This is a genomic window from Desulfurobacterium atlanticum (assembly GCF_900188395.1).
Lineage (GTDB): Bacteria > Aquificota > Aquificia > Desulfurobacteriales > Desulfurobacteriaceae > Desulfurobacterium_A > Desulfurobacterium_A atlanticum.
Genome location: NZ_FZOB01000004.1, coordinates 1 through 56,618, shown reverse-complemented (window position 1 = coordinate 56,618; position 56,618 = coordinate 1). Strand labels below are relative to the sequence as shown.

At 37.0% G+C, this 56,618-nt stretch carries 60 protein-coding genes and 2 tRNA genes; 30 read left to right on the top strand and 32 right to left on the bottom strand.

Going from position 1 to position 56,618, the window contains the following annotated elements; genetic code table 11:
- Positions 1-321: 321 nt before the first annotated feature.
- On the bottom strand, positions 322-1,185 hold the full coding sequence (locus CHB58_RS03960) for a Wzz/FepE/Etk N-terminal domain-containing protein (protein ID WP_180706427.1): 864 nt from the start codon (positions 1,183-1,185) through the stop codon (positions 322-324).
- A 247-nt stretch (positions 1,186-1,432) separates the two neighbouring features.
- Entirely contained in the window at positions 1,433-2,458 is a 1,026-nt protein-coding gene (locus CHB58_RS03955; protein ID WP_089322815.1) for a hypothetical protein, read from the bottom strand.
- A gap of 603 nt (positions 2,459-3,061) precedes the next feature.
- Here CHB58_RS03955 and CHB58_RS03950 point away from each other — a divergent pair.
- On the top strand, positions 3,062-4,210 hold the full coding sequence (locus CHB58_RS03950) for an RtcB family protein (RefSeq protein ID WP_089322814.1): 1,149 nt from the start codon (positions 3,062-3,064) through the stop codon (positions 4,208-4,210).
- Here CHB58_RS03950 and CHB58_RS03945 read toward each other — a convergent pair whose 3' ends face one another.
- A complete protein-coding gene (locus tag CHB58_RS03945) occupies positions 4,211-4,591 on the bottom strand; it encodes an FAD-dependent thymidylate synthase (protein WP_089322813.1) in 381 nt (126 codons plus the stop codon).
- Positions 4,588-4,794, bottom strand: coding sequence for a 50S ribosomal protein L31 (gene rpmE, locus CHB58_RS03940; protein ID WP_089322812.1), 207 nt, complete (start codon positions 4,792-4,794; stop codon positions 4,588-4,590). Before rpmE ends, CHB58_RS03945 begins: the two co-directional genes overlap by 4 nt.
- Before the next feature lie 82 nt (positions 4,795-4,876).
- Between rpmE and CHB58_RS03935 the strand changes: the two genes are divergently transcribed.
- The 7 genes from CHB58_RS03935 (at position 4,877) to CHB58_RS03905 (ending at position 10,168) form a co-directional block, all read left to right on the top strand.
- Positions 4,877-5,509, top strand: coding sequence for a DedA family protein (locus tag CHB58_RS03935; RefSeq protein WP_089322811.1), 633 nt, complete (start codon positions 4,877-4,879; stop codon positions 5,507-5,509).
- On the top strand, positions 5,475-6,272 hold the full coding sequence (trpA, locus tag CHB58_RS03930) for a tryptophan synthase subunit alpha (RefSeq protein WP_089322810.1): 798 nt from the start codon (positions 5,475-5,477) through the stop codon (positions 6,270-6,272). Before CHB58_RS03935 ends, trpA begins: the two co-directional genes overlap by 35 nt.
- 15 nt (positions 6,273-6,287) lie before the next feature.
- Positions 6,288-6,515, top strand: coding sequence for a twin-arginine translocase TatA/TatE family subunit (gene tatA / locus CHB58_RS03925; RefSeq protein WP_089322809.1), 228 nt, complete (start codon positions 6,288-6,290; stop codon positions 6,513-6,515).
- Between the two features lie 22 nt (positions 6,516-6,537).
- Positions 6,538-7,278 (top strand): twin-arginine translocase subunit TatC, encoded by a 741-nt coding sequence (gene tatC / locus CHB58_RS03920; protein WP_089322808.1) that lies wholly within the window; start codon positions 6,538-6,540, stop codon positions 7,276-7,278.
- 147 nt (positions 7,279-7,425) lie between these two features.
- A complete protein-coding gene (gene rho / locus CHB58_RS03915) occupies positions 7,426-8,697 on the top strand; it encodes a transcription termination factor Rho (RefSeq protein WP_089322807.1) in 1,272 nt (423 codons plus the stop codon).
- 14 nt (positions 8,698-8,711) lie between these two features.
- Entirely contained in the window at positions 8,712-9,293 is a 582-nt protein-coding gene (gene gmhA / locus CHB58_RS03910; RefSeq protein ID WP_089322806.1) for a D-sedoheptulose 7-phosphate isomerase, read from the top strand.
- 77 nt (positions 9,294-9,370) lie between these two features.
- A complete protein-coding gene (locus CHB58_RS03905) occupies positions 9,371-10,168 on the top strand; it encodes a 2-amino-3,7-dideoxy-D-threo-hept-6-ulosonate synthase (RefSeq protein WP_089322805.1) in 798 nt (265 codons plus the stop codon).
- Between the two features lie 9 nt (positions 10,169-10,177).
- Here CHB58_RS03905 and CHB58_RS03900 read toward each other — a convergent pair whose 3' ends face one another.
- From CHB58_RS03900 to rpoZ, 9 genes are all read right to left on the bottom strand, one after another.
- The gene (locus CHB58_RS03900) at positions 10,178-10,693 is read right to left on the bottom strand and encodes a gamma carbonic anhydrase family protein (protein ID WP_219350076.1); all 516 of its coding nucleotides are present in this window, start codon (positions 10,691-10,693) and stop codon (positions 10,178-10,180) included.
- A gap of 5 nt (positions 10,694-10,698) precedes the next feature.
- The gene (locus tag CHB58_RS03895) at positions 10,699-10,878 is read right to left on the bottom strand and encodes a hypothetical protein (protein WP_089322803.1); all 180 of its coding nucleotides are present in this window, start codon (positions 10,876-10,878) and stop codon (positions 10,699-10,701) included.
- Complete coding sequence (gene cysS, locus CHB58_RS03890) at positions 10,879-12,300, bottom strand: cysteine--tRNA ligase (RefSeq protein WP_089322802.1); 1,422 nt, start codon at positions 12,298-12,300, stop codon at positions 10,879-10,881.
- An 11-nt stretch (positions 12,301-12,311) separates the two neighbouring features.
- Positions 12,312-13,431 (bottom strand): peptide chain release factor 2 gene (prfB, locus tag CHB58_RS03885; protein ID WP_219350068.1). Its coding sequence is split into 2 segments (ribosomal slippage): positions 12,312-13,352 and positions 13,354-13,431, totalling 1,119 coding nucleotides; the frame shifts between segments, so codons are not numbered across the junction.
- A 68-nt stretch (positions 13,432-13,499) separates the two neighbouring features.
- The gene (locus CHB58_RS03880) at positions 13,500-15,665 is read right to left on the bottom strand and encodes an HD domain-containing phosphohydrolase (RefSeq protein WP_089322800.1); all 2,166 of its coding nucleotides are present in this window, start codon (positions 15,663-15,665) and stop codon (positions 13,500-13,502) included.
- 18 nt (positions 15,666-15,683) lie between these two features.
- Positions 15,684-16,379: a hypothetical protein gene (locus tag CHB58_RS03875; RefSeq protein ID WP_089322799.1), complete on the bottom strand. Its 696-nt coding sequence runs from the start codon at positions 16,377-16,379 to the stop codon at positions 15,684-15,686.
- A gap of 15 nt (positions 16,380-16,394) precedes the next feature.
- Complete coding sequence (locus CHB58_RS03870) at positions 16,395-17,621, bottom strand: (Fe-S)-binding protein (RefSeq protein WP_089322798.1); 1,227 nt, start codon at positions 17,619-17,621, stop codon at positions 16,395-16,397.
- Between the two features lie 9 nt (positions 17,622-17,630).
- Complete coding sequence (locus tag CHB58_RS03865; protein ID WP_089322797.1) at positions 17,631-18,371, bottom strand: dihydroorotate dehydrogenase electron transfer subunit; 741 nt, start codon at positions 18,369-18,371, stop codon at positions 17,631-17,633.
- Between the two features lie 5 nt (positions 18,372-18,376).
- Positions 18,377-18,583, bottom strand: coding sequence for a DNA-directed RNA polymerase subunit omega (gene rpoZ, locus CHB58_RS03860; protein ID WP_089322796.1), 207 nt, complete (start codon positions 18,581-18,583; stop codon positions 18,377-18,379).
- A 111-nt stretch (positions 18,584-18,694) separates the two neighbouring features.
- On the opposite strand from rpoZ, the gene trpE reads away from it, so the two are divergent.
- The 8 genes from trpE to CHB58_RS03820 are packed head-to-tail and all read left to right on the top strand — an operon-like array spanning position 18,695 to position 29,928.
- On the top strand, positions 18,695-20,197 hold the full coding sequence (gene trpE / locus CHB58_RS03855) for an anthranilate synthase component I (RefSeq protein WP_089322795.1): 1,503 nt from the start codon (positions 18,695-18,697) through the stop codon (positions 20,195-20,197).
- A gap of 16 nt (positions 20,198-20,213) precedes the next feature.
- Positions 20,214-21,674: a replicative DNA helicase gene (dnaB, locus tag CHB58_RS03850; protein ID WP_089322794.1), complete on the top strand. Its 1,461-nt coding sequence runs from the start codon at positions 20,214-20,216 to the stop codon at positions 21,672-21,674.
- A gap of 23 nt (positions 21,675-21,697) precedes the next feature.
- Positions 21,698-23,752, top strand: a complete 2,055-nt coding sequence (locus CHB58_RS03845) for an adenylate/guanylate cyclase domain-containing protein (protein WP_089322793.1) — start codon at positions 21,698-21,700, stop codon at positions 23,750-23,752.
- A gap of 60 nt (positions 23,753-23,812) precedes the next feature.
- On the top strand, positions 23,813-25,009 hold the full coding sequence (locus CHB58_RS03840) for a hypothetical protein (protein ID WP_143340996.1): 1,197 nt from the start codon (positions 23,813-23,815) through the stop codon (positions 25,007-25,009).
- 12 nt (positions 25,010-25,021) lie between these two features.
- Entirely contained in the window at positions 25,022-25,762 is a 741-nt protein-coding gene (locus CHB58_RS03835; RefSeq protein WP_180706425.1) for a FecR family protein, read from the top strand.
- 2 nt (positions 25,763-25,764) lie between these two features.
- Positions 25,765-28,065, top strand: coding sequence for a hypothetical protein (locus tag CHB58_RS03830; protein WP_089322790.1), 2,301 nt, complete (start codon positions 25,765-25,767; stop codon positions 28,063-28,065).
- Between the two features lie 13 nt (positions 28,066-28,078).
- Positions 28,079-28,840 (top strand): MBL fold metallo-hydrolase, encoded by a 762-nt coding sequence (locus CHB58_RS03825; RefSeq protein WP_089322789.1) that lies wholly within the window; start codon positions 28,079-28,081, stop codon positions 28,838-28,840.
- On the top strand, positions 28,837-29,928 hold the full coding sequence (locus CHB58_RS03820) for an HD-GYP domain-containing protein (RefSeq protein ID WP_089322788.1): 1,092 nt from the start codon (positions 28,837-28,839) through the stop codon (positions 29,926-29,928). The genes CHB58_RS03825 and CHB58_RS03820 overlap by 4 nt, the downstream gene beginning before the upstream one ends.
- A gap of 8 nt (positions 29,929-29,936) precedes the next feature.
- On the opposite strand, the gene rfaD is transcribed toward CHB58_RS03820, so the two are convergent.
- The 10 genes from rfaD to hemL all read right to left on the bottom strand — a co-directional run bounded on the left by rfaD (position 29,937) and on the right by hemL (position 38,140).
- Positions 29,937-30,884: an ADP-glyceromanno-heptose 6-epimerase gene (gene rfaD, locus CHB58_RS03815; protein ID WP_089322787.1), complete on the bottom strand. Its 948-nt coding sequence runs from the start codon at positions 30,882-30,884 to the stop codon at positions 29,937-29,939.
- Positions 30,881-31,165 (bottom strand): hypothetical protein, encoded by a 285-nt coding sequence (locus CHB58_RS03810; protein ID WP_089322786.1) that lies wholly within the window; start codon positions 31,163-31,165, stop codon positions 30,881-30,883. The genes rfaD and CHB58_RS03810 overlap by 4 nt, the downstream gene beginning before the upstream one ends.
- 8 nt (positions 31,166-31,173) lie before the next feature.
- Positions 31,174-32,178 carry a 3-dehydroquinate synthase II gene (locus CHB58_RS03805; RefSeq protein WP_089322785.1) on the bottom strand — a complete coding sequence of 335 codons (1,005 nt, stop codon included), beginning with the start codon at positions 32,176-32,178 and terminating at the stop codon, positions 31,174-31,176.
- A gap of 9 nt (positions 32,179-32,187) precedes the next feature.
- Complete coding sequence (gene argF, locus CHB58_RS03800) at positions 32,188-33,105, bottom strand: ornithine carbamoyltransferase (RefSeq protein WP_089322784.1); 918 nt, start codon at positions 33,103-33,105, stop codon at positions 32,188-32,190.
- A 3-nt stretch (positions 33,106-33,108) separates the two neighbouring features.
- On the bottom strand, positions 33,109-33,336 hold the full coding sequence (locus CHB58_RS03795; RefSeq protein ID WP_089322783.1) for a hypothetical protein: 228 nt from the start codon (positions 33,334-33,336) through the stop codon (positions 33,109-33,111).
- Positions 33,337-33,344: 8 nt separating this feature from the next.
- Positions 33,345-33,761, bottom strand: coding sequence for an NIL domain-containing protein (locus tag CHB58_RS03790; RefSeq protein ID WP_089322782.1), 417 nt, complete (start codon positions 33,759-33,761; stop codon positions 33,345-33,347).
- A gap of 15 nt (positions 33,762-33,776) precedes the next feature.
- Positions 33,777-34,238: a hypothetical protein gene (locus tag CHB58_RS03785; RefSeq protein WP_089322781.1), complete on the bottom strand. Its 462-nt coding sequence runs from the start codon at positions 34,236-34,238 to the stop codon at positions 33,777-33,779.
- 10 nt (positions 34,239-34,248) lie between these two features.
- Positions 34,249-35,157, bottom strand: coding sequence for a quinolinate synthase NadA (gene nadA / locus CHB58_RS03780; protein WP_089322780.1), 909 nt, complete (start codon positions 35,155-35,157; stop codon positions 34,249-34,251).
- A gap of 4 nt (positions 35,158-35,161) precedes the next feature.
- The gene (gene guaA, locus CHB58_RS03775) at positions 35,162-36,715 is read right to left on the bottom strand and encodes a glutamine-hydrolyzing GMP synthase (RefSeq protein ID WP_089322779.1); all 1,554 of its coding nucleotides are present in this window, start codon (positions 36,713-36,715) and stop codon (positions 35,162-35,164) included.
- A 123-nt stretch (positions 36,716-36,838) separates the two neighbouring features.
- Positions 36,839-38,140 carry a glutamate-1-semialdehyde 2,1-aminomutase gene (hemL, locus tag CHB58_RS03770; protein ID WP_089322778.1) on the bottom strand — a complete coding sequence of 434 codons (1,302 nt, stop codon included), beginning with the start codon at positions 38,138-38,140 and terminating at the stop codon, positions 36,839-36,841.
- A gap of 160 nt (positions 38,141-38,300) precedes the next feature.
- Between hemL and CHB58_RS03765 the strand changes: the two genes are divergently transcribed.
- Both CHB58_RS03765 and CHB58_RS03760 read left to right on the top strand, forming a co-directional pair.
- Positions 38,301-39,035: a type II toxin-antitoxin system RelE family toxin gene (locus CHB58_RS03765; RefSeq protein ID WP_089322777.1), complete on the top strand. Its 735-nt coding sequence runs from the start codon at positions 38,301-38,303 to the stop codon at positions 39,033-39,035.
- On the top strand, positions 39,035-40,042 hold the full coding sequence (locus CHB58_RS03760; protein WP_089322776.1) for a KamA family radical SAM protein: 1,008 nt from the start codon (positions 39,035-39,037) through the stop codon (positions 40,040-40,042). Before CHB58_RS03765 ends, CHB58_RS03760 begins: the two co-directional genes overlap by 1 nt.
- Here the strand turns inward: CHB58_RS03760 and CHB58_RS03755 are convergent, their stop codons facing one another.
- From CHB58_RS03755 to CHB58_RS03735, 5 genes are all read right to left on the bottom strand, one after another.
- The gene (locus CHB58_RS03755) at positions 40,043-41,497 is read right to left on the bottom strand and encodes a leucyl aminopeptidase (protein WP_089322775.1); all 1,455 of its coding nucleotides are present in this window, start codon (positions 41,495-41,497) and stop codon (positions 40,043-40,045) included.
- Positions 41,498-41,510: 13 nt separating this feature from the next.
- A complete protein-coding gene (locus CHB58_RS03750) occupies positions 41,511-41,918 on the bottom strand; it encodes a rhodanese-like domain-containing protein (protein ID WP_180706424.1) in 408 nt (135 codons plus the stop codon).
- A gap of 31 nt (positions 41,919-41,949) precedes the next feature.
- Positions 41,950-43,482, bottom strand: a complete 1,533-nt coding sequence (locus CHB58_RS03745; protein WP_180706423.1) for a multiheme c-type cytochrome — start codon at positions 43,480-43,482, stop codon at positions 41,950-41,952.
- Between the two features lie 126 nt (positions 43,483-43,608).
- Positions 43,609-43,685 (bottom strand) — tRNA-Arg (locus tag CHB58_RS03740).
- A gap of 21 nt (positions 43,686-43,706) precedes the next feature.
- A tRNA-Pro gene (locus tag CHB58_RS03735) sits at positions 43,707-43,784 on the bottom strand.
- A gap of 120 nt (positions 43,785-43,904) precedes the next feature.
- On the opposite strand from CHB58_RS03735, the gene fabD reads away from it, so the two are divergent.
- From fabD to CHB58_RS03720, 3 genes are read left to right on the top strand one after another with little or no spacing between them, the layout of a single operon-like run.
- Positions 43,905-44,837: an ACP S-malonyltransferase gene (gene fabD, locus CHB58_RS03730; RefSeq protein WP_089322772.1), complete on the top strand. Its 933-nt coding sequence runs from the start codon at positions 43,905-43,907 to the stop codon at positions 44,835-44,837.
- A gap of 1 nt (position 44,838) precedes the next feature.
- The gene (pncA, locus tag CHB58_RS03725; protein ID WP_089322771.1) at positions 44,839-45,435 is read left to right on the top strand and encodes a bifunctional nicotinamidase/pyrazinamidase; all 597 of its coding nucleotides are present in this window, start codon (positions 44,839-44,841) and stop codon (positions 45,433-45,435) included.
- Positions 45,419-45,769, top strand: a complete 351-nt coding sequence (locus CHB58_RS03720) for an Hpt domain-containing protein (RefSeq protein ID WP_089322770.1) — start codon at positions 45,419-45,421, stop codon at positions 45,767-45,769. The genes pncA and CHB58_RS03720 overlap by 17 nt, the downstream gene beginning before the upstream one ends.
- Here CHB58_RS03720 and CHB58_RS03715 read toward each other — a convergent pair.
- From CHB58_RS03715 to purS, 4 genes are read right to left on the bottom strand one after another with little or no spacing between them, the layout of a single operon-like run.
- A complete protein-coding gene (locus CHB58_RS03715) occupies positions 45,759-46,865 on the bottom strand; it encodes an HD-GYP domain-containing protein (protein ID WP_089322769.1) in 1,107 nt (368 codons plus the stop codon). The genes CHB58_RS03720 and CHB58_RS03715 overlap by 11 nt on opposite strands.
- Positions 46,865-47,341 carry a deoxycytidylate deaminase gene (locus tag CHB58_RS03710; RefSeq protein WP_089322768.1) on the bottom strand — a complete coding sequence of 159 codons (477 nt, stop codon included), beginning with the start codon at positions 47,339-47,341 and terminating at the stop codon, positions 46,865-46,867. Before CHB58_RS03710 ends, CHB58_RS03715 begins: the two co-directional genes overlap by 1 nt.
- Complete coding sequence (gene purQ, locus CHB58_RS03705) at positions 47,338-48,036, bottom strand: phosphoribosylformylglycinamidine synthase subunit PurQ (RefSeq protein WP_089322767.1); 699 nt, start codon at positions 48,034-48,036, stop codon at positions 47,338-47,340. The genes CHB58_RS03710 and purQ overlap by 4 nt, the downstream gene beginning before the upstream one ends.
- Positions 48,033-48,290, bottom strand: coding sequence for a phosphoribosylformylglycinamidine synthase subunit PurS (purS, locus tag CHB58_RS03700; protein WP_089322766.1), 258 nt, complete (start codon positions 48,288-48,290; stop codon positions 48,033-48,035). Before purS ends, purQ begins: the two co-directional genes overlap by 4 nt.
- Positions 48,291-48,377: 87 nt before the next feature.
- Between purS and CHB58_RS03695 the strand changes: the two genes are divergently transcribed.
- The 9 genes from CHB58_RS03695 (at position 48,378) to lysA (ending at position 56,457) form a co-directional block, all read left to right on the top strand.
- Positions 48,378-48,881 (top strand): CPBP family glutamic-type intramembrane protease, encoded by a 504-nt coding sequence (locus CHB58_RS03695; protein ID WP_089322765.1) that lies wholly within the window; start codon positions 48,378-48,380, stop codon positions 48,879-48,881.
- A 19-nt stretch (positions 48,882-48,900) separates the two neighbouring features.
- The gene (lspA, locus tag CHB58_RS03690) at positions 48,901-49,380 is read left to right on the top strand and encodes a signal peptidase II (RefSeq protein WP_089322764.1); all 480 of its coding nucleotides are present in this window, start codon (positions 48,901-48,903) and stop codon (positions 49,378-49,380) included.
- A gap of 47 nt (positions 49,381-49,427) precedes the next feature.
- Positions 49,428-50,369 (top strand): malate dehydrogenase, encoded by a 942-nt coding sequence (gene mdh, locus CHB58_RS03685; protein WP_089322763.1) that lies wholly within the window; start codon positions 49,428-49,430, stop codon positions 50,367-50,369.
- Between the two features lie 11 nt (positions 50,370-50,380).
- Positions 50,381-51,226, top strand: coding sequence for a fumarate hydratase (locus CHB58_RS03680; RefSeq protein WP_089322762.1), 846 nt, complete (start codon positions 50,381-50,383; stop codon positions 51,224-51,226).
- A gap of 84 nt (positions 51,227-51,310) precedes the next feature.
- Entirely contained in the window at positions 51,311-52,501 is a 1,191-nt protein-coding gene (locus tag CHB58_RS03675) for a pyridoxal phosphate-dependent aminotransferase (RefSeq protein WP_089322761.1), read from the top strand.
- A complete protein-coding gene (locus CHB58_RS03670) occupies positions 52,501-53,010 on the top strand; it encodes a hypothetical protein (protein ID WP_089322760.1) in 510 nt (169 codons plus the stop codon). Before CHB58_RS03675 ends, CHB58_RS03670 begins: the two co-directional genes overlap by 1 nt.
- 2 nt (positions 53,011-53,012) lie before the next feature.
- Positions 53,013-53,774, top strand: coding sequence for a tRNA1(Val) (adenine(37)-N6)-methyltransferase (locus CHB58_RS03665; protein WP_245807329.1), 762 nt, complete (start codon positions 53,013-53,015; stop codon positions 53,772-53,774).
- Positions 53,775-53,856: 82 nt separating this feature from the next.
- Positions 53,857-55,155: a ComEC/Rec2 family competence protein gene (locus CHB58_RS03660; protein ID WP_180706422.1), complete on the top strand. Its 1,299-nt coding sequence runs from the start codon at positions 53,857-53,859 to the stop codon at positions 55,153-55,155.
- Positions 55,156-55,194: 39 nt separating this feature from the next.
- Positions 55,195-56,457 (top strand): diaminopimelate decarboxylase, encoded by a 1,263-nt coding sequence (gene lysA, locus CHB58_RS03655; RefSeq protein ID WP_089322758.1) that lies wholly within the window; start codon positions 55,195-55,197, stop codon positions 56,455-56,457.
- The last annotated feature ends 161 nt before the right edge of the window (positions 56,458-56,618 follow it).

Below are 56,618 nucleotides of genomic sequence, written 5' to 3'. Positions count from 1 at the left end.
CTGACTGTAAAGTTATAACTTTATTTTATGCTGTCAACCTTTTAATGTAAGTTTCAGACTTAACTTTTATGAAGGTTGGATTCTTCGGCTGTTTCACAGCCTCAGAATGACGGAAAAAGGAATAAAAGCTTCAGGATGATAGAAAGAAATAACAAAAGATTCGGAATGACGGAAAAATAAGTAAATTGGCTTTATTAAAACAATGAACAATGTAGAAAACCAGCAAAGGTATAAAACAATATTAAAAAAGTCATTCTAAGGGCAAAGTCCGAAGAATCTCAAAGCTTTATAGTTGTCTGTCTTTTAAATACCTCTATGAGCTTATTCTGATTCTTCACGGCGTCGTGTGTTTTTTACACTTTCAAGCCATTCCTTAAAGAATGCAGCAAATATACCTGTAAAAAGACCTGTAACAAAACCGACAACTACTATAAGTGTTTTTTTCGGTTTAACAGGTTTATCTGTTACGTATGATGATATTATTTTGTAGCCGTGGATTTTGTTCTCCAGTGTAAACTTTAAACTATTTATTCTGTTTTTGATTCCCAGGATTTTAGTTTGAAGATCAAGGGGGTTAAATAGAATATTAATTTTTTTTGATGCTTTTATTTTTGTTTCAATCTCGGTTGCAAGTTTTGTAAGCTGTGGAAGCTTATTCTGGAGTTCTTTGATTTCTTCCTTCTTTAAAGACTTTTCATCTTCTATGATTTTCCTGATATAAGAGTTGCTGTTTAGATAGTCCACGATTTTGTAAGAAGCTTTAAGCAGTTTTTCTCTGTTTGTTCCGTAAATTTTCAGCTCAAATGTGTTATCCTTACCTCTTCTTCTTGGGTTTTCAACAGTTATATCTTTTAGAGTTTCTATTGTGTCAACAGTAAGTCCTGTAAGTTGTGAAATCTTTTTATAATTTCTCTCTTTTATATGTTCTGTAATAACGTTTACAAGTTTTGCTGTAGTTTCTGCTGAAACAAGCTGTTTATTGTTGCTTTCTGGAAATAGGGCAATTGAGCTTGATAGATATACTGGAGTTGCAAAAAAAGCATAGGTGGCAGCGATGAAAGTAAAAAAGAGTGTAAGTAAAATAACAACTTTTCTTTTTCTTTTTAGTGTCAGAAAAAGCTCGTAAAGATCTATTTCATCATCTTCTATGTAAACTGGATAGTTTTCTATCTCTTTTTTCTTCATACAACACCTCATATGATATCTGGATTCTTCGGCTGTTTCACAGCCTCAGAATGACGAAAAAAAATAAAAGCCTCAGTAATGACGAAGGAAGTAAATTGGCTTTATGCAACGAATCAATCTAACACAGCCATGTAAAAACAGCATTATAGTAATAACTGGTGTCATTCTGAGGGCGGAACCCGAAGAATTTTAGCATAAAAAAAGGGAGGCTTAAAGCCTCCCTTTTTAGGTTTCTTTAATGTTTAAGTTAGAATGAGAGTGCAACTTTAACTTCTGCCTGGTAATCAACTCCTGCACTTGGAAGGTAAAGACCAGCAGAAAGTTTAAGGTTGTCTGTGTATTTGTAAGAAGCTTTAAGGTCTATTTCACTTTCACTTTCATATTTGTTATTTTGAACTGGACTTGGAGTGTCTCCATCAAAGTTTACGTAAGCGGCACTTAATTTAACCTTATCTGTAGGTTTAACACTTGCTTCAACTGTAATGATTGCTGGGTTTACAAAATTACTGTTATCAAGAACTTCTGCATAATCATAATCTTCGAGCGGAGATACGAATCCATCACTATAAACATCGTAAGCTATCTTTGCCCCGAACATTTCATTATCAAGAGAAGCTCCTACACCGAAGAAGTTTCCGTTATCGTCAACTGCACCTTCAACTGAAACGCCAACCTTTCCAAAATCTACTTCAAACTCAGGAGCAACTTTTCCATAAAATACATTTTTATCCATAGTATCCTGATAAAGATCTGCAATTTCGAAAGCACCACCGATGCCAAAAGGTTTTAAGTCTCCTTTAAATCCACCAACAACGTAAGTTGTAATATCTGCTCTTGCTTCTCCAACAACCGCATAAGCCACACCATAGTCCGTTTTTACTCCTAACATAGCAGCATCAAGGCTTTCATCAACTATTTTGCTGTCACCAACATTCACTCCAAAGTAACCAAACTTACCGCATAATGGAGTATTAAACATATTTGAAAGTTTAAAGTATCCTTCATCGATTTCTACCCATTTGTTAGTGCTTCCACCATTATCACTATCATCGTCAGCTTTAATAGTCACTTTTGCTGTTAGATTTTCAGATATCTTCGCATCTACACCAACTTTCACTTCAGTTGTTGTGTCATAATAACTTGCAGCATCAGATTCCACCTTTGTTCCTGTTACTGTAATTTTTCCACCTACATTTACTTCTGTAGCGCTTGCTGTTGCTGCAAACCCTGCAACAAGTCCCATTACTGTTACTGCAACTAATGCTTTTCTCATCTTCAAAAACCTCCCTTTGTTCTTTAAGTTTTAAAGTGTGCAAGTTTTATCTTCAGTAAATTTAGCATTTTCCATTATGCAGTGTCAAGAAACTACTCTTAACAATATTAACAGTTCCTCTAAAGTTTGTAAAGATAACCTTAGAGGCTGTTTGAAAAATGCTATTAACTTTAAGAGATCCTTCGGGCTTTGCCCTCAGGATGACTTTCATCGTCATTCTGAGGCTACTTTGCAGCCGAAGAATCTCAATATCTTTTAAAGACAAGTAAAAATTTTCAAACATGTTCAGATAACCTTATTAAAAATTTAACGTTGCATCTCTGCTTTTCAAATTAAAGCAAAGATTATGCCAGATGTTGCTGATAGATGTTTAAACTGTTCAGAGAAACTACTATAAACTTTAAAGGATTCTTCAGGCGAAGCCCTAAGGATGACTTTTTGCTGCTCTGAAGCTGTTTTGTAATCAAATAATCTTAATATTTTTAGAGTTAAAACTGGGAGTGTTCTGGTTTATGGCTTTGTAAATGTTGTATAAAATTTTTTTACTCTTTGGTAAGAGCGTTGCATAGATGCAAATTTTTGTGCAAAACTGCAGGAGGAAGGATGGTTATTATTGAAGGTAGGGTTCCCATTTATGTTTATGCAGAAAATCCGGAAAGTGATGTTATTGACCAGGTAGAGAGGATAAAAAATCTGCCTTTTTTCAGAAAGCAGATTGTAATCATGCCTGACTGTCATGTGGGAAAAGGGTGTGTTATAGGTTTTACAGGCTATTTTGATGATGTTGTTGTTCCAAATATTGTTGGTGTTGATATAGGTTGCGGGGTTTACACCTATTTTCTTGGCAGGATTAAAAAGATAAATCTTTCGAAACTTGATGCTTTTATAAAGGGTAAAATTCCTTTAGGGCTTACATCAAGAACTAAAAAGGATGCGAAAACCCTTCCCCTTTTAAGGGATGAGATTCTATTCTTAAAAGAACTTGAAAGGATTCTTATAAAAAAGTTTGGTGTTAATATAAATGACCCTGTTTTACAGATTGGAACACTGGGTAGCGGTAACCATTTTATTGAGATTGGAATTGATGAAGATGGAAACTACTATCTAACTGTTCACACCGGCTCAAGGAATCTTGGTTTAAAGGTGTGTAATCACTTTTACAGAAAGGCTGTTGACTATTCTCAAAAAGTTATGCCCCAGCTTCCGAAAGACCTATCGTTTCTGCCTATGGAGAAAGGGGGTAAGGATTACATTGAAGGGATGAAACTTGCTCAAAAGTATGCCGACATTAACAGAAAAGTGATTCTTCGCATCATAGTGGAGCAGTTTTTCAGGCAGGAGTTTTCTGAAGAAAAGATAATTAAAAGTGTTCATAACTACATAGATGTTGATAGAGACTTTTGTGTAAGGAAGGGAGCAATTTCCGCTCACAAAGATGAAATGGTTGTTATTCCTTTTAATCTTGTTGATGGACTGATAATAGGAAGAGGAAAAGGGGTTGAGAAACTTAACTTTTCTGCTCCTCACGGTGCAGGGAGAAAACTTAGCAGAAAGAAAGCGAAGGAAACCATATCTGTAAAAGAGTTCAGCAAAGTTGTAAAGAGTGCGGGAGTGTTTTCTTCCACAATCTCTTCCAGAACGGTGGATGAGGCTCCCATGGCGTATAAAAATAAGGATGAGATTTTAAAATTTTTGCCCGAAACGGTTGAGATTGAAAGATTTGTGAAACCAATATATAACATAAAAGGATAGTCAGGTAAGCCAATCGGGAATATGTTTTGCAACCTCTTTCGTGAATGTTAAATCGGGAAGTAAAGTTTGAAGTTCCTTCATTGTTCGTAAGTTTAGGGAAACTATGAAATCTTCCTCTCTTTCTGAGATGTTTAAAAAAGGTTTTTCCTTTAATATTTCAAAAAGCTCCTCTTTTAGCTGTTTTGGAATGGAGAAGGTGAATACTGCATGTTCAACAACCGAGAGATGCCCCATAGATGTTACTTTCTTTATAAGTTTTCTGTTTTCCTCTTCGGAAAATTCTTCTATAAGCTTATCAACGGAAGAGCCAGAGTAACAAACTCTGGCTGCTATAGAAACGGTTTTAAGGATTTCTTCAGTGGAAGAGATGAGTTTTATCAATACTTGTCTCCGTATTTAGCCTTAAATCTTTCAGCTCTACCTGTAATTGATACTTTTCTCTGAGCACCTGTAAAGAATGGATGGCATTTGTTACAAACTTCAACTTTAATTTCAGGAAACTTTGTTGACCTTGTTATCCATGTGTTTCCGCACGCACAGATAACTCTTGTTTCTTTGTATTCTGGATGAATTCCCTGCTTCATATTAAAAAACCTCCTTTGTAATTCAGATTCAGGTTCATAAATTGCAGTATGAAAGTTTATTTTAGAGGATAGCAGGTGTCAAGTGGATATATCAGGTATAATTAATGAATCTCTCAGATACATTGAAGCAAATCCTGAAGTTGCAGGTTTAATAATAGGTTTATGGGCATTTCTTGAAACGGCACTTTTTTTTGGATTGATTATTCCTGCGGAAAAGGTTTTGATTCTTGGCAGTATTCTTGCTGCTAAAGGGTATATTTCCCCTTTAAATTTTGTGTTTTCTGTGTCTCTCGGGACATTTCTGGGATATACGGTTAGTTATCTTTTCGGTTTTTACCTTGGTGAGCCTGCTGTCAGGAAGTTCCTTTCCTCTCTTAAATTGAACGGTGAAAATTATGAGAGGGTGAAAAGATTTGTTATTGAAAAAGGTGAGATAACCCTTCTCTTTGGAAGATTCATCGCCGTTGTCAGGTCTTTACTTCCTGTGATAATCGGGGCGTTTAAGATGCCTTTTCTTCCGTTTCTGCTGTGGAACTTTATAGGTGCTGTTTTATGGGCTGTTTTTTATCTATTTTTAGGTGGGTTGATAGGAAAGATTATATCCATTATCATTACTCATAAGTTTCTGGGAGCTGTGGTAGCTGCAGGTATCGTTTTTATCTATTATTTATGGAGAAGGTATGGAAAGGATAAAATCTCTATTTGGAAAGCTTGAAGAGAAGGGAGAAAAGCCTCTTATAATTTATGCTACAGGTTGTGACCCCGATTTTGAAACTTCCCTTAACTATTTTAGACTGATATTTAAGTATGCGGATATAGTTGAGATAGGGATTCCGTTTTCTGACCCTCTTGCTGATGGGCCAACCATTCAAAAAGCTCACGAGAGAGCTTTAAAATCAGGAGCAACTTTAAAGAAAATTATTGAAATTGCATCTATTTTAAGGAATGAGTTTCCAGAAAAAGGTATCGTTCTTATGGGTTACTACAATCCGATTTTTGTTTATGGGGAAGATAAGTTTATAAAAGATTCAAAAGAAGCTGGTGTCGATGGTTTTATCGTCCCTGATTTACCCCCTGAAGAGGGAATGGAGTTTTCAAAGAAAGCTAAAAAGGAAGGACTTGAGCCTGTCTTCCTTGCCGCTCCCACAAGCACAGATGAAAGGCTCAAGCTTATAGGGGAAGCTTCTGGCAACTTCATTTACTATGTTTCTCTTACAGGAACAACAGGAATGAGAGAGGAGCTTCAGTATGAAAGAATCTGCAGGGATATTGAAAGAGTGAAATCTGTTACAGGAAAGAAAGTTGTTGTAGGATTTGGTATATCAAGAAAAGAGCATATATTTAAGTTGTATAAATCTTCAGATGGTTTTGTAGTTGGCAGTGCTGTGGTAAACAGAATAGAAAATGAGGATTTAAAAGGACTTGAGAGTTTACTTTTTGAGCTTAAAAATGCTATAAAGGAAGCAGCAGAAAAATAGTATTCTGGAGGAGAAATGTTTGGAATTGGAACCAATGAACTGATTCTTATTTTAATTATTACTCTTTTAATTTTTGGTCCTTCAAAGCTGCCAGACCTTGCAAAATCAATGGGCAAGGCGATAAGTGAGTTTAGAAAGGCATCTTCAGGTATCCTTGATGAAGAGGAGAAAAAAGAGGAGAAAAAGGTTACAAGAGAAGAGGAGCTTGAAAAGATAAAGGTAAAGAAGGATAACGAAGTATAATTCTTCATTTTAAGGTGAGTTTATGTCAGAAAAGATGCCTTTAAACAATTATAATCCGGAAGAAGCACCGGTAACCTATCATATTGAGGAGCTGAGAGTAAGGCTTTTCAGGTCGCTTATAGCTGTATTTGTAGGTTTTTTAGTATGCTGGCCGTTCAGGAAAAAGCTTCTGCTGTTTCTTGAAACACCGCTTCCGCCGGAATTAAGAGGAAAGCTTGTTTTTTTCTCTCCTCCAGAAGCGTTTTTTACCGCTCTTAAAATCTGCTTTTTTGGTGGAATACTTTTAGCCCTTCCTTTTATTCTATATCAGGTCTGGAAATTTATAGAGCCGGGATTGCTTCCTCACGAGAAAAAATTTGCTGTGCCTTTTATTTTCTTTTCAATACTTTTCTTTCTTTTAGGGGCATCTTTTGCATACTTTATAATGATTCCTTTTGCCCTTAAGTTTTTGCTTGGATTTATGGGAGACCTTCTGGTTCCGCAGATAGGTATCGGAAACTATATCTCTTTTATTATTCAACTAACACTTGCTTTCGGATTTGTTTTTCTTTTACCGGTTGTTGTTGGCTTACTTGCAAAGCTTGGAGTTATAAATCATAAAATTCTTGAAAAGAATAGAAAGTTTGCTATACTTATAATATTCGTAGTGGCGGCAATACTAACGCCACCTGATGTTGTTTCTCAGACAATGATGGCTGTTCCTCTGATATTTTTGTATGAATTAAGTATAATTGTGGCGAGGGTTCTTGGTAAAAAGAGCTAATTTCTTTGATTTATCTCAAAAGGGCTTATCTGTTATAAATCCAGAATAGTGTTTTGATGTTAGATGTTCTTAAAGTTTATAAAGTTGGCCTGTAGATGGGATTTTATTTTAGATTTATAAATTTTCTTTTATGGAGGAAAATCGGTAATGGCACAGGAGACATCTGAAGCACTCACTCTGGAGCAGCTTCAAAATATGAGCATATTTGACTTGCGAAAGATTGCTAAAAGTCTTGGAATTGATGTTAAATCTGTAAAAAAGCAGGACCTTATATTTAAAATTCTTGAAGAAAGTGCGAGAAAAAGAGGTGCCATTTATAGAATAGGTGTTCTTGAGGTTTTACCTGACGGTTTTGGATTTTTAAGGTCTCCAGAAAACAATTACCTTCCAAACTCTACCGATATTTATGTTTCTCCTTCTCAAATAAGAAAGTTTGGGCTTAGAACAGGTGATACGATAGCAGGTGAAGTAAGGCCGCCTAAAGAGGGAGAGAAGTATTTTGCCCTTCTTAAAGTGGATGCTGTTAACTGGGAACCTCTTGAGAAAGCTAAATTAAGGCCGCAATTTGATAATCTTACTCCGCTTCATCCGACTGAAAGGTTTAGACTTGAAACAGTTCCAGAGGAGCTTCCTACACGGGTAATAGATTTAATAACTCCTGTTGGAAAAGGGCAGAGGGGACTTATAGTTGCTCCTCCAAGGGCTGGAAAAACTGTTTTGCTTCAAAAAATAGCAAATGCCATAAAAACAAACGATCCTGATACCTATCTTATTATCCTTTTAATAGATGAGAGACCTGAAGAAGTTACAGATATGAAAAGAAACACACTTGCTGATGAGGTTATAAGTTCAACATTTGATGAACCGCCTGAAAGACATGCACAGGTTGCTGAAATAGTTATAGAAAAAGCTAAAAGACTTGTGGAACATAAGAGGGATGTGGTTATCCTTCTTGACAGTCTTACAAGACTTGCAAGAGCCTATAACACTTTAACTCCTCCAAGTGGTAAGATTCTTTCAGGTGGTATAGACGCTCACGCTTTTCATAAGCCTAAAAGATTTTTCGGTGCTGCAAGGAATATAGAAGAGGGTGGAAGTTTAACAATAATAGCTACCGCTTTGATTGAGACAGGTAGCAGAATGGATGATGTTATTTTTGAAGAGTTTAAGGGAACAGGAAATATGGAGATTGTTCTTGACAGGCAACTTGTTGAAAGAAGAATTTTCCCTGCTATAAACATTCATAAATCTGGCACCAGAAAAGAGGAACTTCTACTATCTGAATGGGAGCTTAACAGAGTGTGGATTTTAAGAAGATTACTAACCAGTATGCAGCCTGTTGATGCTATGGAGTTTTTACTTGAGAAATTAAGAAAGTATAAAACCAATGAAGAGTTTCTAAAAGCTATGAACGCTTAATGTGAAGGTAAATTATGAGGGAGCTTATATACTACTCTTTTATAGAAAGTGCCGACCTTAAAAAAACCTTTATTCAGGAAAATCGTGATTTTCTCTTTGATGTTTTCAAAAAGGTTGCAGAAGTTTTACTTTCTGGAGGAACACTTTTTATATGCGGGAACGGAGGTTCTGCAGCTGATGCTCAGCATATAGCGGCAGAGCTTGTGGGAAGATTTCTTATGGATAGAAAGCCTGTGCCTGCAGTTGCTTTAACAACGGATACTTCAATTTTAACGGCGGTGGGCAACGATTTTGGATTTGATACAGTTTTTGAAAGACAGATAGAAGCTCTTGGAAGGAAAGGTGATGTTCTTCTTGGAATAAGCACAAGCGGAAATTCAGAAAATGTTATTAAAGCTGTGTTGAAAGCAAAGGAGAAAGGGCTTTTAACCGTTGCTTTTCTCGGCAGGGATGGAGGGAAATTAAAAGGCATTGTTGATTTTCCGGTTGTGGTTAAGTCGTTTTCAACACCAAGAATTCAGGAAGTTCACCTTACTCTCGGGCATGTTATGTGCGATTTTATAGAAAGATTCCTGTTTGAAGGAAAAGGGGAGTAAATAACTTTTACAAAAAATTTCGTTCAAGTGCTATAATTTTCTTTCACAAAACCGTATCTACTGGTGGAGGATTTGAAATGAAAATAGGTAAGGCGATAAGGCTTGAGAGAATAATTGACAGGGAAACAGGGAAAACGGTTATTATTCCGATGGACCACGGTGTTTCTATGGGTCCGATTCCCGGGATTATAAATATTAGGGAGTCTATAGATAGAGTTGCCAACGGTGGTGCCAATGCAATTATTATTCATAAAGGTCTTGTGAGACACGGACACAGGAAAAGAGGAAAGGATGTTGGACTCATAATCCACCTTTCTGCAAGTACTTCTCTCTCTCCAAAACCCAACTCAAAAGTTATAGTGTGTTCTGTTGAAGAAGCTATAAAAATAGGTGCTGACGGTGTTTCTGTTCATGTTAATTTAGGTGATATGAATGAAGATAAGATGCTTGAAGATTTTGGTATGGTGGCTGAAAGCTGTCTTGAGTGGGGAATGCCTCTTATAGCGATGATGTATGCAAGGGGAGAACATATAGAGAATCCTTTTGATCCTGATGTTGTTGCACATTGTGCAAGGGTAGCTGCTGAGCTTGGAGCTGATATTGTTAAAGTTGCATATACAGGTGATACCGATTCTTTCAGAAAGGTTGTTGAAGGATGTCCTATTCCTGTTGTTATAGCTGGTGGTCCAAAGATGGGTAGTGATCTTGAAATTCTTGAGATGGTTGAAGGTGCTATGAAAGCAGGAGGAGCCGGAGTTTCCATAGGAAGGAATGCTTTCCAGCATGAGAGTCCGGAGAGGATTGTTAGAGCTATCTCAATGATAGTTCACGAAGGTAAAACTGCAAAAGAAGCTGCTGAAATCCTTGAAGGCTAAAATGGGGAGTTATCTCCCCATTTTCAGATATTCATCTTTATAGTTCACATATCTTAGTGCATGTTCTTTAAGTCCTTCTATCTCTTCTTCTGTTAATTTTCTGACAACTTTTCCAGGGAAACCCATTATAAGACTTCCTGCAGGAAACTCTTTTCCAGGGGGAATAAGTGTCCCTGCAGCAACTATTGAGTTTTCGTTTATAACAGCGTTGTCAAGTATTATTGCTCCTATACCTATTAAACAGTTGTTCTTTATCGTGCAACCGTGAAGCTTCACTCCGTGCCCTATCGTTACATAATCTCCAACAGTTGTCGGGGCAGTTCTGTTCGTTACATGTATAACGGTGCCGTCCTGAACAGAGGTCGCCTTTCCTATTTTTATGAAATTCACATCTCCCCTTATCACAACTTTATACCAGATACTGCTGTCGTCACCTATCTCTACATCTCCGATGATTGTAGCATCTTCTGCTATAAATACATTCTTTCCTATTAGAGGTTCTTTTTCTTTATACTTTTTAATAATCACAACTATCCTCCGTAGCCATTTCCCCTTGTAAATACGGCTAAAAGCCATACGATAAATGAAAAGATGGCGGAGATTATCAGTAGCCATTTCATAAAAACAGCAAACTTCTTATATCTTACAACGGCAGGGTCTTCCTCTTTTTTCACTTTTTCTTTGTAATAATCCCTATCATAGATGCTCATTTATTCCCCCTTTTTAAATACGGTTCCTGTTGGCAGGTCTTCAAGGGTTATGCCAAGTTCCTTAAGTTTATCACGAATTTTATCGGCAAGTTTAAAGTTTTTCTCTTTTCGTAAATCCTGCCTTATGTCTATAAGGAGTTGTATAAGTTTATCTTCAAGCTCTCCGCTGCTTTTTTCCTGTGAAAGTTTAAACCCGAGGATTTTGAGGGCTTCTTCAATGAAAGAGATGCTTTCTATAAGGGATTCTTTTTCATCTGCAGAAATTTTTCCCTCTTTAAGAGCTTTATCTTTTCTTATATTGATTTCTTTTCCAAGTTCAAAAAGAACTCCTATAGCTTTTGCCGTGTTAAAATCGTCATCCATCGCTTTCTCAAATTCTTCTTTGAATTTTGAGATGTTTATCGTTTCGGTTGAATTTTCTGCAACAGGTATTTTTTCTATCGCTTGTTTTGAGAGGATAATGTTTTTAAGTCTTTCAAGGGCGTTTTTGCTTTCTTTCAGCCGTTCAAAGGAGAAGTCTATCGGACTTCTGTAATGAGTTAAAAGCAGGAAGAGTCTCAAAACATCCGGTGGGAACTCTTTTAAAATCTCTTTTATTGTGAAAAAGTTTCCGAGAGATTTGCTCATCTTTTCACTATTTACCATAACAAATCCGTTGTGCAGCCAGTATTTGACGAAAGGTTTTCCTGTAAAACTTTCAGATTGTGCAATTTCATTTTCATGGTGGGGGAATATAAGGTCAAGCCCTCCACCATGGATGTCCATAGTTTCTCCAAGATATTTCATAGACATTGCAGAACATTCAATATGCCATCCTGGTCTTCCCTTCCCCCAGGGTGAATCCCAGCCCGGCTCTCCCTCTTTTGATTTTTTCCACAGGGCAAAGTCAAGGGGATTTTTCTTTTTCTCTCCCGGAAGAATTCTTGCTCCTGCAAGAAGTTCCTCTTTTTTCCTTTTTGATAGTTTTCCGTATTGTGGAAACTTTTCTACGGAAAAATAAACGTCTCCATCAGATTCGTAGGCATACCCTTTCTCTATCAAACCTTCTATCATTTTTATTATGTCAGGAATGTGTTCTGTCACTTTAGGTTTAAATGTAGGTTCTTTAACATTAAGGGCTTTCATATCCGCTTCAAAGGATTTTATGTATCTTTCTGCTATCTCCTTCCATGTGAGATTTCTCTCTTTTGCTCGCTTTATAATTTTGTCATCTATGTCTGTGTAATTTCTAACAACCGTAACTTTATATCCCCTTTCTTCAAGCCATCTTCTTATTACATCAAATACAACAGCACTTCTTGCATGGCCTATGTGTGCATCGTCGTAAACTGTTGGGCCGCACACATACATTTTTATACTTTTTCCTTCAAGAGGTTTAAACTCCTCTTTCTTTCCGGTTAGTGTGTTGTAAACCTTTATCATCTGCAACCTCTTTATTTTGCTGTTTCTGCTTTCTGTTTCAGGTATCCTTCTATAAACTGGTCTATGTCACCATCCATTACTGCATTGATGTTTGATGTTTCAATACCCGTTCTGTGGTCTTTTACCATCTGATACGGTTGAAACACATAGGAGCGTATCTGATTTCCCCAGGATATCTCTTTGTGTTCTCCCTTTGCCTGTGCAAGTTTTTCTTCCCGTTTTCTCATTTCAAGTTCGTAAAGTCTTGCTTTCAGTATTTTCATGGCTCTCATTCTATTTTGAATCTGAGAGCGTTCACTCTGACAGGTGACAACTATACCTGTGGGAATGTGAGTTATTCTTACAGCTGAATCTGTTTTGTTTACGTGCTGTCCGCCGGCTCCAGAAGCTCTGTATGTATCTACTCTTAAATCTTCATCTTTTATTTCTATTTCAATTTCATCTTCAATTTCAGGCACAACTATTACACCGCAGAAAGATGTGTGTCTTCTTGCATTTGAATCAAACGGAGAGATTCTAACAAGCCTGTGGGTTCCGTGTTCTGCTTTTAAAAGTCCGTATGCGTAAGGTCCTTTTATCTCTATTGTTGCACTTTTTATTCCTGCCTCTTCATTTTCCTGAAGGTCTATAATTTCCGTTTCAAAACCTTTCTTTTCAGCCCATCTTAAATACATTCTCATCAACATTCCTGCCCAGTCGCAGCTTTCTGTTCCGCCTGCTCCGGCGTGGATTGTTATGATGGCGTTGTTTTTATCCATCTCTCCAGACAGAAGTGTTTTGATTTCAACTTTTTTAAGTTCTTTTCTAAGATTTTTTAATGTTGTTTCTGCTTCATCAAGTATTGATTCGTCATTTTCCTCTTCAGCCATTTCAAACAGAACTTCAACTTCTTCAAGGCAGTTTTTAAGAGATTCCCACAGTTTAATTTCGGATTCTATGCGGTTTCTCTCCTGAGATATTTTTTGGGCTTTTTCTCTGTCGTTCCAGAAGTCAGGAGAAGACATCTCTTTTTCAAGTTCTTGTAGTTTTTTTTCCTCCTGCTCTAAGTCAAAAATACCCCCGAAGTTCTTCAAATTTATCTTTAACTTTGCTGAACTCTTCTTTTAATTCCTGCAGCCTTTCTATAAGCATTTTTCCTCCATACCTGAACAATTTTAGTGATAAATTAAAACACAAAAGTGATTTTTCAAGATTTAGAGTTAATAACCTTTTGTTTCTATACGGGTAATTGTTTCTATTAAACTATCAAGTGTTTCTATTTCTTCCTCTTTTAATATATGAACACTCAGTATCGCTTTTAAGTGCTCTTCCAGTGCTTCCAATTTCTCTTTTACTTCTGTATCTTTTAGCTTTTTGTCAAGGAACAGGACAAAATTATCACCGGAATACCGTATTATTGCCAGCGGGTTTAGAGCTTCTTCAAGGGCGGTTTTAACTTTTTTAAGGATACTATCCCCATATTCCCACCCCTTTTCAAGATTTATCTTTCTTAATCCTAAAATATCAACACTTGCTACTTTAAATTCTTTATTTTTCTCTTTTAGAGAGTTGAAAATTATAGGCAGATAGTTTCTATTGTAGGCATCGGTAAGCGCGTCTCTAAAGAAATAATCAAGCCTTCTTTTCTCAAGTTCTGAAAACTCTTTAAATAGTTGTCCTTTTATTTCAAAAGGAATATCCTTTTTAAGGACAGGAATGGCAGCGTGTACAACTTCCGGGTCATATTTAGTTCCAGCAAGTTTTGCTATTTCCTGTATGGCTTTTTCTTTTTCCGTTCCTTTTTTGTAGATTCTGTCACTTGTCATTGCATCAAAGGAATCAGCAACGGCAATTATCCTTGCACCAAGAGGAATTTTGTTCCCTTTTAGTCCTTCAGGATATCCTGTTCCATCAATTCTTTCATGGTGAAACTTTATGTTTTCCAGTATGTCTTCCAGAGGTTTAATATCTTTTAGGAGCTTATAGCTTAAAACAGGGTGAAGTTTGATTATTTCAAACTCCTGCTTTGTTAATCTTCCCGGTTTAAGGAGAATACTGTCAGGAATTCCTATTTTTCCTATATCGTGGAGAAGTGCAGCAAGATAAATTTTTTCACACTCTTTCTCAGGAAAACCCATGTTTTTGGCTATCTCTTTTGAAAGATAGGCAACCCTTTCAGAATGTCCCTTTGTGTAGGAATCCCTTATTTCTATACCTCTTATCATGGATTTAATGGTTGATTGGAGAAGTTCCTTTTCTTCTTTGATTTTCTCTTCCAATGATTCTATAAGTTCTTTAAGTTCTGCTGCTACTGCAATAGATTTTGCGATATTTCTTAAGTATGTTTTTTCTTCTTCACTAAAAGGTGTATTTTCTTTTCTGAAAAATATTACGTAGCCGTTGTTTTTTGAAAAAATTGAAAGTGGAACACCGAAGAGATACTTTATTCCCAGAGCTTTTTCCTCTTTGCTAAGATAGGAAAGTTTATCTTCCGTTAATTCTATCTCTTTCTGGGATGTATTCATGTAGCTTTGAATTCCATCAAGCTCGTTTGTTGAAATGAGCTTTGTTTCCTTTATGTCGTGGGTAATAATTCTTATTTCCATTTTGTCAGGACGCCTGGCTATACCTATTATAGTTCCGTCAATTCTATTTGCTTCTAACAGCTTTTTTATAAGGCTTATAAATTCCCCGTTAAAACCTTTTCCAGCAGTTAATAAATGTATAAACTGATACATTATGTCTTCTTTAACATTTTTGTCTTTTATGTTTTTTATCATTTTATTGATTGTTTTTCTTATATTTTCAAATTCATCATTACCTTTTACAGGGAGAAATGTCAGTTTTCCAGCTGATATTTTTTCTATATCTTTTTTTATTTTTCGTAGGGGGTTAAGATAAAGATCTCGTATAGCGAAAAGTAGAGAAATTTGAAGCATAAGAACGATGAAAAATTCAAAGGCACTTATTTTTCCTGCAAAATAGGAAGCTTCTTTTTCTATTTTTTCACAGTCAACCTTAACTGCTACAGGAAGAGTTCCATCTGGAAATATGAATTTTTTGTAAATTACTGTGCAATTTAAAGTCTTTATTACTGTTTTTGTAGAATTTTCAGGTATGTTAAAAGGAATATTTTCTATGTAAACTTTCTTTACATAGGGTAGTTGCTCTAAAAGATAAGATTTTAAATCGTCTTTGTCTTTTGCCAGAATTGCATTTGATTCAAGATCTTTTTTAACGAGATTAATAACATTATTTTTTATGAAAGGTTTTACACCAGCTTTAACCAGAAAATAGGAAAAGAGTGTTATGAGTCCTGATACTGTAATTGATGTTAAAAGTAACAGCCAGAATTTTGTTATCTCTATGTTCAGTTTCTTTTTCATAAAGCAAACTATCCTCTGCTAAATACAGTTTATAAAATCTATTTCTTTTAGGGTTTTTATATTGCTTGTTTGGGTTACGTATTTTACTACTGCCGGATCTTTTGTGTAAATTAATCCGTCTTTATATAAAATTAATAAATTTTTGAGATTTTTGCTTTTGAAAGCAACAGAATTTTCTCTCACACACAAGTAATACTTTACTCTTCCAATTTTCTCTACCGGTATAAACCCTTTTTTAATCTTTTTGAAATAAATTTTATTTTTTGTGAACAATTCATCTGTAGTATCAATGAAGATTGTATTCTTGTCTGCAAATTTCCTGTAAAGCGGAGTGTTGAGGGCGTATGTTTTATCGTTAAACTTTTCGGTTTTATTTCTTACAAGCTTATAAACAGCAGGTTTTTTAACTGCAATTTCGCATATTTTTATCCAGGAATGGTCGTTTGATTTAATAAAGTCAAAAGTTATATTGTCAGTAATTATCACATTATATTTGCTCAGGTTTAAAAGCTTAATAAAGTTAGCACTGTTTGATGTGGAAAAAAGGTTTATAGGTGTATTTTCAATTTGTAGTTTACCGTAAGTTTTCTCTATATAAAATGGAAGCAAAAGGTATTTTTCATCTGAAAGGATATTTATTTCTTCATTTTTCTTACATCCGCTTAAAGTTAGCAGCAATATAAATAAGAAAACGATAAGTCTTTTCCAATCCATAAGCACCTTTTAAAGTTATTTTTCTATGCACATTGCAAGAATGTCTGCAGTGTGTGTGCATATTGTATTTGCCCTTTTCTTTTCAAGACCTTCTGTAATGTTCATTATACAGCCGGGACACTCTGTAACTACATTATCGGCACCTGTGGCTATTATGTTTAGTGCTTTTCTTTCCTGAATTCTGTCTGAAACCGCCGGGTGAACCATCTTAAAAGAACCTCCCATTCCGCAGCAGTTATCAGCTTCATCCATTTTAACAAAAGTGATTCCTTTTATGGAGGTGAAAATTCTTTCTGGAAGGTCTTTTGGTAGGTTTTGCCCTCTTACTATATGGCAGGGATGATGCCATGTTATGTTTATAGGTTTCTCTGTTTTCCACTTTGAAATTTCATCAAGGTGTCTTTCAATTACTTCAATAAACTGGTAAACCGGCTTGTTTAGTTCTTTATAATTGTGTTTGAAGTTGTGGCAGCATGTAGCACAGCCTGTTACAATCCCATCAGCGTTAATACTGTTGAGAATCTCTACATTTTTATTTTTAAGCTCTTCAAAACTTTTTCTATCTCCAGCATGAAGAGAAGGGGCACCGCAGCAGTTTATGTTTGAAGGGACAAATATTTCATATCCGAGAGTTGTTAAAACTCTCACAAGATTTTTAGATGTGTCAACATAAGCTCTACTGAACATACAACCGGGAAAGTATATAAGTTTTCCTGTTTTTTCACGTGCAGGCTTGAATGTTCTGTCTTTATAGTTGAATTTTCCCGGCTTAATTTCTGGCAGCGCTGCTGTTCCTTTTCCAGGTATAGGAAACTTTGAAACAAGGTTACCCGGACTTTTTGATTTTTTAAACAGTAAATATGCAAGCCGTGAGAAATTTCCTGCTGTGTCAAGGAGATTTTCATTTTTTAAAGCGGTAGTTGCTGCAATTTCTTCTTTAAAGAGTCCAAATTTTTCTGTTGCTATCTCTCTTGCTGTGATGATTATATCTTCGTAAGGAACATCCATTGCGCATATTTCGTTACATCTTAAGCATGTGGTGCATTTTTTAAATATTAAAGCTGCTTCTCTATCAAGTTTCCCGTGTCCTTTCTTGATTAAATCTATGAGAGAGATTTTTCCTCTTGATACAGATGGTTCTTCAAAAGTAGCATTAAATACAGGACAAACATTTCTACAGGAGCCGCACCTTACACATCTATTAAGCCATTCCTGTTTTATTTTTTTGAAAATATCTGACATCTAAACCTCTTAAAGGTCTATTTCACTTGCTTTAAATATTGGGCCTTCTACACACGTTCTTTTATATCCTTCCGGAGTTTTGATGACGCATCCAAGACAGCTTCCAACACCACATGCCATTCTTGTGTCTATAGAGAGATAGCATTCAATATTCTCTTTTTCGGCAATTTTTTTTACAGCATTAAGCATTCCTTTAGGTCCGCACGCTATCCATCTGAAATTTTTATAACTTTTTAAGAAATCTGTAACGAGTCCCTTTTCTCCAAAACTACCGTCTTCTGTAACAGGGATAAAGGGTATGTGGTACTTTTCAAGAAACGGTAATGCAGATAGGTCATCTTTTGTTCTGCCGCCGTAGATAACTTTTACCGTTTTCCCTTTTCTGTGAAACGTTTTTGCAGCTAAAAAAATACCACCAATGCCTATACCGCCGGCAATAAATAGATATTTCTCTCTTTCATCTTTAAAATGGTTCCCGAGCGGTAGCAGAACATCTACTTCGTCTTTCATTTCCGTTAAAAGTTTAGTTCCCCGCCCGACAACTCTGTAGATGAAGCTTACTCTGTTTTTATCAGTATCAAATATGCCAAGAGGTCTTTTAAGAAGAGGGTCTGTTTGTAGCGGTTTTTTGACATCAATCATTGCAAACTGTCCGGGTTTTACCTTTTCAACTATCTCAGGGCAAATTTCTATGGTAAGAAGAAAATCTTTACCTGTTAAAGGTCTGTTTTCAACGATTTTTCCTTTCATCTATATCAGTCCCTTTTTGGACAGATTTTTCCTTCCATTATTTCCAGGAGAGCAATAACAGTTTTTTTATGTTTCTCGCCTTTTACGTCAACACCAAAAGTGTAAGAATCCTGTTCATAGAGAAACCTTGCCCTTTTTGCTGCAACGTGAACGGTTTCATAGTAGTTGCCGACCTTCTCAACAACCTTTTCAAGTGGAATCCTTTTAGACATTTTAAAGCCTCCGATTAGCTTTTGTGTAGATAGTAATTTATAGAAATTGGGAAAATAATTCTACCTTTAAAAGGTATAATTTTGAAAGAATTAAACTTTAACGGGGTAGATATGACTGTGAAGGAGATAAAGAGAATAGTTGATAAAGGGTATAACCTTATCCCTATATACCGAGAGCTTCTTGTTGATACTGAAACGCCACTTTCAAGTTTTATTAAGCTTAAAAAACTTGGAGCAAATATTCTGCTTGAAAGTGTTGAAGGTGGGGAGAAGTGGGGCAGGTATTCTGTTATAGGGATAGGAAGCCTTGTTACGGTGAAAAGTAAGGAAAGGTTTGTTGAGATAAATAGAAACGGAAGAATAGAGGTTAAAGAGATAGAAACAGACCCTCTTGAAGTTTTAAGGAATGAGTTTAAAAGGTATATCCCTTTTAAAATGGAAGGTCTCCCGAGGATGTGGGGAGGGTTTTTCGGTTATCTTGGTTATGATACTGTAAAATTTTTTGAGCCGAGAGTGGGTATGGTGGAGGAAAAAAATAAAGAAGATTCAATGCTTTATGATATGGTTTTCTCAATACCCCGTGCTTTGGTGATTTTTGATAATGTTTCAAAAACGGTGAAGTTGATAGGTTATTTGATTGTGCGGGATTATTCTTCGTTAGAAGAGATTTATAGAGAGGTTAACTGTTTTCTTGATGATATAGAGGATTCTCTTTTAAACGATAAAATTTTGAATAATCCGCCTTCTGTATCTTATTCAGTGGCTAACTGGAGTGTGAATTTTTCTGATGAGGATTTTGCAGAAGCTGTTGAGAAGGCGAAGGAGTATATAAAAGCCGGAGATATTATTCAGGTTGTTCTTTCACGAAGATTTGAAAAATCGTTTAAAAGTGATGCTCTCACTCTTTACAGAGCTTTAAGGTTCATCAATCCTTCTCCTTATATGTATTATCTTGATTACGGCGATTTTCAGATTGTTGGCGCTTCTCCTGAAGTTCTTGTTAGGGTGACAGATGGAGTAATAGAAACAAGACCTATAGCAGGAACAAGAAAAAGGGGAAAAACGCAGGAAGAAGATATTGCAATGGAAAAAGAGCTTATTTCTGATGAGAAGGAAAGGGCTGAACATATAATGCTTGTTGACCTTGCGAGAAATGATGTTGGCAGAGTTGCGAAAGAAGGCAGTGTGAAAGTTACAGACCTGATGGTGATAGAAAGATACTCCCATGTTATGCATATAGTTTCAAATGTGGTTGGAAGATTGAAGGAGAGATTTGATGCTTTTGATGTTTTGAAGGCGTGTTTTCCTGCTGGAACGGTTTCAGGTGCTCCAAAAGTTAGGGCAATGGAGATTATTGAGGAGATTGAACCTTCAAAAAGAGGGGTTTATGCCGGTGCTGTTGGTTATTTTTCCTTTGATGGGAATATGGATACGGCTATAGCGATAAGAACAGCAATTGTCAGAAGGGATAAGGTTTATGTTCAGGCTGGTGCGGGGATAGTTGCTGATTCAGATCCAGATCTTGAGGTAAAAGAAACTAAGAATAAAGCCAGAGCTATTTTTAGGGCGGTTGAGTTTGCTGAAAAGGGTCTTAGATTTGATGACCAGCAGTAAGTAAAGGGAGACTGTTATGAAATTTTTTGATATTGAAGCTGAGCTTTCAGTTCTTGGAACAGTGATAGTTCAACCGGCTTTTGCATTTCGTGCTGTTGAGCTTCTTGAGCCGGACGATTTTTTTAAAAATGAACATAAGGTGTTTTTTAAGTTTTTGAGACTGCTTATTGCAGAAGGTTACAGTGAAACGGACCTTAATGAGATTTCCTATAAGGATGAACTTGAAAAGAGAGGTCTTCTTGAGAAGATAGGTGGGGAAGAATACCTTGCTCACATGGTTGAGTTTGCCCTTGATAATTACGAAAAGTTTGAATCTGCCTGTAAGGTTGTAAAGGATAAAGCCATTCTTCGCAGAATAGATGAGATAGTGGAGGATGTGAAAGAGAAAATGGAGGAGACTCCCGACCCGGACGTTTTGATAGATTATATGGAGAAGAGGGTTTTTGCTGTTTCCGAAGAAAGGTTAACCAACTCTCTTGTTCCAATATCTGAAATTATTCCTGAAGTTGTGAAGGAGATGGAAGAACTTGCTGTAAGGAAATCTATGGTAACTGGAATACCGACCGGGTTTACAGACCTTGACCAGAAAACATCGGGACTGCACGATTCTGACTTGATAATAATAGCAGCAAGACCTTCTATGGGGAAAACTGCTTTTGCACTTTCCCTTGCATATAACATTGCCGTTGAGCGGGGAAAATCGGTTGCCATATTTTCTCTTGAAATGTCAAAAGACCAGCTTGTTAAAAGGCTTGCAGCTCAGGCTGCAGGAGTTCCCCTGAATAAGATACGTTCAGGATTTCTCTCACCTGCCGACCTTGATAAAATTCTTGAGGCTTATGATTCTCTTAAGGAAGCTCCTATCTATATTGATGATACACCAGGTATTTCTGTTCTTGATTTAAGGGCTAAGGCAAGAAGACTGCAGAGTGAAAACGGTCTTGACCTTGTGATTATTGATTATCTTCAGCTTATGAGGGGAATAAAGAAAACAGAGAATCGTCAGCAGGAAGTTTCTGAGATATCAAGGTCTTTAAAGGCTCTTGCAAAAGAGCTTAACATTCCTGTAATTGCACTTTCTCAGCTTTCAAGACAGGTGGAGCACCGTTCAGATAAAAGACCTCAGCTTGCCGACTTAAGAGAGAGTGGAAGTATTGAGCAGGATGCTGATATTGTAATGTTTATTCATCGGCCTGAGGTTTATAAAAAAGAACCACCTCCAGAGGAGCGGGGAATTGCCGAGATTATAATAGCCAAGCAGAGGAACGGACCTACAGGAACAGTTACTCTTTCCTTTATTAAAGAGCTTACAAGGTTTGAGAATCTTCAAGAGATTCCTATGGTAAATGACAAAGATAGGGAAGAGCCTTTTAAAGAAGAAGCTCCTATCATTATGGAGATGGAAGATAAGGAAAGTTCCTCCCCTCCAGATTTCACTTTTGATGAGGGGGATGATGACTATGATTTTGAGTTTTAAAACTTTTATGTAGAGAGTTTGAGATGTCTCTTAAAAAGGAGCTCCTGCCTGTACTTATTCTTTTCTGTTTAAGTGCTTTTATAACAGGAGCTGTTTTTTTCTTTAAAATCTCTCCTTTTTATGAGTTTGCACTTAAAACAGGAGATGTATTTTATTCTTTTAATAAAAATAAACCTTCAGATGATATTACTTTAATTCTGGTTGATGAGAAAAGTGTTAACCGCTTTGGAAGGTGGCCTTGGAATAGGAAAATCGTTGCTGATGGAATAAGAAAGCTTAAAGGAGCAAAGGTTGTTGGGCTTGATATGGTGTTTTCTGAAACCACAGATGAAGAAAATGACAGGAAGCTTTCTGAAGCTGTAGCCTCAAACGGTAATGTGGTGTGCGGGTTTTTTTTGAGACCTGAAGCTTCGGAAAATCCTGACGATGAGATTCTGGATACTCTTTCCGATTCAGCTCTTTTAAATGTGCCTGATGTGATAGATGCTGGAGTTTTTAAATACGTAGAGGCCAACATTCTGTCTATTACAGAGAGTTGTTTTCTCTCTGGGACTCTTAATGTTTTAAGTGATAGGGACAAGATAATAAGGCATTATCAACCTGTTTTTATCTTTAATGGAGAGGTTTATCCTTCTCTGGGGCTTCAGGTTTTAAGGGTTTATTATGGAAAAGATGCTGTTATTTCAAAAGAAGGTGTTATTTCAATCGGTGATAGAAAAGTGGCTTTTGACAGAGAAGGTGTTTTACTTAATTTTTATAAATTTGAAAATTACAGAGAAAATGTTTATTCATTTGTTGATCTTTATGATGGAAAGGTTCCGCCTGACAGAATAAACGGAAAAATTGTTCTTCTTGGGATTTCTGAAGCTGGAATTACCGATATAAAGCCATCGCCTATTGGATTTATCCCGGGTACATACTTTCATCTTACGTTTATTTCAAATTTTGTTAACGGTGATTTTGTATTTCCCGATATAAAGATTGATGTTGCTTTATCTGTTATTTTTGCACTATTAATTCTTTTTCTCTTCTTTTATGTTGGAAGTGTATATCTAAGGTTTTTTCTTTATGGGTTGGTTGGGATAGCTGTTTTTCTTATTTCTATTTTTCTGTATGTGCTGAAGATATCTTTTCCCTGGCTCTTTTTCATATACCTTTTCCTTTTTCTCTCTGTATTTTTTATTGAAATTTACTCTATCGCCAGCAAAACAAGAGAAGCAAGATTTATTAAAAGTATGTTTGGTACATACGTTTCCAGGGAACTTCTTGAGATAATGGTAAAGCATCCTGAAAGGTTAAAGTTAGGCGGTGAAAAAAGAGACATAACGGTGCTTTTTGCAGATATAAGAAATTTCACTTCTCTTTCTGAAAAGATGGAACCGGAGAAACTGGTTGAGCTTATAAATTTTATCTTTACTCCTCTTACAGAGATTATTCTTAACAGTAAGGGAACACTTGATAAATATATAGGCGATGCGATTATGGCTGTCTGGAACGCTCCAATTTCGGTTAAAAATCATCCAGAAATGGCAGTTCTTGCTGCTTACAGAATGCTTAAAGAGATGAAACGTTTAAATAAAGATTTAAGAAGGAGGGGATTTCCGGAAATAGGTATAGGGATTGGAATAAATAGCGGTAAGGCTGTTGTGGGTAATATGGGTTCAAAGAAAAGGTTTGATTACACCGCTATGGGAGATACGGTTAATCTTGCATCAAGGCTTGAAGGGCTTAACAAGGTTTACAGAACACAGGTTCTTGTATCTCAGTTTACACGTTTTAGGGTGGATGAGGATAAGTTTCCTTTCAGGTTTGTAGAGATTGATAGTGTCAGGGTAAAGGGAAAGGAACATCCTGTAAGAATTTTCACATTTCTTGATAGAGATGGTAGTGAGGAGATAAAAGAGTTTTATGAAAAGGCTTTATCTCTTTACAGGATGGGCAGGTTTAAAGAAGCACTTGCTATTTTTGAAAAGGTGGCAGATTTTCCGCCTGCTGGAATTATGATTGAAAGATGTAAAAACTTTATGGTTTCTCCTCCTGAAAATTGGGAAGGGGTTGTAACCTATTACAAGAAATAGTATGTTATAATCAATAATGAAATAATTATAAAATTTATTTTGGGTGATTTCATGAGGGGTGTGGCAAAACGTTTTATTGCTGTTCTTTTAATTCTCCTTATTCCGAAAATTTCTTTTGCTTCTGTGAAAGAGATGTTCTTAAACGAAGATTACGATGAGATAGTTGGGATTTTAAAAGATAAACCTCTGGAAATCCTTGACGCAGATTCTCTATATTATCTTGGTTACTCCTATGTTATGGTTGGTGAGTATGCCAGGGGAACGGAGCTTATCAAAAAATCTTTTTTTCTCTCTCCTTCTACTGAAAAAGGGAAAGTTCTTATAAGGCTTTTTTATGGTTTGGGAAAGTATAGAGATGTTATAGCGGTCTATAAGGAGCTTCGGAAAAGAGGTATTGAACTTTCTGGAAATCTAAAAATTCTTGTTATCAGGTCAATGATTAAAGAGGGGGAGAATCCAGACGAACTGTTGTCAACGTTTGAAAATTCCGAGCAGGTGGCAGCTTTATCTGGACTTAAAATGTTGAAAACAGTTGTATCTTTTACCCAGAAATATGATTCCAATATTTTGTTACTTCCAGAAGACCTTGATGCTGAGCCGTATTCAATTTCAGGTTTTGTTTCTGAGATTGATATTGGTACAACTTTCTTTTTTCCTTCAGGTTATACAGGTTTAAAGGTCTATTCTCTTGTTCAGAATGACAGAAATAACGACAGGTTTGATTTTTATATGGTTAGGGGATTCTTTGGAAGGAAGATAAACCGGTTTACAGGAACCGGTGAGGTTTACTACGTTTATACCGATAAAGCTTCATACCTTCTGGGGGCAGATTTGGGCTTTGCTAAACCGTTTCTTCACAGTTATTTCAGATGGAGTGGTGGATATGAGAGAAATTTTGCTGATGTAGAGAAAAGTGCATTTGTCTTGAAAGGACTTTTTGAAAAGTCTTCCTGGAACTTATTTTCTGAGTTCAAGTGGTATGGGGACGATGTTAAGAGATTTAAGATTAAGGGAGAGATCAAATTTAAAAGGAAGATTGGCAAAGCTGTTTTTCAGGGATTTCCTTATTTAAAGGTTAAGTTTTACTCAGAAGGTTCAAAGTCTGCTGTTCCCGGGGTGTATATGGAGAGTATTTACAGGTTTAAGCTGGTTGATTTTGTTTGTGGTGTTAAATTTGAGAAGAGTTTTGCCGATGGAAATCTTGAAAACGATTATACGAGATACGTTTTAAGTGCAGGTTTAAAGAAACTGTTTTAAAGGATGTGGAACATGAAAGGGTGGTTTTTGATTCTTTTATCTATACTTGTTCCTTCTATTTCCTTTGCTGCAGTTGGAAGAGTAACTTATGCTAAAGGAAAGGTTGATATAGTTAAAAAGGGGCGATTTAAGGGAGTTTCCTGGAAAACTTTAAACGGAGAAGTTGACGTTGGTGATATTGTAAGGACAAAAAGGAAGAGTGAGGCACAGATAAAGTTTATTGACAATACTGAGGTGTTTCTTGCAGAGAGAACCCGCCTTATAGTTGAAAAGTATATTCCTGAAAGAGAAGCTAACATGTCTCTTCCTTTTGGCAGGGTGATTTACAGGGTTTCTGGAAGGACCGCCGGCGCTTTTAATGTTAAAACTCCTATAGCTCTTATAGGTGTGAAGGGAACTGAATTTCTCGTTGACGTTAATTTTGAAAGGGTTTTAGTTGCTGTTTTAAAAGGTGTTGTGGAAGTGAAAAACTTCTTTACAGGGGAAAGAGTAATTCTTGGCAGTGGTTCTATTGTGAGGATAGAGGGAAAGGAGAAAACAACTCCTGAACACGTAGGAGTTGATAATGTAAAGAATATTGTTGAAAGTTCCACGATGGACGGGAAGAAAGTAGAAACTTATACCGTTGTTGATTATCCTGTGGTTTCTGCTGATGTTGCTGAAGACGTGATTCAGAGTATAGAGGTAAAAGAGAAAGAAGATAATCTTAATGTTCAAGTAGAAATCCCTGAAACCTCTATAGAAGGGATGTAGCCATGAGAAAAGTTTTGTTGACTTTTTTAATTATTTCCCTTCTGATAGTTTCAGGATGCTGGTTTTCAGGTAGCTATGAGTCTGAAAAGGTTAGCGCTAATCTTTTTATTACTGCGCAAATACCTGTGAAAAAGGGGACTTTTTTTTATACGGTCAGGGTTGTGGTTGATGGCGTTGACCTTGATACTCCTATTATGAAGGAGTGGAGTGGTCTTTCTGCTGGAGAACATACCTTTTCTCTTACTGTGCCTGAAGGTAAAAAGGTGGTTGAGCTTGTTGTTTACAGGGATGTTGAAGGCACTCTTTATCCTGTTTACTCAGGTTATAGCCTGGCTGAGGTAACAGAAAATACTGCAATAAATCTTTCTCTCTCCCCTCTCTTTAACATTTCCGGGGTTTCTGGTGGTATAACTACTGGAGAGTATCCTTTGATTAGAGATGCAGTTTATGAGATAAACGGTGATGGAGTTAAGCCTGTAGATGATAATTTTACCGTTACAACCCGTTATATTCTTGATGTTCCGGTAGATAATGAGTATCAAAATGTTACAAAAGTTATCTGGAAAGAGTTTCTCTCATACGGAGATAAAAGTTTCTCCATTTTCGGAAAGAAGGAAAAGGTTGATTTAAATCTCTATTATTCAGACCTTGATAAATCCTCTGAGTATCTATCTGCTCCGTTTGGTCTTTACGGATTTACATCTTCACTTTACGATTTTGATGGCACTACAGGTTATCGTATGGTTCTTTTTACAAAGCACCTTGAGGGAATGTATACTTATGATGTTTCTATTGAAAGAACAGAAAATGATACGTTGATAACAGTCTCTGAAGGAGTTTATAATGATACCCGGGAAATTATATCCCTTCTGGAGTTTACAAACAGAACAGTTGCTATAACAGGTGTTTACAGGGGGAATCTTTATCCAGCTCCTTTTATTTTTTACAGCTTTACAGGAAACTTTTCAATCAGTGAGAATCTTTCAGATGTTCTATTTTTCCCTGAAGGCGGTTTTATTGACAATGGAAATTTAATATTTACCTCTTTTGGTTTTAATAAAACCTCTTCTTCTTTAACAGAGCTTGGACTTTCTTTTTCGGAAAGTTTGCCAGAGCCGTTCTATCTTTCGTTTTTCGGAGTTAATAAGCTTAATCTTAATGCAACCTATTTTTCCGCTTTGAGAGAAGCCACTTCTTTATATCCTGTAGCTCTTTTTGATACTTATAATGTTGACGGTTTAACTTCTTTAACAGGTAAGGTTGGGTTAACTGCTCCTTTTAAAACTGTGGACGGTTATTTAAGTTACTCTTCCAGTTATCTTCCAGAAACAGGAGACAGAAGTGTTTTTGAGGGAGTTACTTCAGACGGAAAGTTTGTAAGAGTTCAGTCTCCAGTTACCGTTTCTGGTAATGTTGATTTTCAGGATATATCTGGTATACCTGATGTTTGGATTGATTACAGGATTGACAGTAATAGCTTTGTTCTGCAGGTTAATGCTGATTATGCTTTTGATTTCTGCGATGTTGAGTTTTTAAAAAATGAGAATAGAAAGTTTTTTGCACCTGTTTCTTCAGGGTCTCCGCTGGAAGAGTATCTGATATTTAAAGGGTTAAAGCAGCCATTGAAGGTTTACAGGAAAGTGGCATCTGACGTTGTTTTTATAAAAGGAGAGCTACCGCCTGAAGAGTCCCTTTTAAAGATTTACTGTTATAATGACACTTACGGGGTTGGTAAGGTTTACAGATATTCTAACGGTGCTTTTGAGCAGTTGTTTAAGTTTCCCGATTCAATTACAGATGGAGGTTCTCTTCCTTTAAGCGTTGATTCTTTTGAAATTGTTGCGTCCTGGAGTGGTGCTGTTGCTGATGGATTTGCTACGGATGGCAAGAAACTTGAGCGTTTTCTGGTAAACGGGACTGAAGGAAGAATTCCGATTGTAAGGCTATTAAATATGAGCGGCAGCGTAACTTTAACAGCTGTTGATTATAAAAGCGGTGTAAAGAAACAAACAGCCCTGACGGTTAACAAACTTGGTGTAGAAAATGTTACTCTTGATCTTGTTGGTGGTAACTGGACAGGATATTTAACATGGGATCCGATTTTGTTTAATGGAAATGGAACCTGTAGCTTTAACATTCTTGATTCCTATTACGGTTCTCAGAACGACACCTGGAGCATTGACGTTAATTTACCTTACTACGAGTATGTGGAACCTTATAAGCCAGATTTTATATACGCAGTGGAGTTTTGTAATGATAGTGGAAACTATACTTTGAATTACTATCTCTATAAAGTGCAGTAAAGAGGTTTAATTTATGGAAGTGTATGTGGCGGGAGCTTTTGGTTCAAGACGTCCTGGAATGAATCTGTCAACATTTGTTATTGATGATATTGTTGTGATTGATTGTGGAGCTCTTTTTTCAGGTGATGTGAAACTTGATAAAGTAAAAGCTGTTTTTCTGACTCACTGTCACGCTGACCATATAAAAGATTTACCATTTTTTATTGATGTCTTTCCCTTTGAGGATTTTAGAAAAGAGCCTTTGACAGTTTTTGGTAATGATGAGGTGATTGATGTTTTAAACAGACATCTTTTTAATGGGAAGGTATGGCCTGAAATTGATAAATTAAAACTTGAGAATGATGCTCCTGCTGTTGTTTTAAGAGAGGTTAAGTTGTTTTGCCCGTTTAAATTTGAGGATTATACCGTTATCCCAACTCCGGCAAACCATACTGTGAAAACGAACGGATATGCTATTTTTAGAAACGGGAAAGGGGTAATGATTTCAGGAGACACATATAGATGTGATGAAATGTGGAGGTTTTTACTGGCAGAAAAAGAGATAAAAGCGTTTTTTGTTGATGTTTCCTATCCGTCTGAGAGGAGAGAGCTTTCATCAATTGCCCTTCATTACAATTCTGATGAGCTTATCAAAGATATTGAAAGGTTTTCGGCAAAAGAGAAATTGAATATATACGCATACCATCTTAAATATCCGTTTGCTGATGAAATAAAGGTTGAGCTGGAAAAAAGTGGAATTTTTTCTCTTTATGATGGACAAAGGATAAAGGTATGAATAAGCTTCAGATACTTCTTAAATTTGCAGAGGAAATTATTCGGGAGAAGGATTTAAACTGTCTTCTTTCACTTCTTTCTGATGTTGCAAGGGATATTCTGGAGGTTGACAGATGCAGTTTGTTTCTTTCAAATCCTGAGAACAAAACGCTCTGGACTATAGTGGCTCACGGTGTTAAAAAGATAGAGATTCCCTGGGATAAGGGAATAGCAGGATGGGTTTTTAGAAACGGTAAATCTTTGATAGTTAACGATGCCTATTCTGACTCCCGGTTTGAAAAAAGTGTTGATGCAAAGACAGGTTACAGAACAAGAAATATCCTTGCAGTGCCACTTATAAATAGAAAAGGGGAAGTTATAGGAGTTTTTCAGGCTATAAATAAGTTAAAGGGTGATTTTACTGAGGAGGATGAAGACCTTTTAACCCTTTTAAGCGGGTATGCTGCCTCTGCGATAGAAAATGCCGCTCTTTATATAGAGCTTAATAACGCTTATAAAGATACGGTCTTAAGACTTTCCCATGCTGCTGAGTTTAAGGACAGGGAGACAAAAAATCACATTTTAAGAACGGGACTTTATGCAAGGGAGATAGCAGAGTATCTCGGTCTTGATGAGGAACTTGAAACAGTTTTTCTCGCCACACAGATGCACGATATAGGAAAGATAGGTATTCCCGATTCCATTCTTCTCAAACCAGGTAAGCTTACAGATGAAGAAAGAAAAATTATGGAGCAGCATACAATTATCGGTTATGAAATTTTAAAGGGAAGTAAAAGCAAACTTTTGCAGATTGCCGCACTGATAGCTCTTGAGCATCATGAGAAGGTGGATGGTTCAGGTTATCCTTATGGGAAAAAGGGAGAAGAGATTTCCATATACGGGCGTATAGCATGTGTTGTAGATGTGTTTGATGCTTTAATTTCTGATAGACCCTATAAAAAAGCGTGGCCAGAAGAAAAAGTTTTTGCATTTCTGAAAGAGAACATAGGAAAGATGTTTGATGAGGATGTAGTAAATGCTGTTTTTAAAAGAAAAGATAAGTTACTCAGAATAAAAAGAGAATTTAAAGACGAGTATGAAGGGGATTAAATCCCCTTCTAAAAATCGATTTCATCTAAATCAACGTTTTCCCTTATCCATTCTATGTATTCAGGGATTCCTTTCTCTATTGGTGTCTCTGGAGTCCATCCGAGTATCTGTTCTGTTTCTGTGAGGTCTGCTTCGGTATAGTTTTGATAAAATTTATAAGGATTGTCAAAATATTCGGTTTCAACCTCTATTCCAAGACTCTCTTTTATTATTTTAACCACATCGTTAAATGTTCTTGCCTTTCCTGTTCCGACGTTTACAATGCCACTTTTCTCAGATTCCATTCCCTTTATGTTCGCCTCTACACAGTCCATTACGTAAACAAAGTCTCTCTTTTGCTCTCCCCACTTAAAAAGTCTGGGCTTTTTCCCTTTCATTATCTGAACTGCAAGTTTTAAAACCATACTTGCCATCTTTCCTTTAAAGGTTTCTCTGGGACCGTAAACGTTAAAGTATCTGAGTCCCACTATATGAATCTCAGGGTGTTCTTTTATGAACTTATAAGCGACCATATCCATTGCATACTTTGAAAAGCCGTAAACGTTTTCAGGAAGCAGCTTCTGGTTGACTTTCATAGGAACTTCGCCGTTTCCATAAACAGCAGCAGAAGAAGCGTATATTATAGAGGAGTTGTTTTTAAGAGCGGTTTGGAGGATAGTTTTGAACGCTTCGCAATTCACTTCCATCATCTCTTTCTGTCTTGTATCTGTTGTGTCAACGTTTGCCGCCTGATGAAATATAACATCAAAGTTTCTTTCTTCTATTTTTTTTACAGTTTCAGGGTCTGTTATTGAACCTGTTATGATTTCGCCGTCAAACCCTATAAGATTTTTAAAGTGGCCAGAAGAGAAATCGTCAAGAACCACAACTTCAGCATCCGGATATCTTTTCCTTAATTCCAATGCAAGGTTTGAACCTATGAAACCGGCGCCGCCTGTTACAAGGAATCTTTTCATTCGTCAATCTCTCCTTTCAGGTATGTTTCATATCCTTTATTTGAAAAGACTTCTTTTACTTTTTTTGCGAAGTCAAGGGCGAGTTTGTAGTTGTTAAAGGTTGCAAGGGTTTTTGCTTCCTCCAGATTATCCCCTGTAAATCTCATTACTGATACGCCCCATTTAAACCTTTTTGTATCTTCAGGGTTTTCAAATATTCTTTGAACATATATATCACAAAGTTTATCTTCTGAAAATCCGCTGTCTGGAACATCTGCAAGGAACTCTTTAAAAAAGTCCATCTTTCCTCCTACTTTTCAATTATCGTTTCTTCAACCTTCATTCCAAAGTGCCTTCCCGGTTTTTCTGTATATACTAAAACCTCATCACCAGGTTTTAGTTCAACAACAGATATCGGTTTTCCTTCTGGTGTGGTTAACCTTATGGTTTCAGCGTTCTGGAGAATTCCTGCAACTTTCTTTCCGTCTTCTGTTTCAGCCTCTATAAGAAGCATAGGTCTTCTTTCAACCTTTGCCCTTCCAACGTAAGCTATTCTGCCTTCTCCTTTGTAGTTGTATATCATTATCTCATCACCGCTTTCAATTTCTGATAGGTATTTTGTTTTTCCACCAGGTAATCTTACATACATATGAACAGCACCTGCATTAACCCTGAAAGGTCTTGCTGCAACATAAGGGTTTGACTCTGTTTCAGCATGAACGAGAAACATTCCGGCTGAAGAGTTACCGACAAGTGCTCCTTCTCCCCTTTCCATCAGGGATGCTGTGTCTATACATACACGGTCGCACATACCGATAGGTTTTACTCTCACTATTTTTGCCTTTTTAAGATTTACTTTTTCGCCGGCAAGTCTTATGACTTCTCCTGTTTTCTTTATTTCGTTTATATTTTCTGTATCAAGAACAACTCCCTTTGTTCCCTTTTCAAGTATTGTTATCGCTGTTTTTGCTTCTTCACTATTTCTTACCCATGCGTAAAGATTCTCTCCCTGGGCGAGCAGGTTTTCTATCGGGATAATTGTCCAGTCAGTTGTTTTAACTATTACATTTCTTCCCTGTTTTAGAAGTTTTGCAGCTTCCTCTTCGTCGGCTTTGTTTTTTATTTCAACTATTACAAAATCTTCACCAAGCTTATAGTCTCCGTCTGGTGCAATCGTTTTAATTTTTGCTAACTTCTTAACAGTTTTACTTCCACCCTTTTCAAGTAAAAGCGCTGTCACTCCAGATTCAAGTGCTGTTGTTATTACCGTTTTCTGGTCAGGACTTTTTATGTTAACAATAAGCTCTTTTCCCATTTTCTCCCCCTATCTTATAAGCATTGTAAGAAGTGCTTTCTGTGTGTGAAGTCTATTTTCTGCCTGATCCCACACGATGGAGCGGCAGCTTTCTATCACATCTTCTGTTACCTCTTCTCCTCTGTGAGCTGGGAGACAGTGCATAAATAGGACGTCCGGTTTTGCATGTTTTAACAGTTCACTGTTAACCTGATACGGCATAAATATCTCTCTTCTTTTTTCGGTTTCTTCCTCCTGTCCCATACTTGCCCAAACATCTGTGTAAACGATGTTAGCCTCTTTAACCGCTTCAACAGGGTCGTTTGTTATTACTATTTCTGCACTTGTTGTTTTTGCAATCTCTTCTGCCTTTTTTATGTAAAATTCGGACGGTTCATACCCTTGTGGTGTTGCTGCGTAAAAGTTAATTCCTGTCATCGCTGCACCTATAAGCCAGGAGTTGCAGACGTTGTTTCCGTCTCCTAAAAATGCAACTTTAAGTCCTTTAAAATCCCTGCAGTATTCTTTAATTGTGAAAAGGTCTGCAAGAATCTGGCAGGGATGTTCTTCGTTTGAAAGTGCATTGATTACGGGAACCTTTGAATATCTTCCAAGTTCAACAATTCTTTCCTGTTTAAATGTTCTTATCACTATACCGTCCACATACCTTGAAAGAACCCTTGCAGTATCTTTTATCGGCTCTCCTCTACCAAGCTGAGAGCTTCTTGTATCCATGTAGATTCCGTGGCCTCCAAGCTGAATTACTCCAACCTCAAAGGAAACTCTTGTTCTTGTAGAAGGTTTTTCAAAAATAAGTGCAAGAGTCTTTCCCTTTAAAGGCTCAAATATTTCACCTTTTTTCTGTTTTTCTTTTAGAGTCTCTGTAAGTTTTAGAAGATCTTTTAACTCCTCTTTTGTAATATCAAGCATAGAAATAAAGTCCCTCATTACTTAGTCTCCCTGTAACTGTTTAAGTTTTTGCAGTGTCATTTTAAACTGGTTGTCCATCTGTTCAAGACGGGTTTTAACTTCAAAGTGTTCCTTTTCTATCTTTAAAAGCCTTGTATCTATCTCTTTCAGTTTTGTAGAAAATCCATCAATTAAAAAGTAAAGTTTGAGAGAAAAGAGGAACAGCATAACTATTAAGATTAAAAGAGAAACGAGCAGAAGTTGAAACACTCTACCTCCTAAAAATCTGGTGAGTATATTATCCTTGTCGGACATGCGGATATACAGTGGCCACATCCGACACATTTTGATTTGTCAAACTCCACCTTAAACGTTTCGATATTAAGATGAAAAGCGTTTGTCGGGCACGGGGCTATACATGCACCGCAGTGGATACACTTTTCATCCTCCCTTATTATATCAAGCTCTAAAGGTCTTATTTTTACATTGATGCTTTTTAGAAAGTTTATGCCTTTCTGAATCTTTTCAGGAGTTCCATTAAGTTCAAGGACAGCAGAGCCCTCCATTTTCGGCAGGATTTCAGCCCTTAAAATATTAACCACAAGGTCGTAGTCTTTAATCAATTTATATATTACAGGTTTATCCCATGTTTCTTTCGGTAATGTAAGAACAATTTTTACAGAGGATTCTTTCATTTATTTTCTCCCTGCTTACGGCTTTACTATCTGTATAGGTATCTTTTTCCTTACAAAAACTTTTATAAACTGTTGAAACTTTGCAGCAAGGTCAGGCTGGGTTGAAGTTACCGCAAAAATAAGGTCTTCCTCTTTCTTAATCCTGAAGTAGAAATTGTAGAAGTAGATTTTTTTAAATGCCACTTTATAACCTGCGGCTGCAGCTTCAACCTTTTTCCAGTCAACCTCTCTTACTGTATCTCCCTTAAAGTTTTCTATTCTGATGAATTTTGGAGTCATTATAAATTTAAAATTGGTAAGGGTCGGTTTTAGTTGTTTATATAGAAGGTATAGGAGGGCAACAAGAATTCCAAGAAGCAGGAATCTCAATATTCCGTGAGAAATTATAGCTCCTATAAGAATTGCAGTGTCAATCGTTACAGGTATCGCCATAAATAGTAAGCTCTGTTTCACTTCAAATCTTTTATCTGACGGCATATTGCCTCCTCTACTTTATTGACAGCATTTTATCTATAGCTATCTTTGCCTTTTCAGCTATTTCTCTATCTACATCAACTTCATACTTCTCTTCTTCTAAACAGTTTATGAGCCTTTCGGCTGTTATCATTTTCATCTGGTCGCATATAAACTGCTGGTATGCAGGATAAAACTTCCCCTCCGGTTTTGCCTTTTTTAGTTGATGAATAATTCCCATTTCTGTTCCAATTATAAACTCTTCCTTTTTAGTTTCTTTTACAAAGTTAATAATTTTTGATGTGCTGCCTACAAAGTCTGCAAGTTCTCTTATCTCTTTTTTGCATTCTGGATGAACAAGAACTGCAGCTTCAGGATGCATTTTTTTAAGCAATCTTACACTTTCTACAGGAACTTTTTCGTGAACGGGACAGTATCCCTGCCACAATTTTATCTCTTTACCTTCAACCTGTTCTGCAATAAACTCTCCAAGATTCCTGTCAGGAGTAAACAAAATTTTATCGGTGTCAAGGGAGTTTACCACTTTAACTGCGTTTGCAGATGTGCAACATATATCTGATAGTGCTTTTACTTCAGCTGTACTGTTTACATAGGTAACAACTGCATAATCAGGATTTTCTTCCTTGAATTTTTTTAGCTCATCTTCTAAGACCATGTCTGCCATGAGGCATCCGGCTTTCGGATATGGGATTAAAACCTTTTTATCAGGATTTAGAATTTTTACCGTTTCTGCCATGAAATAAACACCGCACATTACAATGATATCTGCTTCAATTTCCGTGGCTTTTCTTGCAAGTTCAAGGGAGTCACCAACAAAATCAGCTGCTTCCTGGATTTCCGCTTCCTGATAAAAGTGGGCAAGTATTACAGCATTTTTCTCATTTTTTAAAGTCAAAATTTTTTCTATAACATCTTTTCTCATTTTTTCACTCCCACTCTATAGTGCCAGGCGGTTTTGATGTTATGTCATAAACTACTCTGTTTACTCCTTTAACTTCATTGATTATTCTGTTTGATATCCTTTCAAGAAGTTTAAAGGGCAGCTTTACCCAGTCTGCTGTCATTCCGTCTGTACTTTCAACAGCACGGATGGCTATAACATAGTCGTAAGTTCTTTCATCTCCCATAACTCCAACGGTTTTAAGCGGAAGAAAGACTGCGAACGATTGCCATATCTTATCGTAAAGCCCTGCTTTCTTTATCTCTTCAAGAACTATTGCATCAGCTTCTCTAAGTATCTCTAAATATTCAGGTTTGACTTCATCAATTATCCTTATGGCAAGTCCGGGGCCGGGGAACGGTTGCCTTTTTATTATTTCATCAGGCAGGCCAAGTTCTTTACCAAGTTCTCTTACTTCATCTTTAAAGAGCTCTCTTAAAGGTTCTATAAGTTTAAAGTTCAGTCTTTCAGGAAGACCACCAACGTTGTGATGGGATTTGATGGTTGCAGATGGTCCTTTTACAGAGACACTTTCTATAACATCAGGATACAACGTTCCTTGAGCCAAAAATTCAGCGTCAGGTATCTCTTTTGCCGCTTTTTCAAAAACTTCTATAAACGTATGGCCGATAATTTTTCTTTTCTTTTCAGGGTCTGTTACCCCTTTTAACCTTTCAAGGAAAAGATCTGATGCATCAACAGTTTTAAAATTTTTCATATGAAATTTTTCTTTAAAGGTTCTCTCCACACTTTCCCTTTCACCTTTCCTCAAAAGACCTGTATCAACAAATATAGGATAAAGCTGGTCTCCTATGGCCTTATGAAGAAGAGCTGCAACTACAGAGGAGTCAACTCCACCTGAAAGGGCACAGATAACATTTTTATCTTTAACTGTTTCTCTAATTTTTTCTATTTCATACTCAATAAAGTTTTTCATTGTCCATGAAGGCTCGCAGCCACAGATTTTTAATGCAAAATTTTCAAGGATTTCACTGCCATACTCTGTATGTTTAACTTCTGGATGAAACTGAACTCCAAAAATTTTTTTCTCTTTGTTTCTTATACTTGCAAAAGGTGCATTATCAGTCCTGGCTATAGGTTCAAATCCTTCGGGAATTTCAAGGACTCTGTCTCCATGACTCATCCACACATTAAATGTTTCTGGAAGATTTTGAAACAGGTCATTTCTGTCAAGCACTTCTAAAGTTGCTTTTCCATACTCATGCTTTTCCGCTTTTATAACTTTACCACCAAAAAGATAAGTAATAAGCTGCATCCCATAGCATATTCCAAGGACAGGAACTCCAAGTTCAAAAATTTCTTTACTTATTTTTGGAGACCCTTCTGTATAGACACTTGCAGGACCACCGGAAAGTATAATTCCTTTAGGTGCAAACTCTTTTATCTTTTCAAGAGAGATATTGAAAGGGTGAATTTCACAGTAGATATGCTTTTCTCTGAGCCTTCTTGCTATAAGCTGTGTATATTGGGATCCAAAATCAAGAATCAGAATTTTACTTTCATGGATATCTTTTGCCATAACAAAACTCCGTTTTTAAATTTGGAATGAATTAATACAGAGAAATTATACTACCTTTACTGTTTGTGCAAGATAGGAAAATGAAGAAAGGAGCGGCGGAGAGCCGCTCTGTAAAGTATGGTTTTATAGAATTTCCTTTATCGCTTTAAACGATTCCTCGGCAGCCTGAATACTCTTTTCAATGTCCTCTTCTGTGTGGGCTATAGATACGAAAGCAACTTCAAACTGGGAAGGGGCAAGATAGACTCCTCTTTTTATCATCTCTTTGAAAAATGCCGCATAGGCTTCTGTGTTTGAGGTTGCGGCTGTTGAAAAATCTTTCACCTCTTTATCTGTGAAGAACACACAGGATAAAGATTCAAGGTTTTTAAAGCAAAGTTTATCGGCAACTCCGGCTTTTTCTGCGGCAGATTTTACGCCTTCGGCAAATTTTTTACCTTTTTCTCTTAAAGTTTCATAAGTTCCTGGCTTTTTAAGAATCTCAAGGGTTTTTATTCCAGCAACCATTGCGAGAGGGTTTCCTGAAAGGGTTCCTGCCTGATACACAGGTCCTTCAGGTGCGAGATAATCCATTATTTCGGCTTTTCCTCCGAAAGCTCCAACAGGAAGCCCTCCGCCGATTATTTTCCCAAAGCAGGATAGGTCTGGAGTTATACCGAAATACTCCTGTGCTCCTCCCGGTGCAAGTCTAAACCCTGTAATTACTTCATCAAAAATTAATAGAATACCTTTTTCTGCTGTTATTTCTCTCACCTTCTCAAGAAAACCGTCTTCAGGCATTATAAGACCTGCGTTTGCCATGACAGGTTCCATTATTACGCAGGCTATTTCATCCCCTATTTCATCTACAACTTTTTTAAGGGCATCAATGTTGTTATACGGGACAGTTATTGTATGTTTTGCGAAATCTTCAGGTATTCCTGGGCTTGTAGGCACTCCAAAAGTTGCAAGTCCAGAACCTGCCTTAACAAGAAGTGAGTCAACGTGTCCGTGGTAGCAACCTTCAAATTTTATAACTTTGTCTCTCTTTGTGTATCCTCTTGCAAGTCTTATGGCACTCATCGTTGCTTCGGTTCCTGAATTTACCATTCTAACTTTTTCAACGCCGGGAACCATATCAACTATCATTTTTGCAAGTTTTACCTCAAGCTCTGTAGGAGCACCGTAACTTGTTCCTTTTTCTGCCTGTTCTTTAATAGCGTTTACAACTTCCGGATGAGCATGTCCTAAAATCATAGGCCCCCATGAGCAGACGTAGTCTATATACTCATTTCCATCAACATCCCATATATGTGAACCTTTTGCTTTTTCTATAAATCTTGGAATATCACCTACGGACTTAAAAGCTCTAACAGGGCTGTTAACTCCTCCGGGTATATATTTTTTAGCCTCTTCAAAAAGGGCTTTTGACTTCTCCACTGACATAGGTTCCTCCCTGACTTTCTAAGGATTTAAAAGGAAGTTTACCATAAATAAGATAGCTTTTCCCTCTATTTCTGTTTTACACTTTAACCTTTACTTGGATAAAAAATTCCCCTAAATTAATAACCGTTCCTAAAAAACAATTTCATCAAGGAGCAAAGTCATGGAGAAAGGATTTAAAGATATAGAGAATTACTTTCTTTCTGTTGCCCAGCAGAATGAGAAAGTTGAAAAACAGGTAAAGGTGAAACAGAAACGTCAGGTGGATTACTCTAAAAGGATAAGGCATTTAAACGAGAAGTTAAAAGGAAAAGACGCGAAAATAAAAGAGCTTTTTGCTCAGTTAACTGTTTTAAGGGAAAAAGTTTCAAAGCTTGAGGAGGAAAACAGGGAGCTTGCTAAATTTAGAGAAAACAGGGAGTTGCTTGAAAAATATAAAGAGCAGATAGAGACCTTAAAAAAGGAAGTGGCAACTCTTAAAGCGGATATTGTTGAAAAAGAGAGAAAGATAGAGGCACTTCAATCATCCGAAATGCCAAAATCAAGGGTAGAGCTTTTTATAGAGGTGGCTTTAAACAGTGTGGCTTCTTCAGTAGCTCTTAAAAACGGGATGAAAATTCTCTTTTCCAAAAGGTTCAGAAAGGATATTGTAAAGGAGATTTCCTGCAGGCCGTTTCTTTTTGAAAACTTTATATCGGCTCTTTCAAGGTGTGAAACCACATCAAGACTTTTAAGAAGAGACAAGCAGGAGATTTACAGGATAAGGGTTACTTCCCCTTACGGTGAATACAGGGCTATCTATACAAAGCTTGATAAAGATACTGTAAAGTTTCAGAGGTTCGGTCAGAGAGATTCCATATACAGTGAGCTTGATGCCTGTGGATGGAGTTTTGATTGATGCTTGGTTCTCCTTCCGATTTTCTTCCTTTTTTCTCTTTAAACCGAAAGGAGATTGATGACGGTGAGAGGGTATGCAGTGAGTATCCTGTAAGAAGCACCGAGTATTATGCTTCCCTTGCGGACAGGAATAATCCACTTGATCCTATAAAAAGGATGGTTTTTCCTTCTCTTTCTGAACTTTCCCAGTTTGTTTCAGAGGATCCTTTCAAAGAAGAAGAGCAATCTCCCGTTCCCTTTTTAACTCATAAATATCCAGATAGGGTTTTAGTGATTATTACAAACTACTGTCCTGTTTTATGCAGATACTGTATGAGGAAGCGAAACTGGAAAAGATCCACCTTTGTAATCGGTCAAAAAGAGACAGATGAGATTGTTAACTATGTGAAAGAGAAAAGAATACGGGATGTTCTTATTTCAGGAGGTGAACCTTTATCTGTGGATTTCCAGATTCTTGAATACTTGCTTTTGAAATTAAAAGAGATTGATACGGTTGATGTTATAAGAATTGGAACAAAGCTTCCTGTTGTTGCTCCTTATCTTTTAACAGATAGAATTGTGTCTCTTCTTGAGAAAGCAGAGAAGGTCTGGGTTAACACCCACTTTAATCATCCTGTTGAAATAAACAACTATTCTTGTGAAGCTGTAAGAAAACTTCTTAAAGCCGGCGTTCCTGTAAATAATCAAACAGTGCTTCTAAAAGGTGTTAATGATGATGCTGAAACCCTTGAAAAACTTTTTTCTCTACTTCAGAAGATAAAGGTGCGTCCCTACTATCTTTTTAGATGTGACCCTGTGAAAGGTGTTTTCCACTTTGCCACATCTGTTGAAAAAGGGTTGGAAATAATGAGAACTCTGAAAAAAAAGCTTTCTCCCCTTGCACTTCCCTACTATGCGGTTGATACATTTAAAGGGAAGGTTATTCTTTTTCCTGAAGGTGCAGAGTATAAAAAAGCTAAGGATGGATACCTGTTTAATGTAAACGGAACAGATATCCACCTGCCTTGATTATCTGTTTTTAGTTATAAACTCTGTAATTGTTCTAACAGGTTGACCTGTGGCTCCGAAAGAGTAATATTTCCATTCTTTCTCTATAAAAGCGGGACCTGCTATGTCAAGGTGTATCCAGCTTTTAACGTTTTCTTCTACGAAATTTTGAAGGAACAGAGCGGCTGTTATTGCTCCTCCAAAGCGAGTTTTCCCGACATTTTGAATATCACTTTGAGTTCCTTTAATCTCTTCTTTAAGGTCTTCGTCAAGCGGTAAATGCCACATTTTCTCACCGGTTTTCTGGGAGAGTTTTTGTAGTGAGTGGGCAAGTGCTGTGTCTTTTGAGAAAAGACCGGTTGTATAGTTTCCAAGGGCTACCACACAGGCTCCTGTAAGAGTTGCCATATCTATCATCAGGTCCGGTTTAAGTTCACTGCCGTAGATGAGAGCGTCAGCAAGAATCAATCTTCCTTCAGCGTCTGTACTGTGGATTTCAACAGTTACTCCATTTTTGTATTCTATTATGTCATCAGGGCGGTAAGCTTTTCCATCAGGCATATTTTCAACAGCCGGGATAAGGGCATGAACTTCAATATCTGGTTTTATTTCACCGATTGCCTTCATGATTCCTAAAACTGCGCAGGCTCCTGCCTTATCCATTTTCATCCTTTTCATATACTGTTCCGGTTTAAGGTTTAGTCCGCCACTGTCAAAGGTTACTCCTTTTCCGACAAGCACAACTTTTTTGGTCGGATTTTCAGGTTTGTATTTAATGTGGATAAAGCAGGGAGGATTTTTACTTCCCTTTCCAACTGTCAGGATTCCGTTCATACGATTTTTTTCAAGTTCTTTTTCTGTAAATATTTTGCATTTAAATCCATACTTCTTTGATAGTGATTTTGCTGTTTCAGCAAGAGTCTGAGGGGTTATCACATTTCCCGGCTCATTCACAAGGTCTCTTGTAAGGTTTGCAGCTTCTCCGAGAATCTGACCTCTGAAAAACTCTTCTTTTAGATTTTCTTTGCCGTAAACAGTTATCTCTTCAATATTGATTTTTTCTTTCAGGTATTTGTTGAATCTGTAAGCTGAAAGGAGTATTCCTTCGGCGAGGGCTTTCTGTAAATCTTCTCCCTTTTTTTCAATGTTAAAGTTTAATACAGCTACTTTTTTTAGCTTTCTGTTTAGCGCCTCAAAAATCCCTTTCCCTATTGCTTTCCTTATCTTTTCTTCGTTTATTTCACTTTTTTTGCCTGCTCCTGTAAATATAAAAACCTTTCCCCCTGATGAAGGAATTAAAGCTGTTTCCCCTTCTTTACCTTTAAATCCAAGACTTTTAAGCTGTTCTGATGTTATTCCCTCTTTTTTCATTATTTCCGCAATTTCCGTAGATATTCTGTTGTTTTCAAAGCAGCATATTATCGCGTTTTCTCCTTTTTTAAGTGCTACTTTCTTCTCCACATAGTTTATCTTCATAACCTTCTCCTTATTACTGTTCTTTAACTAATTTATATCCTGCTTCACTCCAGCCTACTATGCCGTTTTCAAGGTTATATATTTTTTTAAATCCTTCGGCTATAAGAACTCTTGAAACAACTTTTCCGGTTCTCCCATCTCGTGAACAGATTATGTAAGGTTTGTCTCTGTCAAGATTTTTTATCTTTTCAAAAAAATCTCTTGACATAAAATTGTAATTTTTTGCTCCTTTTATGTGTCCAAGTGTAAACTCTTCCGGTGTTCTTACATCAAGAACGGTTACTCCCTTCTTTATAAGGGATGCTGCCTTTTGCGGAGTAATGGTTGTAAATGAGTTGTTTTCGTTTTTTCCAGAGCATGAGAAGAGAAAAAGAATAATCGTAAGAAATGAGAAAAGTTTTATATAGTTTTTACCTGTCAACCTATCCTCCCATTTTATGTTTCAAGGAGGATTATAACAGAGGGGGAGAATTTCCCCCTTCTATTTTGTTTTTTTCCTTTAAGTTTTTGAGCATTTCCATCTCTTTTATAGTTTTTCCAAGTTGCCACTTACCGTTTGCAAATGTTGTGTAGTCCGCGCTTCCCATGGCAGCTCCGTATCTTATAGAAGTGCCGTAGAACAGCCAGCTTTGTGTCCAGAGTCTTTCTATCGGTTCATCAAACGGATTTTCACCTTGCGGTAGGCCTTTTTCAATATTTTTCTTCCATACATCAACAAGAAGTCCTGTTGCCTGGAGTATCTGTTTATTGGAGTAGGCTATCATTTCATCCATCTCTTTGAAATGATTGTCTATTAATGTTTGAGCGTGGCATGCACTGCACACTTTTTTCATTGTGTTAAGTCTTTTAGCAACTTCATTACTGTCTATTACTGCTGACTCTACAGGAGTACCGTCAAGTTCATACGGAAGTGGAAGTCCCATACTGTTTTTAACTGTGTAGGTTTTTGAATATTTTATATGAGGAACGGCGTAAATACCGAGTAATCTATACGGTAGCCTATCTGTTAATTTGTGAGTTCTTTTAGCTATTACATTTCCATTTTCATCAACTATCTGACTTATATGGCACGATGCACATGTTGGAGCTGTAAAGTCTTTCCCTGCTATCCATTCAGGATTTTCGTAGTTCCATTTGTTACCAAGAGATTTATAGATACTTCCGTGCTTACTTGTCATGTAAACTTTGTAAGCTGGAACATCTGGTCCTTTGTGGCATTCTCCACATGTTTCAGGTTTCCTTGCCATTTCCATGGAGAAGGAGTGTCTTGTGTGGCATGCACTACATGAGCCTTTTGAGCCGTCGGGATTGATTCTGCCAACTCCGTGATTTGGCCAGCCTTCAAGTATCGGGAATTTCATTTTACCGAAAGGAGTATTTTTCTCTTCGTAACCTTTTACTTTTACAACCGTTCCGTGACATTTTAAACATGAAGTAGCAAAATCCTTTTCGGTGGGTTCTTCAAGAATGGCTTTTCCGTTGTGGTATTTAATTGAGGTTACTGTTGTGGAAGCAAGGGTGTGATACACAGGGTTTTTCATAAGATTTGCATAAGCATTTGCTTTAAGGCTCTGAGAGAATTCTTTTGCTTCAACAGGATGACATTTAGCACAATCGTTTGGAGTAACGACTATATGCACTTTAAATCCGTTGTGGTCAAACGTGTCTTTATGTGCTTCCGGATTTTGAGTGTGACACTCTGCACATCCAACAACCACATTTTCAAGTTCTGCAGGAACAGAAGAGGCTGAAACAAGTCTTTTATCAGGGTCTTTTTTTAGTGCTTCAGCCATTGTGATTTTGGCGTGCTTACTTTTCTCCCACTCTGCAACTATACCAGGTGTAACAACTTTATGACAGTTTATACACTGCTGGGTGGCTTTACTTATTTTCGGTTTTTCCGGTTCTACTTTCGTTTCTTTTGTTGTTTGTTGGCATGAAGAAATTATAAGACCTGCAAGGAGAAGCCCGATTTTTTTCTTCATCACACCTCCAGTGTAATTTATTATCATTTAAAATAATACAACTTTGGAGGTGCGATTTCCATAACTTAATTAAATGAGAAATGGAATTTTACAGGAAGTTTGCTGGAATTTGCGGAAAATTTACTGTGGCGGGCCCGGGAGGATTCGAACCTCCGACCTACGGATTAGAAGTCCGTTGCTCTATCCAGCTGAGCTACGGGCCCTTTAATTAAGGCGGGATAAAATGGTCGGGGCAGCCCGATTTGAACGGGCGGCCTCGTGCTCCCAAGGCACGCGCTCTAACCAAGCTGAGCTATGCCCCGAATTGACAGAGGTAAATATAGGATCTCTGCCGGTGGCTGACAAGGTGTTTGTAAAAAATTTTTAATTTTCTCTTTTAAAAATGGTAAACTAAATGTAAATAAACTGTTTGGAGGCTGAGCATGTCAGTTGCTTTTATATTTCCCGGCCAGGGTTCTCAGTATGCAGGAATGGGAAAAGAACTGTATGAAACTTTCAAAGAAGCAAGAGAAGTATTTGAGGAAGCGTCTGATAGAGCAGGAATAGATATTGCAAAACTATGTTTTGAGTCTTCAGATAAAGAGTTAACACTAACTTACAACGCACAGCCTGCGATTCTCACTTTAAGTATGGCTGTTTTGAACATCCTAAGAAAGAACGGTTTTGATGTAAATCCCCGTCTTGTTGCTGGCCACTCTTTAGGTGAATTTTCTGCCTGCTGCGCTGCTTACGGTTTTTCCGTGGGAGATGGAGCTTACCTTGTTAGAAAAAGGGGAGAGTTTATGCAGGAAGCTGTTCCAGAAGGAGTGGGAGGAATGACCGCTGTTATAGGTCTCCCTGCTGATAGGATAGAAAAGGTTTTAAAAGAGATTAAAAGTGGTTTTGTTCAGGTAGCAAATTACAACAGTCCTGAGCAAACAGTAATTTCCGGAGAAATTAAAGCTCTTGAAGAGGCTGAATCTCTTTTTGAAAAAGCTGGGGCTAAAAGAATCGTTCGTCTTGCAGTTTCCGCTCCTTTTCATTCTACTCTTATGAAACCTGCTGCTGATAAACTGCGAGAGGAGATGGAGAAGATAAAGTTTAATACCTTAAAAATTCCCCTTCTTAACAATGCAGATGTAAAGGAGATTGTTGATGTTGATGAGTTGAAAGATTCTTTTTACAGACAGATGTTTTCGCCTGTTAGATGGGTTGAGGATATAAATTATATGGAAAGAGAAGGTATAACTGTTTGTTATGAGATAGGGCCGAAAAACGTTTTAAAAGGCTTAATGAGAAGAATTACGAGAAATATTAAGGTTATAAATATTGAAAAACCTAAAGATATAGAAAAGGTTTTAGAGGGGAAAATCTGATATGAAAGTGATGCTTACTCCGTTTGACGCTCTTATTGTTGTTGATGTTCAGAAAGATTTCTGTCCTGGCGGTGCTCTGGCCGTTCCTGATGGAGATAAGGTTGTTGAACCGCTGAATAGGTATATTGACCTTTTTAAAACAGCCGGTCTTCCAATTTTTGCAACAAGAGACTGGCATCCTGAAGAGCATATCTCTTTTACCATTAACGGAGGTTTATGGCCTGTTCACTGCCTTCAAAATAGTGAGGGAGCGAAATTTCATGATGGGTTGAAACTTCCACCAGATACTTTTATTATAAATAAGGGAGATAGACCGGAACTTGAGGCTTATTCTGGATTTCAAGCTACTCTCCTTGAAAGTTTATTAAAGGAAAGAGGGATTAAAAGAATCTTTGTGGGCGGACTCGCTACCGATTACTGCGTTAAAAATACAGTGATCGGAGGCTTGAATTTAGGATTTACTGTTTTTGTTTTACTTGATGGTGTAAAAGCAGTAGAGGTTAAACCTGGTGATGGAGACAGAGCTTTAAAGGAAATGTTTTCAAAGGGTGCCGTGGGAATTGTAAGGGAGGAGGTGTTTTATGGAGATAGAGTATGATTTAAGCAGAATTGATGAAAAACGTTTAAAAGATGCTACCGTTTCCTACTTGAAAGGGATGGATTTTGATGATGAAACAGCTTGTATGATAGCAAATACAGGTGTTGATAATTTGAAAGAAAATATAGAAGAACTTATTAAACTGCTTAACGGCGGAGAGCTTCAAAAGGCAGCTGATGCAGCTCATACAGTAAAGGGTATTTTATGGAATATGGGACTTCAGGAAGAGGGAATGCTTTTTAAAAAGCTTCAGCTTGCTATTCTTGACGGTAAGCCTGTGGAAGAGGTGGTTCAGCTTTTAGAAGATGCTCTTGATACTATTTCTAAGGAGTAGGTAGATTATCAATCTCTGTGTTAAGAAGTGAGGAGAAGTAGGGGTGTTCTACTGATAGCTCCTCTTTTATTTTAATTATTTCATCTTTTGATTTTATGAATACATCCACGATTTTCGGGTCAAATTTTTTCCCGGCATTCTCTCTTATAAACTCAAATACTTTTTCAGTTTTCCATCCCTTTTTATAAGGTCTAACTTCCTGTAAAGCATCAAACACATCGGCAACAGATACTATTCTTGCTTCAACCGGGATTTCCTTTCCTTTCAGGCCGTAAGGATAACCCGTTCCGTCCCAGTTTTCATGGTGGAAAAGGGCTATTTTTGCTGCCATCTGAATCACTTTAACTTTGCTGTTTGCAAGAAGTCTGTAACCGTATATTGTATGCTTTTTCATAATTTCAAACTCTTCTGGAGTTAGTTTTCCTTTCTTTTTAAGTATATTATCCGGAATTCCTATCTTTCCTATGTCATGGAGAGGAGCGGCAAGGTATATATCTTCTGCAAAACTTTCACTGTAACCGAGCTTTTGAGCTATCAACTTTGAGTAGGAAGCCACTCTCTCTATGTGGTCTCCGGTCATTTCATCCCTAAACTCTGCAGCCATTGAAAGACGAAGAATAATCTCTTTGTCTCGCGTTTTTATCTCTTTTAAGTTTCTTTCTATCTCATACTTTAAAAGTTCTGCTTTATTTTGAAGAAGTTTCTCCTTAAGGCGCAGTCTCAAAAGATTTCTTACTTTTGGAAGAAATTCCAGTTTGTCTATCGGTTTCGTCAGAAAATCTGTCGCCCCAAGCTGAAGAGCTTCCCTTTTAATGTTTCTTGCATGTTCTGCCGTTACCATTATAAAAATAACAGATTCTCTATCTGGAAGATTTCGTATCTCTTTCAAAAGCTCTATACCGCTCATTTCAGGCATTACATAATCGGAAATAACCATGTCAACATCATTTTCCTCTATGAAATCAAGTGCATCTTCAGGGTTTTGAAAAGATTTTGTTTCTATTTGAATGGGAAATTCTATCTGCTTTATTAACTCTTCCATAAATATGAGAAAAAACGGCTGGTCATCTATAAGAACAATAATCATCTTCTCCATCAAGTTTCTTCCTCAACGATAACTTTGAAGGATTTATCAGCTTTTACAACTTCAAGCTTTGCCTCTTTTGCAAGCTCTTTCGCAAGCCAGTCTGGATAACCTTCAACATATACAACCTTTTTAATTCCCGCATTTATTATCATTTTTGTGCAAAGGCTACATGGGCAGTGGGTGCAGTAGAGAATAGAATTTTTTGTTGATACGCCGTGTAAAGCGGCCTGTATTATTGCGTTTTGCTCTGCATGTAATCCTCTGCACAATTCATGCCTTTCACCGCTTGGAACATTGAGTTTTTCTCTTAAACATCCGACTTCATCAGGGTGTTTCAATCCTGATGGTGGACCGTTGTAACCTGTTGCTATTATTCTTTTATCCTTAACAAGCACCGCTCCGACCTTTCTTCTCAAGCAGGTGGAGCGGCTTGAAACCATATAGGCTATTGAAAGAAAATAATCTTCCCATGATGGTCTTTTCATACACTTCCTGCTACACTTTCAAGTATAGATTTAAACATTCTAAGTCCGTCGGTGCTACCTAAAATTGATTCCGATGCCCTTTCCGGGTGTGGCATAAGGCCGAAAACGTTGCCTTCCCTATTGCATATTCCTGCTATGTTGTTTAAGGAGCCATTCGGGTTAAACTCTTCTGCCACTTCACCAGAAGGTGAGCAGTAACGAACAACAACTTGTCCGTTATCTTCAATCTCTTTTAATGTTTTTTCATCGCAGGTATAATTGCCTTCGGCGTGGGCTATGGGAATATGTAAAACCTCTCCTTCTGAGTAGAGATTTGTGAATGGTGTTTTGTTATTTTCAACTTTAAGGTGAACAAATTTACATACAAACTGAAGATTTTTATTCGGCATCATAGCTCCTGGTAAAAGCCCCATTTCAAGGAGTATCTGAAAACCGTTACATATTCCCATTACAAGACCGCCTTTCTGGGCAAATTCATATATGGCCTCTGAGATAGGGGAGAGTTTTGCCATCGCACCTGCACGAAGATAATCTCCGTATGAGAATCCGCCTGGAACTATTATGCAGTCTACGTTGCCGACACTTTTCTCTTCATGCCAGATGTATTTAACTTCTTTTCCCAGAACTTTCTCAATTACCCAGCCTATATCTCTGTCACAGTTGCTTCCTGGATAAACAGGTATTCCAAATCTCATTTTTCACCCTCAATAGTGTAAGTATATTCTTCTATCACAGGATTTACTAAAAACTTACGTGCCATTTCTTCAATCTCTTTTTTCACCTCTTCTTTATTTTCCGCTTCTATTTTCATAGTAATATATTTTCCTACCCTTACATCTTTTACTTTTTCAAAACCGAGGCTGTGTGCAGCTTTCTCAACTGCCACTCCCTGAGGGTCAAGGATACCTTCTCTGTAAGATATGAAAACTTTAACATTATAAGTTGCCATAACCGTCACCTCTATTGCATAATTTAGAAGAAATTTTAGCATAAAAGGAGGTTTGGTATTTTAAAGCGATGTTCTCGGTGTGAGTTTATGAAGCCATATTTCGGTTTTTTTATAGGGGAAAGTTTAAGTCTCTATCTTTTCCCGCTCCTTGAGCCGATTATTAATGCGTTTTTTCTTCTTTTTATCCCTGTAGTTGTTTACAGGAAAACACCTGCACAGCTTGGTTTCAAAAACTTTGGGAAAGGGTTTTTATACGGGCTTACAGCTTTAATGTTTCTGCCTTTTTTGAGAATTATACCTTCTCCTGCACCTTTTATAGACGGTTTTTCTCAGGCTGTGTTTTTCAAGGGTTTTTTTTATTCTGTTTTTGAAAATGAGATGCTGTTTCCGAAAGTTTCCCGCTTAAACTTAATTTCAAGTTTTCTCTATTTTCTTGTGTTCTTTGCTGTTAGTGGCGGCTCTTTTTATGCTTTAAGTTTTTTTGCAGTTTCTTTTATTTCAGGGCTGCTTTATGAAGAGAGCGGTTCTATAGTCTCTCCGATAATTTTTCATGTGGCTTTCCTTTTCTCTTCCCTTTCGGCGATTTTATAGATATTTATGGAGGTGACTGTTGCTTGTTTTTTTGGTTGCAGTTTTTGTTTTTGTTCTTGATAGGATGACCAAACTCCTTGCCCTCAAATACCTGAAGGGAAATGTTATTGAAGTTGTTCCAGGTTTTTTTAGACTTATCTATGCTGAAAATAAAGGTGCGGCTTTCAGCCTTTTCTCTTCCTTTTCAGGTATCGGAAGGTTTGTTTTTCTGATTCTTGTTCCACTTATTGTGATAGCTGGAATAATTTACGTTTTAATTTACAGAAAGGAACTTTCTTTTATTGAGAGAATCTCTTTTTCTCTCATACTTGGTGGTGCTGCGGGGAACCTGTATGACAGGGTGGTTTACGGTAAAGTGATAGATTTTCTTGATTTTTATATAGGAAAGTATCACTGGCCTGCGTTTAATGTTGCGGATATTGCTGTGTTTTTAGGTACGGTAGCTCTGTTTCTTTACTATTTCTTAAAATCATCCAGGGAAGATAATGTGATACAATAATTACCCTGCCTTTTCTCATTTAAAAAACGACTTTCAGGAGGCAAAAATTGGAAAGGAAAAAAATAACAATAGTTGGTGCCGGGAATATTGGAGCTACACTTGCACTTCTTCTTGCAAGAAGGGAAGTTGCGGATGTTTATCTTATTGACATTGACGAGGGAATAGCAAAAGGAAAAGCTCTTGATATTATGGAAGCTTCCCCTATTCTTGGTTTTAACTCAAGGGTTTACGGGACAGGAAATTATGAAGATACTGCAAACTCTGACCTTGTTGTTATAACTGCAGGGTTTCCCAGAAAACCGGGGATGAGCAGGGATGACCTTCTGTTTAAAAACTTTGAAATTGTGAAAAGTGTAACTGAACAGGTAAAAAAGTATTCACCTGAAGCTTTCATCATTGTTGTTACAAATCCTCTTGATGCCATGACCTATACAGCCTTGAAAGTTTCAGGTTTTCCGACAAACAGAGTGATGGGTATGGCAGGTGCTCTTGATGCTGCAAGGTTTGCTTATTTCCTTTCTGAAAAGACAGGTATCTCTGTGGAAAACATAAGGGCTTTTGTTATAGGAAGTCACGGTGATGATATGGTGCCACTTAAAAATTACACCACAATAAGCGGTATTCCTGTTAGATATTTTCTTTCTGATGAGGAACTTGAAAAGCTTATAGAGAGAACACGTTTTGCCGGTGGAGAGATTGTTTCTCTTTTAAAACATGGAAGTGCCTTTTACGCTCCTGCTGCTTCCATTCTTGATATGGCTGTATCAATTCTCTGGAATAAGAGAAAGATTATCTCCTGTAGTGTTTATCTTGAAGGAGAAGCTGGAGAGTATTATGGAGCAGAGGGCCTTTGTGTTGGTGTTCCGGTTGTTCTTGGTAAAGATGGAATTGAGAAAGTTATAAAGCTTGAGCTTTCTGATGATGAGTGGACACAGTGGAGAAAGTCTGTTGAGTCTGTGAAAAAGCTTGTTGATAAACTACCTCTTTAAGGGGAATCGGAATGAGAAAGATAGATGTAAAAGAGATAAAAGAAGCTGTTAAGAGACTCTGTATGGAAGCAAACTATTATCTGCCTGAAGATGTACTTTCCGCTTTTGATAAAGGTATAGATAAGGAAGTGTCTCCTGTTGGCAAGAATGTTCTTGAGATTTTAAAGGAGAACGCTTCAATAGCTGCCAGTAATCAGGTGCCTTACTGTCAGGATACCGGGTTTGCTGTGTTTTTTGTTGAGATAGGGCAGGATGTTCAGGTAGTTGGTGGTGATATAAATGAAGCTATAGAGGAAGGTGTGGCTGAAGGTTATACAGAAGGATATTTGAGAAAGTCCATAGTAAGTGACCCTCTTTTTGACAGGAGAAACACCGGGAATAACACTCCACCGATAATTCATTACAACGTTGTTCCTGGAGATAGACTTAAAATCAAAATGGCGGCAAAAGGTGGTGGTAGTGAGAATATGAGCCGTCTTGCTATGCTCAAACCTGCCGATGGTGTTGAAGGGGTGAAAAAGTTTGTTCTTGAAACTGTAAGTGAAGCTGGTCCAAATCCCTGCCCTCCAATAATTGTTGGTATCGGAATAGGTGGAACTTTTGAAAAGGTTGCATATCTTGCTAAAAAATCTCTGATGCGTCCTATTGGAGATAGGAATAAAGACCCGCGATATGCAGCTCTTGAGGAAGAACTACTTGAAAAGATAAATAAACTTGGTATAGGACCTGCAGGGTTTGGCGGGAAAGTTACAGCTCTTGACGTGAAAATAGAATGGTATCCCTGCCATATAGCATCTTTACCTGTGGCTGTTAATATTCAATGTCACGCTTCAAGACATAAAGAGATAGAACTTTAGTTTCGGGAGGATTTCCCTCCTGCTTTTTTCAACAAAACTTCCATAGGTTATAATTCTCTTATAACTATTTTCCGGAGGATTACTATGCCTTTACTTTCTCATAGAGTGAGAAACATGGCTCCATCTCCTACAATGGCTATAACTTCAAAAGCAAAGGAGATGAGGGCAAAGGGAATAGATGTGATAGGTTTTGGTGCTGGAGAGCCTGACTTTGATACACCTTCTCATGTGAAAGAGGCAGCTATAAAAGCTATAGAAGAAGGATTTACAAAATACACTCCTGCGGCGGGTATTCCTGAATTAAGGGAAGTAATAGCACAAAAACTTTTAAGAGAGAACGGGATAGAGTATTCTTCATCTCAGATTGTTGTTACAGATGGAGCAAAATTTGCCCTTTTTTCTTTAATGCTTTCTGTAATAGATGAAGGAGATGAGGTAATTATTCCTGCCCCTTACTGGGTTACCTATCCTGAACAGGTTAAGTTTGCTGGTGGAAAGCCAGTTTTTGTAAATACATCAGAGGAAAATGGGTTCATATTTACTCTGGAGCTTTTAGAAAAGGTTGTAACCGAAAGAACAAAGCTTTTAATACTTTGCTCTCCAAGTAATCCGACCGGTGCTGTTATTCCTGAAGATGAACTAAAAAGGATAGGGGAGTTTTGTGCTGAAAAGGGTATTCTTATAGCTTCTGATGAATGTTATGAAAAGCTTGTTTATGAAGGTGAGAAGCATGTTAGCATAGCTTCAATATCTGATGAGTTAAAAGAGATAACAATTACAATTAATGCCCTTTCAAAGGCTTATTCAATGACAGGATGGAGAGTAGGTTATGCTGCCGGACCTTCTGAGATTATATCTTCAATGATAAAGATAAATTCTCAGTCTGTTTCAAATGTAAACTCTATTGCTCAAAAAGCTGCGGTTGCTGCTTTGACAGGCCCTCAGGAGTTTTTGAAAGATTGGCTTAAAGCTTTTGATGAAAGAAGACGTTATATGGTGGAAAGATTTAACTCTATTCCTGGAGTTTCATGCACTGTTCCGAAAGGAGCTTTTTACGCCTTTCCCAACATAAAGAAGGTTTTAGAGAGAGGCGGATTTAAGGATGATTTTGAGTTTGCAGATTTTCTTATTGAAAATGCAAAAGTAGCAGCTGTTCCCGGTTCTGCTTTTGGATATCCAGGCTACATGAGATTCTCTTATGCTACATCAATGGAAAATATAAAGAAAGGTCTTGATAGATTTGAAGCGGCTGTTAGACTGATAATGGAGAAATGATGAAGGAATTTAAAACGGATAAAGTTTATCTGCTGTCTTATTTGGTGCTTTCGTGTCTGTATGTGCTGTTTCTTGCTGTTGTTGCTTTTAAATATGGAATAAATCTTAACTTTTTTGTTCTTGTTTTGTTGATGCTCCCGATTCTTATCAGGGTTTACTCTCTGATTAAAAAGAAAATACAGATTTCCGATAATGGTATAGAAATAGAAGATATTTTTAAAAGTGGTTTTGTTAGGTGGAGTGATATTGACTCTGTTGGTATTTCAATGAGAAGAAAGATATTTTTGATACTTTCCTTAAAAGATGGAGGAGCTTTTCTTATTGATGATAATGTAGAAGGGTTTGAGGATATTTTAAAGGAAATTGAAAAACATGTTCCTAAAGATAGATTACCTGAAAACTGGGAAGAAGCGGTTTCCTCGTATAAACCTTCAAGAAGCGGAATTTTTCTTGTCTTACTTGCAATTTTGGTTATTCTTTACGTTGTTTTTAAATCTTTTATGGGTTAGATGTGATTGATGCAAATGAGCTTGATAAAAGCACATTTTTAAAAGAAGATATTGTTATTTATCAAAAGAAGAAAGGATTTAGGTTTGGGACGGATACTTTTCTTCTTGCCGACTTTGTAAAGTGCCATTCTGGAGAAAAATTTATAGACCTTGGGACAGGAAGCGGAATTATTCCTGTTCTTCTTCTTAAAAGGTTTCAATCTCTGGTGGGAGTTGCTTTAGACGTTCTTCCTGAATGTGTTGAGCTTTCCAGATTAAATGCTGAAGTTAACGGTGTGTCGGAAAAACTAAAAGTAATTTGTCTTAATGTTAAGGATGTGAAGAAAACTTTTAAACCAGAAACCTTTGATGTGGCTATTACAAATCCCCCTTTTAAAGAGTGTTTCAGAGGTTTTATAAATCCTGATAATATGAAAGCTATTGCAAGGCATGAGATAGAAGGGACTTTAAAGGATTTTATAGATGCAGCAGCTTATCTTTTAAGATGTAAAGGAAGATTCTATATGGTTTGTCCTGTTGAAAGATTTGCTGATGCTTTATGTTTTTGCAGGCAGAATTTTTTAGAGCCGAAAACGGTAAGATTTGTTCAACCGTTCCCTGATGAGAATGCTAATCTTTTCCTTCTTGAAGCCCGTAAAAGGGGAGGTAAGGGGCTTAAGGTTCTTCCGCCACTTGTAATTTATAGGAACAGAGAAAGTCGTGTTTATACAGATGAAATGGTAGAGAAATACAGGAATTTTTTTAATAAGGATGGAAAGGCATAGTCTTTTTGTCTTAACGCTTTTGTTTCTTTCTGCTTTTTTAAAGTTAAAAACGTTATTTCTTCTCCCATTTCTGGTTTTCTCTGTGTTTGTTTACACAGTTAGATTCTCCTTTAGGGATCTCTTTTTTTCTGCTGTTTGCGTTGCTGTAGCTGTTTTTCTCTTTAGTGGTTTAAAGTGGCATAAAGACTCTTTCAAAGTTAAGTGGATATTTGATTCTGATAATAGGATTGCTCTTCTTTCAAACGGCAGGTATGTTCAGGTTGATGATGGGATCTTTGTGGGTGACGTGATATCTCCTTCTGGAGAAAAAATCTCTTCAGGTGGTATCTTTTCTTTCTTTGAAAGAGAAAGATTTGAGATTGCAAAAAAGATAGAGGAAGAGTTTGAATATCCGGTTTCCTCTCTAATAGAGGCGGTTACCCTTGGGGTAAGGTATAATCTACCAGAGGGTTTAAAAACCTATATGCTTTTAACAGGTACATATCCTTTTATAGCTGTATCAGGACTTCATACTGGAATTGTGTTTGGACTGCTTATGCTTCTTTTTTTTCCGTTATCAAAAGAGAAAAGGTTTACTCTTTCTGCTGCGGTTTTAACCGTTCTACTTCCGTTTACAGGTTTACCTGTCTCTGTTTTAAGGGCTTATTTTTTTATCGTTTTTGTCGGTTTTCTAAAACTTTACGGTAGAAAAGTTGATTATCTGTATGTTTTGCTTTTAACAGCTTTTCTTTTATCTTTTTCTGAAATTTCCACTGGATTTATTCTCTCTTTTCTTGCTGTCGCCGGGATAGCTATCGGAATGGATAAAGGAATTAAAGGAAGAATTTTTGCCGGGACATTTCCGTTTCTTTTTACAGCTCCGTATGTTGTCTATAAGTTTAAAGTGATTAATCTTTTTGCTCCTGTTTCTATTTTTCTTCTGTCTTTGCTCTTCTCAGCTTTTTTACTTTTCTCTTTTCTTTCAGAGATAACTTTTTTTAAAATTGAATTGATAAACAGCCTGACCTTTAAGCTGGGTGAGCTTTTTATTCTTGGGGTGAAGAAGCTATTTGTTCCGTTTTCTGCTGGAGTTGTTTATTCTGCTCCTCCTTCAGGGTGGATTTTTCTAATTACTTTTACAGTCTTTATACTGGTGGTTTTTGCAATTAAAAAAGAGTTTATATTTGTTGCTCTTTCTATTTTCCTTTTAAGTTTGCCATTGTTTAGAGAGTTTAAATCAGGAGAAGTTCTAACAATTAAAGGGAAGAGTTTAAATAGTGCCTATTTTATTGCCGGTGATGGACAGCAGTTAAGGAATTGTTTGATTAAAACAGATTATGTTTTTCCCTTTGCTGAGAACGTTTTAGAAATGAAAGGAAACAGGATTATTATAGAAAAATAGTTTAAAATTAAACCTCAACTACTATCTGGAGGTTTTAAGTTGGAACTTCTTTTCCCTTTCATAGGATATAGAAATGATGAGCTTTATGTTGAAGAGTGTGCTGTAAAAGATATTGGAAATAGTGTGGGGACTCCTGTTTATATTTACAGTAAAGCTGCGTTTGAATACTGGTTTAAAGAGTTTGACGGTGCTTTTGATGAGGTGGAAAGAATCACGGCTTTTGCTGTTAAATCCTGTTCAAATCTTGCTATTTTAAGACTTCTGTCAGAACTTGGAGCCGGTGCTGATACTGTTTCAGCTGGAGAGATATTCAGGACTATTACTGCCGGAATACCTTCTGAAAAAATCGTTTTTGCAGGTGTTGGAAAAAGAGAAGATGAGATGGAATATGCACTTTCCTGCGGTATTTTGATGTTCAATGTTGAGTCTGAAGATGAGCTTGATGTTTTAAACAGTGTTGCAGAGAAACTTGGAAAGGTTGCAAGGATTGCTTTAAGGGTTAATCCTGATGTTGATCCTAAAACTCATCCTTACATTTCTACCGGCTTAAAAACCAGTAAATTTGGAGTGGATATTGAAAGGGCTTACGATATCTATTTAAAGGCAAAAAACCTTAAATTTGTAGAACCTGTTGGTGTGCATTTTCATATAGGTTCTCAAATTACTGATGTTTCTCCTTTTGATGAAGCAGCTGGAAAAGTAGCAGACCTTGTTAAAGTTTTGAGAGATAAAGGCATTGAGATAGAGTATTTTGATGCTGGTGGTGGTCTTGGAATAAACTATAAACCCGATGAAGAGGTTCCTTCTGCAAAATCCCTTGCTGAAAAGATTGTTCCGTATGTAAAGGAGCTTGGATGTAAGCTTATAACCGAACCAGGAAGGAGAATTTCAGGAAATAGTGGTATTCTTTTAACAAAACTGCTTTATGTAAAACGTAATGATAGAAAAACTTTTTATATTGTTGATGCCGGGATGAATGATTGTATGAGACCTTCCCTTTATAACGCTTATCACCATATAGTTCCTGTTGTTAGAGGAGATTCTAAAGAGATAGTTGATATAGTTGGTCCTGTTTGTGAGACAGGAGATGTTTTTGCTTTTGACAGAAAGATAGGAAAGTGTAAAAAAGGAGACTACCTTGCTATTTTAAGTGCGGGAGCTTACGGATTTACAATGGCTTCAAACTACAATTCAAGACTTAGGCCTGCAGAAGTTCTTGTTTTTGAAGATAGATTTTCAATTATAAGGGACAGAGATAGTTTTGGAGACCTTATAAAAGGTGAAAAATTTTTTAATAGGTAGGGGGTGAGCACATTCTCCCCACCCTTTTCCAATACCCCCAGCCTATTAGCCACCACAAAAACATCCTCAAGCAGCACAACAGGGAAACAAGCAACATTAAGATTAAACAAACAATCCCACTTACTCTTTAAAACCTCAAAAGGCGTTCTCCCATTCATACC

Excerpts from the sequence above, each read along its gene's own strand:
- CHB58_RS03895 (WP_089322803.1), bottom strand. The coding sequence starts at position 10,878 with ATGAGCATCTATGATAGGGATTATTACAAAGAAAAAGTGAAAAAAGAG.
- CHB58_RS03745 (WP_180706423.1), bottom strand. The coding sequence starts at position 43,482 with ATGAAGAAAAAAATCGGGCTTCTCCTTGCAGGTCTTATAATTTCTTCA.
- rpmE (WP_089322812.1), bottom strand. The coding sequence starts at position 4,794 with ATGAAGCAGGGAATTCATCCAGAATACAAAGAAACAAGAGTTATCTGT.
- tatC (WP_089322808.1), top strand. The coding sequence starts at position 6,538 with ATGTCAGAAAAGATGCCTTTAAACAATTATAATCCGGAAGAAGCACCG.
- CHB58_RS03790 (WP_089322782.1), bottom strand. The coding sequence starts at position 33,761 with ATGAAAGAATCCTCTGTAAAAATTGTTCTTACATTACCGAAAGAAACA.
- CHB58_RS03695 (WP_089322765.1), top strand. The coding sequence starts at position 48,378 with ATGAAGCCATATTTCGGTTTTTTTATAGGGGAAAGTTTAAGTCTCTAT.
- trpE (WP_089322795.1), top strand. The coding sequence starts at position 18,695 with ATGACTGTGAAGGAGATAAAGAGAATAGTTGATAAAGGGTATAACCTT.
- guaA (WP_089322779.1), bottom strand. The coding sequence starts at position 36,715 with ATGGCAAAAGATATCCATGAAAGTAAAATTCTGATTCTTGATTTTGGA.
- CHB58_RS03960 (WP_180706427.1), bottom strand. The coding sequence starts at position 1,185 with ATGAAGAAAAAAGAGATAGAAAACTATCCAGTTTACATAGAAGATGAT.
- CHB58_RS03715 (WP_089322769.1), bottom strand. The coding sequence starts at position 46,865 with ATGGAGAAGATGATTATTGTTCTTATAGATGACCAGCCGTTTTTTCTC.
- CHB58_RS03810 (WP_089322786.1), bottom strand. The coding sequence starts at position 31,165 with ATGGACTTTTTTAAAGAGTTCCTTGCAGATGTTCCAGACAGCGGATTT.
- hemL (WP_089322778.1), bottom strand. The coding sequence starts at position 38,140 with ATGTCAGTGGAGAAGTCAAAAGCCCTTTTTGAAGAGGCTAAAAAATAT.
- CHB58_RS03765 (WP_089322777.1), top strand. The coding sequence starts at position 38,301 with ATGGAGAAAGGATTTAAAGATATAGAGAATTACTTTCTTTCTGTTGCC.
- rpoZ (WP_089322796.1), bottom strand. The coding sequence starts at position 18,583 with ATGTCTAAAAGGATTCCACTTGAAAAGGTTGTTGAGAAGGTCGGCAAC.
- tatA (WP_089322809.1), top strand. The coding sequence starts at position 6,288 with ATGTTTGGAATTGGAACCAATGAACTGATTCTTATTTTAATTATTACT.
- pncA (WP_089322771.1), top strand. The coding sequence starts at position 44,839 with ATGAAAGTGATGCTTACTCCGTTTGACGCTCTTATTGTTGTTGATGTT.
- CHB58_RS03880 (WP_089322800.1), bottom strand. The coding sequence starts at position 15,665 with ATGAAAAAGAAACTGAACATAGAGATAACAAAATTCTGGCTGTTACTT.
- CHB58_RS03720 (WP_089322770.1), top strand. The coding sequence starts at position 45,419 with ATGGAGATAGAGTATGATTTAAGCAGAATTGATGAAAAACGTTTAAAA.
- CHB58_RS03755 (WP_089322775.1), bottom strand. The coding sequence starts at position 41,497 with ATGAAGATAAACTATGTGGAGAAGAAAGTAGCACTTAAAAAAGGAGAA.
- CHB58_RS03875 (WP_089322799.1), bottom strand. The coding sequence starts at position 16,379 with ATGGATTGGAAAAGACTTATCGTTTTCTTATTTATATTGCTGCTAACT.
- CHB58_RS03820 (WP_089322788.1), top strand. The coding sequence starts at position 28,837 with ATGAATAAGCTTCAGATACTTCTTAAATTTGCAGAGGAAATTATTCGG.
- CHB58_RS03905 (WP_089322805.1), top strand. The coding sequence starts at position 9,371 with ATGAAAATAGGTAAGGCGATAAGGCTTGAGAGAATAATTGACAGGGAA.
- rfaD (WP_089322787.1), bottom strand. The coding sequence starts at position 30,884 with ATGAAAAGATTCCTTGTAACAGGCGGCGCCGGTTTCATAGGTTCAAAC.
- trpA (WP_089322810.1), top strand. The coding sequence starts at position 5,475 with ATGGAAAGGATAAAATCTCTATTTGGAAAGCTTGAAGAGAAGGGAGAA.
- nadA (WP_089322780.1), bottom strand. The coding sequence starts at position 35,157 with ATGAGAAAAGATGTTATAGAAAAAATTTTGACTTTAAAAAATGAGAAA.
- dnaB (WP_089322794.1), top strand. The coding sequence starts at position 20,214 with ATGAAATTTTTTGATATTGAAGCTGAGCTTTCAGTTCTTGGAACAGTG.
- CHB58_RS03760 (WP_089322776.1), top strand. The coding sequence starts at position 39,035 with ATGCTTGGTTCTCCTTCCGATTTTCTTCCTTTTTTCTCTTTAAACCGA.
- CHB58_RS03710 (WP_089322768.1), bottom strand. The coding sequence starts at position 47,341 with ATGAAAAGACCATCATGGGAAGATTATTTTCTTTCAATAGCCTATATG.
- CHB58_RS03845 (WP_089322793.1), top strand. The coding sequence starts at position 21,698 with ATGTCTCTTAAAAAGGAGCTCCTGCCTGTACTTATTCTTTTCTGTTTA.
- CHB58_RS03830 (WP_089322790.1), top strand. The coding sequence starts at position 25,765 with ATGAGAAAAGTTTTGTTGACTTTTTTAATTATTTCCCTTCTGATAGTT.
- CHB58_RS03865 (WP_089322797.1), bottom strand. The coding sequence starts at position 18,371 with ATGAAAGGAAAAATCGTTGAAAACAGACCTTTAACAGGTAAAGATTTT.
- gmhA (WP_089322806.1), top strand. The coding sequence starts at position 8,712 with ATGAGGGAGCTTATATACTACTCTTTTATAGAAAGTGCCGACCTTAAA.
- CHB58_RS03955 (WP_089322815.1), bottom strand. The coding sequence starts at position 2,458 with ATGAGAAAAGCATTAGTTGCAGTAACAGTAATGGGACTTGTTGCAGGG.
- fabD (WP_089322772.1), top strand. The coding sequence starts at position 43,905 with ATGTCAGTTGCTTTTATATTTCCCGGCCAGGGTTCTCAGTATGCAGGA.
- cysS (WP_089322802.1), bottom strand. The coding sequence starts at position 12,300 with ATGATAAAGGTTTACAACACACTAACCGGAAAGAAAGAGGAGTTTAAA.
- CHB58_RS03950 (WP_089322814.1), top strand. The coding sequence starts at position 3,062 with ATGGTTATTATTGAAGGTAGGGTTCCCATTTATGTTTATGCAGAAAAT.
- CHB58_RS03785 (WP_089322781.1), bottom strand. The coding sequence starts at position 34,238 with ATGCCGTCAGATAAAAGATTTGAAGTGAAACAGAGCTTACTATTTATG.
- CHB58_RS03675 (WP_089322761.1), top strand. The coding sequence starts at position 51,311 with ATGCCTTTACTTTCTCATAGAGTGAGAAACATGGCTCCATCTCCTACA.
- purS (WP_089322766.1), bottom strand. The coding sequence starts at position 48,290 with ATGGCAACTTATAATGTTAAAGTTTTCATATCTTACAGAGAAGGTATC.
- argF (WP_089322784.1), bottom strand. The coding sequence starts at position 33,105 with ATGAGGGACTTTATTTCTATGCTTGATATTACAAAAGAGGAGTTAAAA.
- CHB58_RS03870 (WP_089322798.1), bottom strand. The coding sequence starts at position 17,621 with ATGTCAGATATTTTCAAAAAAATAAAACAGGAATGGCTTAATAGATGT.
- CHB58_RS03805 (WP_089322785.1), bottom strand. The coding sequence starts at position 32,178 with ATGGGAAAAGAGCTTATTGTTAACATAAAAAGTCCTGACCAGAAAACG.
- CHB58_RS03825 (WP_089322789.1), top strand. The coding sequence starts at position 28,079 with ATGGAAGTGTATGTGGCGGGAGCTTTTGGTTCAAGACGTCCTGGAATG.
- CHB58_RS03835 (WP_180706425.1), top strand. The coding sequence starts at position 25,022 with ATGAAAGGGTGGTTTTTGATTCTTTTATCTATACTTGTTCCTTCTATT.
- CHB58_RS03680 (WP_089322762.1), top strand. The coding sequence starts at position 50,381 with ATGAGAAAGATAGATGTAAAAGAGATAAAAGAAGCTGTTAAGAGACTC.
- CHB58_RS03670 (WP_089322760.1), top strand. The coding sequence starts at position 52,501 with ATGAAGGAATTTAAAACGGATAAAGTTTATCTGCTGTCTTATTTGGTG.
- purQ (WP_089322767.1), bottom strand. The coding sequence starts at position 48,036 with ATGAGATTTGGAATACCTGTTTATCCAGGAAGCAACTGTGACAGAGAT.
- rho (WP_089322807.1), top strand. The coding sequence starts at position 7,426 with ATGGCACAGGAGACATCTGAAGCACTCACTCTGGAGCAGCTTCAAAAT.